This is a genomic window from Acidobacteriota bacterium (assembly GCA_022562055.1).
GTDB lineage: Bacteria > Actinomycetota > Acidimicrobiia > Spongiisociales > UBA5794 > BMS3BBIN02.
In genome coordinates, this window is sequence record JADFQA010000005.1 from 57,672 (window position 1) to 102,262 (window position 44,591).

Consider the following 44,591-nt stretch of genomic DNA (forward strand, 5'->3'; position numbering starts at 1 on the left):
GGAGGCTGAAGGGCTGGAAAGGGACACAGTTGTCGATCTGATGTTCGTGGGTGAGGCCGCAATGACCCAACTCAATCAAACGCACATGAATAAGACGGGTTCCACAGACGTCCTGTCATTCCCAATCGAGGACGCACAGCCGGGGATTCCGCCCCGACGCGACCCCGCGGGTCCTCCGGTACACCTAGGCGATGTCTTCGTGTGTCCACGGGTTGTGGCCGCCAATGCTACGAAGACTGACGTCTCATTCTCCGATGAGTTGGCGCTCGTCGTCGTCCACGGCGTGTTGCATCTGCTTGGATATGACCATGTCGATGACGACGACGCTGAATTGATGGAGGGTCGTGAACGGTCGATACTGCAACAGGTGGGGCGGGTGAGGCCATGACGGTTCTGGCACTTGCGGTCTCGGCGTTACTCGTCGTGGTGACCGCGCTCGTTCGGGCCGCCGGTGCGTCTTTGGTGCGAACCCCGCGTGCCGATGCACTGCACAACGCCAGCGACGGCGACAGCCGTGCGGAAATCGTCGCCGAGCTGCTCAACGATCGGGCGAAGATCCAGCCAGCACTCGGTATGACCCACACTCTTTTACTCGTTGCCGCGACGGTGCCTGCGGTGTGGGCTCTTACGACGCTCTACTCATCGACGGCGCTGATGGTCTCGTTGGTTGCGCTTGCTCTGTTTCTCGTATTCTTCGGCGACGTCGTTCCGCGCACGATTGGTCGGCGTCGACCACCGCGCCTTGCATACCGATTCGCGTGGCTTCTCAAGCCGGCAATCGGACTCGGTGATGCGGCATCCGACCTCGTTCCCGACCCCGACGAGGACATGTCCGTTTCGCAGTCCGACGAAGAAGAGGCCGATCGTGAGGAGAAGGAACTCATCTCGTCTGTTCTCGAGTTCACCGACACCCTGGTTCGCGAAGTGATGACCCCTCGTCCGGACATGATCTCAATCGACGGAACCCAGTCAACCGATGCGGCCCTCGATCTGGTCCTCGAGGCGGGACGATCGCGAATCCCGGTCCTTGGGGACGACATAGACAACGTCCAGGGTGTGCTGTACGCCCGAGATCTTCTGAAGTTGATGGATGCCGACGCAGAGGCGGTTCCTTGTGCTGACTTTATGCGGCCCGCATACTTTGTGCCAGAAACGAAGAGGGTGTCCGAACTGTTGCGTGACATGCAGAGCAATCAGGCGCACCTGGCAATAGTTGTCGACGAATTTGGCGGCACCGCCGGGCTTGTCACTATCGAGGACCTGCTTGAAGAGTTGGTCGGAGAAATCGTCGACGAGTACGACGACGAAGAGCCGATGGTCGAGGTCGTCTCTGAGAACGAGCTGCTGGTCGATGCTCGCCTGGACGTTGACGCCCTAGGCGAGTTGACGGGGGTAGATTTGTCCGCCGAGGATTTCGACACTGTTGGTGGGCTGGTTCTTGATCTCGCCGGTCGAGTGCCGCACGAGGGGGAATCCTTCGACTTCAAGGGGCTCATGCTGGTCGCCGACCAAGTGCAAGGGCGCCGCGTTTCGCGTGTGAGGGTAACCAAAACGTGACGGGCCAAGGTAGTGGAGCGATGAGCGCTTTGTCAGGTTTTTTCGCCGTCGTCGGACGCCCCAACGTCGGTAAATCCACCTTGGTCAATGCCCTTGTTGGTACCAAGGTCGCAATCACCTCGTCGCGACCGCAGACGACGAGAAACACAATTCGTGGTGTGCTGACGCTGTCTGAACCGCAGCGCCAGTTCATTTTTGTCGACACCCCCGGTCTTCACAAGCCCAAAAACAGTCTTGGCGAGCGTCTCAACAGGCTGGTGTATGGTTCGCTCGCAGAGGTAGATGGGGCGTTGTTTTTGGTCGATGCCACTAAGAAGATCGGTCCTGGGGACCGGCTCATTGCGAAGCGTCTTGCACAGAGCGACCTCCCCGTCGTCCTTGTGGTGAATAAGACCGACATTGCAAAACCGGACCAAGTCATCTCTCAGCTTCAGGTCGCCGGCGAATGGGACTTCCACGCATATGTCCCCGTCTCCGCCCTGAAGGAGAGCGGGATGACTCCGATCATCGAAGAACTCACACCCTTGCTCACAGACGGGCCACTGTTTTTCCCGGTGGACATGGTGACTGATCAGCCAGACTTTCTGTGGGCGGGTGAGCTAGTCCGCGAAAAATTTCTGCGCCGGCTGCATGAAGAATTACCGCACTCGCTTGCGGTGTTAGTCGAAGAGATCGAGACCAGGCCGAACGGGTTGGTCGCTGTATCAGCGACCGTGTTCGTCGAGCGCAAGTCGCAAAAGGGGATCGTCATCGGCAAAGGAGGTGCGCTGCTACGTGACGTTGGTCGCGAGGCGAGAGCAGACTTGGAGCGCATGTTCGGTGCAAAGGTGTTTCTCGATCTTCGCGTCAAGGTCGAACCAGACTGGCAGCGTAAAGATGCCAGCCTCGACCGTTTGGGCTTCTGAAACCCGACCCGCTGTCTGGAAAGTTCCCGGTTTTGCTGTAAGGCATCTCAGTCTTGTGTGTCTTCGGTATGTGAGCAGCGCAGCAATGCGGGGCTTGGTGGGGACAAGGTAGGGCATCGGGATGCCGGGGCTGGGTCCCGATGGAGACGGTGAGGCGAGGTCGGAGGCAGGGGTCCGGCCTCGCCGCTGTCGTCTCAGCAGTGTCTACGGCAGGCCGTCGATTGCGTCAGCGAGATCGAGATCCTTCTGGGTGAGAAACCCGGCGTCGTGTGTCGTGAGTGTCAGCATCACATTTCGGTACCGGATGTCGATGTCCGGGTGATGATCGGCGACATCTGCAAGCACGCCGACGCTAGCGACGAACCCGACTGCTGCTGCGAACGAGTCGCACCGTCGCGTCCTTGAAATGTTCTCGCCGTCTCGTTGCCATTCCGGATGGTCGGCCGACCAGGCATCGAACGATTCTTGTGTAACTCCGTCCATGTGCTCCTCACAGATCGCCTCGGTACAGGGTACCCTCATAGCTTCGGCGTTCCGAACGGAATCACATGGGAATACGAAACGACCAGGGAATTGTGTTGCGCAGCTACCCCTTCGGGGAGGCTGATCGTATCATCGTGTTGTTGTCTCCCAACAATGGCAAGATCCGCACCGTTGCGAAGGGTGTCCGCAAGACGAAGAGTCGCTTCGGTGGCCGGCTTGAGACGTTTTCGCACGTTGACCTTCAGCTCTACGAGGGTCGTAACCTCGATACGATCACGTCGGCTTCCCTGATCGACAGCCACCATCACATCCGCGACGATCTCGACTCGGTGAGTGCCGCCGGCACGATGGTTGAGGTTGTCGACGCTGTTTCGCAGGAGGGAGAATCGTCGGTGCGGATGTTCCTACTGTTGCAACGTGGACTGAAAACTCTCGACCTTGGTGGGTTTCACGATGATATCGTTACGGCGTTTCTGATCAAGGCCGCGACCGTCATCGGGTTGGCGCCGGCGTTCGACGAGTGCGCGTCGTGTGGGTCGGAGCACGACCTCAGGAGGTTCTCGTTTTCCGACGGGGGAGTGGTTTGCGAATCGTGTCGTATGCCCGGGGCGTACGCCCTCCGCCCGGGGGTTGTCAGCTATTTGTCAGCGGTTGCGGCGGCCGAACTCCACGAACTACCACCGGTCGATACGGCGTTTTCGGGGGAAGCGCTTGGCGTTACTCGGAGATTTGTGGAGTTCCATCTTGACCGACGCCTACGCACCTTGGTCGCCCGGGATGGTTGAGCAAGGGCGCCTAGAGGATGTCGACATGGATCGAGTTCCGAGACATATCGGAATCATCATGGACGGCAACGGTCGATGGGCGAACGCCCAGAACCTCCCTCGCATCGCTGGGCACGCTCGCGGTGAGGTTGCGTTGTTCGACGCCATCCAAGGAGCACTCGATCTGGGTGTTGAGTGGTTGACTGTGTACGCATTCAGCACCGAGAATTGGTCGCGTGATGCGGACGAAGTCTCGTTCCTTATGCACTTCAACGCTGACATTCTTGAGCGTCGCCGCGACGAGCTACACGGTCAGGGTGTTGCGATCCATTTCATGGGCGATATGGCCGATCCCCGTATTCCGCAAGATCTCAAGGACCGCATCCGGATCAGCGAGGAGCTCACCGCCACGAACACCACAATGCACCTGGTGTTTGCGTTCAACTACGGTGGCAGACTCGAAGTCTCACAAGCCGCTAGACAACTTGCTACCCGTGTGCAAGCCGGGGAGTTGTCTGTCTCTGACATTGACGAAGCAGCGGTTGCGGAAGCGATGTACTTACCCGAAATGCCAGACCCAGAGTTGATTATTCGCTCCAGCGGGGAGCAGCGGACGTCAAACTTTTTGATGTGGCAGGCGGCGTACTCCGAGTTTGTGTTCACGCCGGTGCTGTGGCCAGACTTTGACCGCTACACGCTGTTCGACTGTGTTGTGGAGTACCAGGCGCGCGAGCGCCGGTTGGGGGGCGCTCAAGACGCCGCGGTTGTGCGGGAAGGATCGATGGCAATCGACGACCAGATCTGATTCGCCAAAAGCTTCGCATAAGCAGCATCGGGGTACCCGGACACCATTGTTCGTGCGATTAACGCACCGACCGCCATGTCGCGAACTACTCCGGCGTCGACGTCCACACGCACGATTCCAGCGCGTTTTGCCGCATCGACGAATCCAACGAATCTTTTCCCGCGCTGGGCGAGCCATTTTTCGCGGAACGTCTCCATGAGAAGGGGCGTCCGTTCCATCTCAACGAGAATCGCCGAGATCGTGCGAATCCCGTGGTTGTCGACCATGTTGTCTCTGATTCGGGAGATCAGAGTGGCTAGGTCGGCCTTGAAGTCGCCGGTCAATTCCATGTCGGCGCCATGGAGCCTGCAGCCCAACGCCGCAACGACAAGGTCTTCCTTGGTCTTGTGGCGGCGATAGATCGTGGTCTTTGCAACACCGGCAGCCGCGGCGATCGCCTCGATCGAGACACCGCCGTAGCCCATTTCGTTGAGGATGTCCACGGTCGCGTCATAGATGGCTTCGTCGGCCTCGAGGCTTCTCGGGCGACCGGCAGCGGTCGGTGCAGCTGAGGTGTCTGTAGTCATGGCATCTACAACGCTAGTCGCGCAATGTTCGAACTGACGTCACGACGTCTCGTTGGACGCATCATCATGTGCTTGTGCGCCTTTCGCCGTGGTTGGCGGTTCGGCCTCTGGCCTCCGTTGCTGGAAGGAGTTTTGCGACGACCGCTGCACCGACGACGAGGATTCCCGCAGTCAGTACAACGGCGGCACTAATGCCGTCGAGGAACGCATCGCTGGCTGCACTCGCAAGCGCGAGCCCGCCAGCGTCGGGAAGTTGCCCTGCGATTGTCATCGCCGCTCCGACCGAGTTGGACGCGGCGTCTGCAATGCCCGCCGGCAGACCGGCAACGGCATCTGCCATGCCGCTCGCGAACCGAGCGTTCGCCGCCGATCCGATGATGGCGATCCCGAGAGCTCCACCCATCTGGCGAGTCACGTCGTTGGTTGCCGATCCGATCCCGGCTTTCGCTACGGGCACCGCACCCATCACTGCTTCCGTGGCTGGGGCCATAACGAACCCGATCGATGCCGACAGACCGATGATGCCGATGATGAGATATCCGTATGAGGTGGTCGCCGTCCAGAACGCCGCGGACACGATGACCGCCGCGAGGGCGAGCAATGCGGTCGTGACAACCTTGGTCGTACCAAACTTGGTCACGGCGATGTGGCTGCGAGTTGCCCCGAACGCCATGCCCAGGGCGATCGGAGCGATCCGGACACCGGCTTCGAAGGGTGTGTACTGCTTGACGAACTGCATGTACTGGGTGAACAAGAAAATGAACCCGAACAGCGCGAAGAAAGCGACCGTTATTGCGAGGACACCACCCGAAAACCGTCGGTTCTGAAAGAACTTGAGATCGAACAGTGGATCGTCGACCCGATTTTCCCACCAAGCGAATATGGCGCCTGTAACGACGCCGACTCCAAGCAGGGAGAGGACCCGTGTGCTCGTCCAGCCGAGCGACGGCGCCTCGATGATCGCGTACACAATCGACGTGACCGTTGCCATCGACAGACCTGCGCCGACAAGGTCGATCCGCCGTGTTTCGGGGTCTTTGCTGTCTGGTACATAAATCCTGCCGAGGATGAGGGCGGCAATCACAATCGGAATGTTCACGAGGAACACCGACCCCCACCAGAAGTTCTCAAGCAGCACGCCACCAAGCAGCGGTCCGATGCCGATGCCGAGTCCGGCAACCGCGGCCCAGATCGCAATTGCCTTCGCCCGTTCATCGGCAGGGAATACGTCGACGATTATTGACAGCGTTGCAGGCATCATGAGCGCTCCACCGATCCCCATCACGGCGCGAGCTGCTATCAGGGCGCTCGAGGAATCGGAATACCCTGCAAAGGCAGACGCCGCGCCGAAGATCGCAAGACCCACGGCCAGCGCCTTGGCACGACCGAATCGGTCCCCAACAGCGCCCATCACCAGCAACAGTCCAGCAAACACGAGGATGTACGAGTCAACCATCCATTGAAGCTCTGAAGCGGATGCTTCGAACGTGCGCTGCAATGTGGGTATCGCGATGTTGAGAATTGTGTTATCGATCCCGATGATTACAAGGCTAAGAGATAGGACTGCAAGGATCAGCCAGCGGTGCTGCGCCAGTACTTTTTCGGTCATCATGATTCATCCCTTGGAAATAACAATACGCTGCGGTATCGTATCGTATATCGGGACAAATTACAATACGGCACCGTATCGTATTGTAAAGGTCTCCCGACTCGGCCTCAAGATGGGCGACTGCGCGAAGACCATCTATCATCCTGGTTCGCATCTCACCAATGGAGTCGCGTCCACCATGGATTTCGATACGATCGTCAACCTCGCTAGAAGCCGCGGATTCGTGTTCCCGGCGTCCGACATCTATGGGGGTTTGCGGTCAGCGTACGACTACGGTCCCCTTGGCACGGCTCTGCTGCGCAACGTCAAGGACCAGTGGTGGCGTGCAATGGTGAAGCTGCGAGACGACATCGTCGGCATCGATTCTGCGATCATCCAGTCACCACAGGTGTGGGAGGCTTCGGGCCATCTTGCGTCCTTCACGGATCCACTCGTCGAGTGTTCAAATTGCAACGCACGGCATCGTCTCGACAAGCTCGAAGACGAAAACCAATGTCCAACATGTGGGCAGAGGGGCACGTTTTCTGAAGCGAAAGACTTCAACCTGATGTTTCAGACCAACATGGGCCCCGTTGCAACCGCTGAGAATCGTGTCTATCTCCGCCCGGAGACGGCGCAGGGAATCTTCATCAACTTTGAGAACATCCGCCGGACGTCGCGGATGAAGTTGCCCTTTGGCATTGCGCAGATTGGGAAGTCTTTCCGTAATGAGATCACGCCCGGCCAATTCGTATTCCGTACCCGCGAATTTGAGCAGATGGAGATGGAGTTCTTCGTTCGCCCCGAAGAGGCCGACGAGTGGTACCAGTACTGGGTCGACGAACGACGCGCCTGGTACGTGGATCTCGGTATGAGGTCCGAGAATTTGCGTCTGCGTCAGCACGATACTGAAGAGCTGGCGCACTACGCCGCCGCCGCCCACGACGTCGAGTTTCGTTTTCCGTGGGGTTGGGACGAACTTGAGGGCATTGCGAACCGCACCGATTTTGACCTCAAGCGACACGCTGAGCATTCGGGCAAGGACCTGCGCTATTTCGACGCCGAAGCGAACGAACGGTTTTTTCCCTACGTGATCGAACCCGCTGCCGGCGCAACTCGCACGACGTTTGCGTTCCTCATCGATGCGTACAACGAGGAGGAGGTAAGGGGAGAGAGTCGCACCGTGTTGAAGCTTGACGATCGACTTGCGCCAATCAAAGTCGCAATCCTTCCGTTGTCAAAGAAACCTGATCTCGTCGAAATCACGCAACGCGTTGCTGCCCCGCTTCGTGAGCTGTACGACATTGAAGTCGATACAACCCAGTCGATTGGCAAACGGTATCGTCGTCAGGACGAGATCGGCACGCCGTACTGCGTGACGATCGACTTTGATACGCTCGACGATCAGCAGGTGACCGTGCGGGATCGCGACACGATGGCTCAGGACCGCATTGCCATCGATCAGCTTGAGACGTACCTTGCGGACAACCTTACCGTGTGAGGCGGTGTCTCAGAGCGGGCTTGCGTCCTTGAGGTAGATGCCTCGCATCGTGACGTCGACGAAATCAAGAGTCCTGCTCACAGCGACCACATCGTCCCGCTCGAGAAGCTCCGTGCCGGACGGAAGAGCGATCACTACGTCTACGTTTAACTTGCCGTACGAGTCATCGATGTCGATTTCGTCGCTTCCGACGAGGCAACCAAAGATTTTCTTTGCGGTACTGTCTTTGGAGATTTTTAACCCAATGCCGAGGGATGGATACGTTGCCTCAAAATCGATAAAGTTGTTGTTGTTCTGCGCTCCAGGCATCACGGACACCGTTGCCCCGTCAATGGTGCCGTGGATCTCGGGGAGCTGCATCGGTCGTTGTTTGACGGCTATCTCGAGCTGCTTCGCCGCTTCGTGCCAGTGGACTTTCCCTGCGGTTAGTTGTTTGATGGCGGCGCGAATAGCGAGTCCGAACCCGGCAACGAAGAGCAAGCCAAAGAGCAGTACGAAGACGTACACCATGCTTCAGAGTGTAGGTGCAACGAGTCAGAAATCGTTGGTTTGACGAGACGCTAGTTGTCGCCGGCGTCGAGCGTTTTGAGAAGGGCCCCGTGGTCGGCCTCAAAATGTGTCGACAGGACCACCAGGGTGCGGGTGTTGCCGTGGGCGAGACGTCGAATGTCGTCGAGGATCGTCCCGAGGTGCTCTGACGACCTTGCACGGATGGTCATGAGAAGGTCGAATTCGCCTGTTACTGACGCACAGCTCTGGATAAACGGGTTGCGTTTGAGCTCGTCGGCGGCATCGCATTTCACCGCGTCGTTGAGCAGAGAAAGGCTGATGAGCGCAGAGACGGGCAACCCGATTTTGTCGAAATCGAGAGAGATGCGGAACCCTTGCAGTATCCCCTTGTCGCGCAGACGTTGAAACCGCTGGTGGACGGTTGCGTTGGCGACACCAAGATCCTTGGCGATCCGCGAGAGGGGGACGCGGGCGTCGGCTGCCAGCGCCTGCAATATTTCTTGGTCGAGCGTATCCATGGCGGTAATCTATCAGAAAATTGCCGTGAATGTTTGATAATTTCTTGACATTGCTCTAGTTACATACCAATATATCGTATGCTCCGCTTGCGGGGTAAGGTCGTTGACGGACTCTCCCCTTCCGAACCGTCAACATTGGCCTTCTCCCTCCTCAAATGAGGGGGAGTCTCCCTCGAGAAGAGGGGAAGCCGAACCCCCCCACCCTGGCTTCCCCTCTTCTCTTTTGGGGGACCCTGCTATCCGCTTCTGCGGCTGCGATCGTCGACCGAGGTGTCCATGCCGACGTCCGTGTCGCCCTCTACACTTCGGGCGTGGCCTATTCCCGAGAAGACATCGACCGAGTCCGTGAACGCACCGACCTAGCGGACCTTGCATCCGAAGTGACCAAGGTGCGTCGCTCGGGACGTTCGGTGATGGCCGTGTGTCCATTCCACCAGGAGAAGACTCCGTCTCTGTCGATTGACTCAGCGCGAGGTCTCTACCACTGTTTCGGATGTGGCAAGAGCGGCGATGTCTTCAAGTGGGTGCAAGATACCCAGTCGGTGGATTTCGTCGGAGCGCTAGAGTTACTCGCTCGGCGGGCCAATGTGACATTGACGGTCGACCCGACGGCGCAGAAACGCCGCGGCCGACGCGAGACGCTGGTCGGTGCGACCCAACTTGCTGTGGAGTTCTATACCGAAGAGCTCAAGTCTTCGTCAGAAGCCGGCCATGCGCGCGGCTATCTACGCGGTAGGGGGTACCACGGGGATGTTGTTGACCGGTTTTCGCTCGGGTACTCGCCAGACACTTGGGACGCCCTCATCAAGCATCTCAAAGGCAAGGGTGTCACAACGCGTACGATGCAGGATGCCGGTCTCATCTCCACGTCCCGGCAGGGAAGACCTATTGACAGGTTTCGGGGCCGCCTGATGTTCCCGATCTATGACCTGCGCGGCGACGCTGTCGGATTTGGCGCCCGCGTCCTCGAGGGTGACGGGCCGAAGTACCTAAACTCTCCAGAAACGTCTATCTACAAGAAGTCGAATCTTCTCTACGGGCTCAACTGGGCGAAGGGGGAGATCGTTCGTCAACATGAGGCTGTTGTTGTTGAGGGTTACACCGATGTGATCGCGCTGCATCTCGCCGACTATCCAGTCGCGGTCGCAACGTGCGGCACGGCGCTCGATGACTCCGAGTTTGGGCACCTCGACTTGTTGCGAAGATTCACGGGGAGAATTGTGCTCGCGTTTGACGGCGATGCTGCCGGCGCCAGCGCTGCACTGCGCGGTTTTGACCTGTCCATTCCCGCCGACCTCGATCTTCGGGTGACGCTTTTCCCCAATGGTGCAGACCCAGCCGACCTTGTGAGCGCGGGACGGTTGGATGAGGTTCGATCTGCAATAGAGGGGTCCGTCCCGCTGTTGCAGTTCCGTATCGATGCCGAGTTGGCGAAGTACGACCTGTCCGAGCCGGAGGGCCGGGGGAGGGCGGTGCAGGCGGTGGCCGCCCTGATCGGTACCCATCCCGACGCCGTAACACGACGTGAGTATGCGGTCCTGGTTGCCCGCCGAACAGGCGTCGAGCGGTCGATGATCGAAGACGCCATTCGCGTTGGTAAACGCCCACCCGCCCGCGGTGGCCGTACCGCCGCTGAGAAGGGCTCGTCACGTCACGCCAGCCCTGCGGAGACGTCGAATGTATCGGCACAACCCAGCGAGCTGAACGGTCAGCAGAAAGCCGAGCAGGAGTTGATCCGATTGCTTGCGGCCAACGATCCCTATCTGTGGAGCGCCGACGTTGACGATTCGTGGTTTTCGACGGAAATGCACGTTGCCGCATTCAGACTACTTTCTCCTGTCGTACGCGCCGCAGGCAAGGGCGCCACCGTCGATCTCGGTTCGCTGATTGCTGCAAACGACTCGTCCGAAGCGTCGCTGATTGCGGGCCTTGCGCTGTTGGATCGCCCGCTTGTCGACCCGGAGCAACTCGTGAATAGGCTCAAGGTTGGGGGGATAGACCGCCGAATCCATATACTAAGGATGAAACTCGATACGCTTACACCTGATGATCAGGACTATTCCATAACATTCGAGCAGTTGATAGCGTTAGAGCGAGAGAGGCGAGCATTGCGGAGCAGTGAATGAACGAGATCGCTGAGAGGGTTGTCGAGGAGCTGTCGATTCGGGGGAAGCAGCGCGGTTTTCTCATCATGACAGAGGTTCAGCAGGAACTTGAGGACGCCGAGGCGCCGGACGACTCTTTCGATCTGGTGTTTCTCGCCCTGCGTGAGCTGGGTATCAAGATTCGCGAGGATTCGAACGATGCGTTGGCCGCTACCGAGCTGACCCACGACGATCTCGTGCACGTCTCGGATCCAGTCCGCATGTATCTTCAGGAGATCGGCCGCTATCCGCTACTCACGCCCCAGCAAGAAGTCGAGTTGGCAATGCAGGTCGAAAGCGGCTTGCGCGCTGACGAGAAGCTGACCGATGGAATCGAGTTGCAGCCCACCGAGAAGGTGTTTGTAGAGAGGCAGATCAGGCAGGCTGACCGCGCCAGGAAACGGCTCGTCGAGTCGAATCTGCGTCTTGTTGTATCGATTGCGAAGAAGTACGTCGGTCGCGGATTGTCGTTGCTGGATCTCATTCAGGAAGGCAACCTTGGGTTGATCCGGGCTGTTGAAAAGTTCGACTACCGGCGAGGTTTCAAGTTTTCTACATACGCAACGTGGTGGATTCGCCAGGCGGTTACTCGCGCTCTTGCTGATCAGGCGCGGACCATCCGGGTGCCGGTTCACATGGTTGAGACCATCAACAAACTTGCCCGGGCGCAGCGTGCGCTTATGCAGGAGCTCGGTCGCGAGCCGACGATCGCGGAAATAGCAGCCGAAATGGAGATCGAGCCGGGGAAGGTGACCGAGTTGCGCAGGATCGCCCAGGATCCTGTGTCGCTCCAGACCCCGCTCGGCTATGAAGAAGATTCGACGTTGGGCGACTTTGTCGAGGACACCGACGCGGAGGTTCCTGTCGAAGCGGCTGCGTTCAAGCTGCTCCAGGAATACCTTGGTCTAGCCCTCGAAGGGCTGAACGATCGCGAACGTGAGGTCCTCATCATGAGGTTTGGCTTGGGAGACGGTCGCGTCAGGACACTTGAGCAGGTTGGCAACCACTTCAAGGTGACCCGCGAGCGCGTCCGTCAGATCGAGACGAAGGCACTGGCGAAGCTGCGTCAGCCAGCGCGGTCCAAGCACCTTCAGGGTTACCTCGAAGGTGCGTAATGGTCGTTTAACGGTCGCGTAGACGCTGCGACGCGGAGCGGAGCTGTTCGGCTATCACCAGGCGAGCCTTGTCGATCGGTGTCCCCTCGATCTCTTCCATCACTTGTTGGATGGTAGGTTCGGCCTTGAGACGGGTGTACGACTCGAACAGCAGATCGTATTTTTCCCGGCCCGCTTTGGCACCGTATATGTAGCCGGCGACTCCGCCGACGATGAGTCCTGTACGAAATTTCATGGTCTCATTCTGGCACGTCGGCGAACTCGCCGTTCCAGGGCTGCGTGGTACCATCTTGCACCGTTCTGAACGGACATCGATCCGGGGTAGCTCAGTCGGCAGAGCAACGGACTGTTAATCCGTGTGTCGTGGGTTCGAGCCCCACCCCCGGAGCCGAGTTAGCCCTTATAGCGCAAGGGTTTACGCGCGAGACGGAAGATCCACAACTTCCCCCAGGGCGCGCTCCGGACGCGATTTGGTCGCGGAAGATGCGTCAAGACGATTCATCACGTGGTCGAGATCGCCCTCAACAGGTGCGTATAGGTGTTCAGCTCAATACAGGTCTGACGCGTGTGTTGAGGCATGTAACGAGCTCGGCATCACCCAGTCAATGGGCCGCGTCGGTTCGGCACTGGACAACGCTCCGGCCGAATCGTTCTTCTCAACACTTGAACACGAACGGCTCTCACGACATACCTATCGGACCCGTGCTGAGGCCCACCGGGATGTTGCCCAATGGATTGACGACTTCTACAACCGTCGCAGGAGGCACTCCACCAACGCAATGAAATCACCCATCGACTACGAAACAGAACACGCCAAACTAGAATCAGAAACGGCCGAAGCCGCATAGGTGAACCCTCCACGATCTGGGGGAAGCTCAGGCCCATTGACAGAATATTGAGTATGACGGACGGAAGATTCGTTCTACGAGCGGCTCTCAAGATTTCGTCGCTGGGCAAGTAGGGCAGCTTCTACGCGGCTGCGGACGTGAAGCTTCTGCAGGACGTTCGTCATGTAGTGCTTGACAGTCTTCTCTGCCAAGTACAGACGCTCGCCGATCTCACGATTCGTAAGTCCCGCCGTTACGAGTTGAAGGATCTCGTGCTCTCGCGCTGTCAAATCCTCGAAGGGGTCCGCTGGATCATCGCGTGTCATTTCGCTCAGAATCCCGGCCGCAAGCGCCGGGGTGATGTACACCTCGCCAGCAGTCACAGAGCGGACCGCGTGGATCAAACCATGCCCGGACACGCCTTTTAGAACGTAACCACGAGCGCCGGCCTTGAGGGCCTCAAGCAGATCGTCCGCATCCTCCGACACGGTGAGCACAAGGACGGCCGTCGCCGGACATTGCGTCGCGATCTGTCTCGTCGCAGCGATTCCACCCATACCAGGCATCGTCAGGTCGAGGATCGCAACGTCCGGCAACAGATCCACGGCCTGCTTGACCGCCTGTTCACCGCTAGTCGCTTCCGCGATCACCTGGATGTCGGGTTCGGCCGCCAGCGTATTCACCACCCCTTGTCGGAATAGGGGATGGTCGTCGGCAACAAGGATGCGTATCTCGTCAGACATCTGTCCCCTCGATCACCAGCGGTAGGCGAGCTCTTACGATGGTGCCCTGGTTCGCGGCGCTCTGGACGGTGAACGTCCCGCCGAGTAGCTCTACTCGTTCTCGCATGCCGACGAGACCGAGAGTTGTTACACCGGTATCAACCCGTGCATCAAAGCCGACCCCGTCGTCTCGAATCTCGACATCGACGAATCCTCCAGACTTGGTCACACGAACCTGTCTGGAGGCGGAACCCGCATGCTTGAAGCTGTTCGCCAATGACTCCTGGACCACACGGTATATCGTGAAATTCACCGTCGTCGGGCCTAGAGCGAATCCCTCGTCGCAAGTGAATTCGACGGGTTCACCCGAAATACGAGCAAAATCCGACGCGGCGCGGCGCGCTGCGTTGCACGGAGTAAGACCTTCGACGCTTGGTATCCTGAGACCGTGGGTAATCGCCCGAAGGTTCGTCAACGCCGACGTGAGGGCCGTTGCCAGCGTTTTCACGTCCTCATGGGTTCCGCTTCCGTTCCCCTCCGTCAATTCGGCAATGTGCTCGATCCGCAGGAGAGCAAACGCCACATCTTGGGCAGGACCATCGTGAATGTCTGCGGACACCCGTCGCAGGAACCGCTCGTTGAGTGTTGTCGTTCGAGCAGCCGCCTTGTTGACCCTAGCCTGAAGGTGTTGATTCTCATCGAGAGCGCGTTGCAGTTCACGCACGCTCGCAAGGAGTTCGGCCTGTTGCCTCCGGATGGTCCCACTGGCCCGGTGCACCATGCCAACGAGGAGAACGTACATGATCAGCGTCGCGAACCCGACAATGATCCAGCTCTGTAGCTGAGCTCTTCGAATCTTTGCTATTAATTCATCAGGCAGTTGATAAAACTCAGCAACTGCAATCACAGAACCGGTGCCTTCGCTGCGAACCGGGGCATAGGTTTCGATAAGCATGTCCCAAGTCAATCGCTCATTTTCGTTCTCCGGCTCAGATAGGTCGCTGAGTCCTGATACAACCTCTCCGGAAAAGGCGCGGACGAGGTTCTCTCGGACATCGAAAGTGCGACCGATGAGGTCAGGGTTGGGGCTGTAGAGGATCTCTCCGGTTGGCGACCAGATCTTGACGGAGACGACTTCTGAATCCAGTGAAGTGCTCTCAATCAGGACGTCGAGTTCGGTTCTGGCGGTGGACGAGAGAGGTCCGCCTGCTGGCGTGTCCTGGATCAGCGGACTCACGAGACTGTCGACGTAGAGAGCCGCCATCCCTGCTGTCCTGTCAATCATCGCCCTCTTGACGTTCGATTGCATCCAGAGCCCGATAGTAACCATGCCTATCAGAAGGATCCCGAGGCTAAAAAGCATGAATTGGCCGGCGAAGGTGAACCTATCGATGCCGAAGATTCGCACTGGTGCTCCAACACGTCGAATGAATCCATTGTACGAAGAATTCCTTCGGACCAAGGTCGGAAACCGACCGGACGTTAGAGCCACAGTTCCTGCGACCCCCGCCCCTACCGACCAACCGGAACAACCCATACGATGAGCACAGATGACAGGAGCAATATGCCGCTCCCATCTCGCACCAACTGAAAGGAAGAATGATGAGATTGAAATACCTGGTCACGATCGTCGCGATCAGCGCACTCGCAATCACTGCTTGCAGCAGCGCTACCGGAGCCGATCCTGGAGATGTCACATTCGATGTAGAACTGATTGAGGTCAAGGGAGCAACAGACGGGATCCCGGCGCCCGATACCGATCCGAAATCTCTATCGAAGGGATACGGGTACAAGGCACCGGGCGACTACGACTCAGACAACGCTGACAAATGGCAGGTAGCCACCTACATGTTCGCTCCCGGTGCGATGACCGTTGCCAAGGGAGACAACGTGACGCTTCGCATGTTCGGGGTGAACGGCGATGAACATCTGATCTACGTCGAAGCTCCGGATGGATCCACCGTTGTAGATGCGTTCACGGCGAACAGAGGACGGGAATACGAGGTCAGTTTCGTCGCCAACCAAACCGGCCATTACAAACTGATCTGCACGACGCATGGTCCAACCATGACCGCCGATATCTTCTCTACCGGCTGAGATCAGCCTGGCGAACCTCAGATGATTCCGCGGTCGCGTGGAACCCACGACTACCGGTCGCGAAATCGTCTGAGGAGCCGAGCCTTCATGGTGTCATCCGGCCGGGCAATAGCAAGAGTGTGGCCGTTCGTGAGAGGTCAAGGCGCTGCCACTGTCGGTCAGTAGATATGGTCGTCAGACCGATCGGTTCTCCTGGCCAGACCAAGCGCAAGGACACCACCGGCGAGCAAGGTCACCAGGCTCGCAGCACCGATGGCAATGAATCGAGTTCGCAGCCGCGACACAGGCTCGTAGACCTCGGCTTCACTCGCTCCCATGGCAATCCCCCACGGAGCGATACGCAGGGGTGCATACGCCATGACATGCCACGCCGACTGATCGAGGCTCGACGCATCCGCGTCGTGCGGGACACGCTCGACGATCGGCACGCGATCCCGTGCAACCGCGTCGTAGAGTTCTGGATGATCTCCCACCTTGAGCACGTGGCTCGGATTCGTCGAGGCCAGGACCAGGCCTCGCTCATCCACGAGGTCGGCATGACCCGTGGAACCCAGAATCCTTGCGGGCTCGACGAGATCCGTCACGAGCGGCTCTGTGAGATCGAGCAAGCCGACGAGAGTCCCCTGCCTCGAGCCATCATTGCGATACACCGGCACGCTGAGGGCAACCTCGACATGGCCTGTCGTTGGAGAAAGATACGGCATCGACACACTTCGACCATCCGCAGCAACTCCACTCCTGATCCGATCAGCGTTTGCACCGAGGTGTGTCGAGCTCTCAGGTTCTGCGAAGACGACGTCGCCATTCTCGCCGAACCACACAACGCCGCTGCTCAACGTGGCCAACCGGCCGTACACCGTACGCAAGGACCTGAGCAGGGGATTCGCATCCATGTCACTCTCATCACCCACAGACGCGGCGAGCAACTCCAGCTCGAAGAACTGTTCGATGAGGAGGCGATCCGCCTGCATCGCTGCCATCGACGAAACCATCATCAGACTCGATTCGGCTGTGGACCGCACATCTCGAAGGGCCGAGACGGCTGCGACGATAGGCAACGTTGTCGCCACTGCCACGGTCACTGCGAGAACGATCAGCTCAGGGCGTCGTATTCCTTTGCCCAACACCGAACCGTGGCGGCCGGTCATGGTGACGGCGCTTTGTCAAGGTGCAGAAGCGAAACGTTTCGTTCGATGACGCGGCGAGTACAGGGACACAACAATTCTGCGTTCGAGAAGCCAGTCGCCTCCATGATTCCGCCTGCGTCGACAGCATCGCAGCCGTGATGGGCTCCCAAGAGATGACCGAGTTCGTGAGCGAGAACGACGATGTCTTCGGCCCTCGCTCCCGGATGATGTCTCACGACGACATACCGTCCACCAATGTCTGCAGCGCCGTCGCTTTTGGTCTTGGATCGTGTTGTGAGCACGATCACAATGTCGGCATCGCCGACCGGCAACGATGCCTTTGCTGAGTCGAGAATCTCTTGCGGCGACTCAGCCTTGGGTGGGGGATTCCAGTTCTTGACCGATACGGGCGTGATACTCACCCCTGTCCCGCGCAGCAGCCCTGCAGCCTCGACGACCAGCGAACGAACGCCGGCTCCCTCGGCACCGAGTCCCTGCCAGGCATCATCGGTGACTACAGCAGCGCGCAGTGACGTTCGCACGAGGACGGCTTGAGGTGTCGGAGCCAGCTGACGACCACATTCGAGAATAGGTATCTTGTCGGTCTGCCACAAACCCAAGACATCGATACCGCGCGAAATGCCGACGGCGGCAACCAACCAAATCGCGCCGAGGGCCAGGACCGAGAGAGCGATCGCACGCCCCATATCTCTGTATTCAGTCAAATCCTCCCCTTTCTGTCCTGCCTTTGGAGCGATCATACGTGAACGGGCGCCTCGGTGCTGTCACGACGCGCTCCATCACCGAGGTGAGGCATCGTTGGCTACGATGAAGCGATCCACGTGACCGTCGCTCGCCGATGCATCTCGGTGAGAACCGAATCGGTGCTCCCAACGTATGCCCCTTCGCATGCGGTTCTCGTGAGGGAACGCGCGTCAGTTTGGAGTGCATATGAGCAGACGAACCATGTTGCTTGTCGGCCTCGCCGCTGGAGCACTGCTCCTTGCGGCCTGCTCGAACTCATCCAGCAACGAAACGACGACGACTGGCGCACCTTCCGGAGGCGACAGTGAGGTTTCGATCGAGAACTTCGCTTTCGGCCCGGATGACATCACCGTTTCCGTCGGTGACACGATCGCCAGGCGGGTAGCCATCGATGTGTACCGCAGAGAACGCAGGCACGCCCTGCAGTCGAGAAGCTGCCCCCAGATGAGAGGGACATTCTCACAAGCACATCTACTTCCTCGGATGCACCCAAGGAGAGGCAGCAGAGCGCTTTGATGAGCGCGTGAGACCGCCATGCGTTCGCCGGACATTGGGTCATCGCCATGTGCTTCTTGATTGGCCAAGCCAAGGGCGTCTTCACAGAACGCTGGTATTTCGTAGGCCTTCAACTCGGCGATGGCTTCCGCGATGGCGTCCCTGAATTGCTGTGGTGCTATCGGTAGCGGCGAGTAGCGACGAGCTTGCTACACAGGTCGCCCGGAAATCAGTGAGGACTGATACAGTTCCCAGCCATCAGGCTGCAGCAACTGGTTAACGGCCCTGCCTGACCTCGGGAACATAGAAATCCTTCACACGCTTTCTCAACAAGGGATCGAGTTCAAACACCCACCGGTACTGTGCCCAATCGACGTGCTGAAGGCAGGACGCTCGGTGATGGGCGAACTGTTCTGAACCACCGCGCGACGGACGATGGCACGGGGAAACAGCCTGGACACTCTGATCTCCATGAGGGCGCAACCTGGAGCGCCAGCGGTCTGGATAACCTGATCTAGGCAGGGCAGGTCTATCAAGATTCGACCTCGACGCGGGACGTTCACCGGCGGCTCGGGAGGCCGTGCTCTGCAGGCGACAGATCCGACGTCGACTCCGGGTGCATCAACATCTCGATCCTAGTGCGACTTGGGTGATTCAGCCGAATTTTCTTGGGCCCACGAACGGCGATTCATTGATGCGCGAGGTCATGGAAACCTGGGGCCTCATACTGAGAGCAGCCTCAGGACTCCGCTTTTAGGACGCGCTCAGGACGCGTTTCATCGAAAACTCGTGCAAGGTATTGAAAGGCAGTGAATACTCGAAATCATTGCTATCACACGGTTTTCGGCGATTCCCCCTGGTCATCAGGATCGTAAGAGCCGTCTGTTAATCCGTGTGTCGTGGGTTCGAGCCCCACCCCCGGAGCAAAAATCAGCGGACTGTTGATACATTGCGCGTGCGGTACTTGGCAAGACCATGCAGCTCCGGCTTGGTCACTCGTCGTTTCCAAGGTCCCAGTCGCCGAAAACTTCGTCCAGCTCTTCCTGTATTTCTTCACTGGTAGGCTCGGATTCGGCGTCGAACTCTGCAAACGGCTGGTAGTCATCCGCGAACGGATCAGGAACGTTTGGTTGTTCGGCCGGCGGCGCGGACGGTGGATTGGGCTGACTGCCACCGAGCAACGCCGAGCCGATGATTCCCTTGAGGGCCAGGTCCACGGAACCGAGTCGCACCAGAAGCTCCGGATTCCACAGTGCTGTCGCCGAACGGAGACTGCCATCGCGGTTCGTCCGTAGCCCGTCAAGCCAACTGTGCATCTGTGCCAATCTGCCGAGCTGGCTCTGAAGGGCATCCAGTATCCGCTCAACGTCGGCAATCTTCTGCGCAATGTGCTCCTTGCGTTCCTTGACAGCGTCGCCGTTGCGCGCCTTCCAGTCGTCCGAAGCGCCATCGAGCAAGTCGTCCATATCACTCATCAGATTCTCGAGTTTGAGCGCGCTTGTCCCGCCCAAAGAAGACTTGGCGCTACCGAGGTCCGCCCGCTCGATGGCGCCTCGCAGTCCATCGAGTGCGCCGAGAGCATCGTTCAGTGCTCCGCTCAATTCGACAAGATCCGCACCGTTGCTCTGGAGGAACTCGGTGTAGCGGTCTATCGCGCCGGCGGTCATGACGATGCCGTCGAAGGTCTCGAAAGGCGATGTGAATAATCCCCACACCCCTGACAAGATCGCACTGCCGAATCCCTCGTCGACGGCACTTGCCCATCCTCCGAATTGGTCGGTGTATCCGCTCAAGTCCAAACCAGAGATCGGCCCGGGTCCCCAGAGCATTGACCCGAGGGTGCCCGACGTTCCGAATGAGTCGATCGCTGTACCCACAGCTCCAGAAGCTACGCCGGCAAAACCGGGGATCTCCCCGGCAACCTCTGCCGCGACCCCGAGAGCGGTGCCCTGCGCCGGGCCGAGCAGCGGCTTCAGTGAGGAAAGATTGCCTTCGCAGCTGAGCAGGGCCTTGAGGAACTTGACGTCGTCGACGTTGTAGAACAGTACGGCGCCGTCATCGACCATCCCTCCGGCAGTCAAGAGCCGATCCCAGAACCCTCCCGTGCTCACCCATTCGCGTAGTTTTGCAACGTCACCCGGGTTGATCGTCCCGGGCCCGCCGACGACTGCTGATCTTCCGTTGACCAAGAGTCGGTTGAGCAGACTCGATGCCTCGTCGGTGATGCCGTGCCACCCGCGACTACGTGCAACGATCTCGATGAGCGCCTGCTGTGCTCTCGGGAAGTCTCCGGCAAACCGTTCGATCCAAGCTTCTCCGTCGATGCCGACCTCTGCGGCGTACGCGTCGTAGACCTTGTCGAGTCCCTTGGCACGTCGGCCGCCGTCAATTACCGTCGCCCCTTCCGCCAAGACCGTTTCGCCAGTTGCGAGTTCGTCCGCCGAACCGAGCACACGTGCCGCCCCAGTTTCTACCGACGTAGCGGCTTTTGGCGCTCGCAGCCATCTGACGCCCTTGAGTCCGAGCGAACCTGCTCCCCAGACAAGTGTGATGATGCCGAATGCCAGGTCCTGCTCCTGCGCTGTCTTTCTGACGTCGAACCACCGCTGAAGGTAACCCTGCAACCCGGTCGACCCAGAAGCGATCTTGACGAACTTTTCCTTGAACAGCGTTATCGCAGTGTGGAAGGCGTTGTACTTAGCTACTACTTCGGTGAGCAGCGACTTGAGGTCGTCCATGTAGCGCTTTTGGATTTCATCCTCAATTGCGAGCAGCGCAGTCCAGTCCTCATCGAAGCTCGTCGTCATAGTGGTGGCTGGCGCATATACGTCGGTGTAACTACTGAGATCTCCATCCCTGTATTGCTCAAGATCGGCGTCGGTGATGTCCCGCGCATCGGTGGTTTGTGTCGTGGTCACTCTTGTCTGTGTGTTTCGGTAGATGAAGTAACCACCTACGGCCGCTCCGAGTACCACCAGGGGGATCCATATCGGAAACGATCCGGTGTCATCGTCCGTGGTTGTCGATGGTGTCGCGGTCGATGCCTCCTGTTGCTCCTCTGGGTCCTGTTCTGTCACAACCGGTTCCTCTAGCTCCGACGCAACCGGTTCCTCGTCGTCGGAGATTGTTACCGGTGTAGCGGTCCCTTCAGCAAAGTCCTGGAACCCAGAGCTCGCATCGTCTCGGATGAGCCACGTGCCTGCGAGCAGCGTTGATCCGACCGGAACGTCGACACCCGTCACGGCCAAGATTGCCGTAGATTCGTTAACCCATTCTTCGAGAGAGACCGTTACGCCGTCGAGAATCGCGCCTTCAGAGCTCGCAAACGTGGTCTCCGTGCCGTCTGAGAGTCGGTACCCGATGAAATAGCGGCCGCCGTCGGGTGTGGTCACGGCGATTGAGAGTTGGGCGAGTGGCACAAGTTCCCTGAAGATTTCGCAAGCGTTTCCTCGAGTGGTGATCTCGAAACGAGCTACTCCGTTCTCCGTTCCCAGATAACGGAACGAAGCAATGTCCATTGCCGCTTCGCCGCTACCGGATTCGGCAGCGTCCGAGGTCGACGGATCTTCGAAGTCGTCGATTCCATCTTCAATCGGCTCGGAAGCCCCCATGCTCGGAAGCCCCCATGTCGTTGGTCGGGCCGAGATATGAGGCGATCGCCGGTGGTCGTGGCGGGTCGGTCGCTTCTTGTTCCACAGATCCGTGATCGCAACCATCGTCGTCGCATATCTCGACCGACGTGAGGCCGGCGTCTACCGGCACGACCTCGAAGATCACAGATCCATCGGCACCGGTCGTGATCGGAATCTCCTCGGTCGTACCGTCGGCGTGCGTGACGACTGCGGTGAGAGCCAGGTCTGACACAGGGCCGTCCGCCTCTGTTTCTACGCACACTTCGACCTGGAACGGGTCAGCGGAGCGCACGACGAGCCGACCCGACCCGTTCGTGCAATCCTTATCACCGAAGCCAACAATCCGAAACTCGACTTCATCCGCCGGGAAGGCCGTCGCGGATCCCGCCGCGAACACGAAGCCGAGTGCTGCTACCAAGGTCACAGCCAAGAGAAGGACCCTCCGATTGAGTCGAATAACGCCCGTCATAGCTTCTCCTGGCGTAGCGCCGTGCTTGCACCCTAGCTACCGGGTTTCTCAGCGTCCAAGAGCACCCCATGCCTTGATCCGAATCGCGGATAGCTGAACGGCGTCGATACGCCAGCCACCGTGACGCGCTGAGCGGGATCGACAACCGGTCGACCACGGTCGTTGTTAGATTCCGCGCTTGGGGTTACGCTTCGTCTTGATGCATCTGGGCATATCTGGATGTCGTGTTGGGTCTTGATAGTGGCCCCGAAAGGAAGGCACCGTGAGACGTGCAACTATCTTGATGGTCGCCGCCGCATTGGCGGTGGCGTCGGTGGGTACTGCGACCGCGGCCGGCACGCCAGTGGACCTGGAAAAGTGTCGGTTGGTGTCGACGCGTCGGTGTGGGATTCGGGCGTGCTGCTCGACCTTTCGGCCGGCATCTTCCCGATCCGGGGATCAGGCCAGATAAACGGCGAGTTCACCACTGCGGAACGTTACGGCATCGAAATCGGGCTGCGCGCCCAGGAGCGTTTCTTGGGGACCCTCCCGGCAGCCCCCAACGGGAACGGCAAGATCGGGATTTACGAAGCATCCACTGGTTCCAGCGACGACCTGGGCCGGGCCACATGGAACTACGACTGGCATGTGGACCTCCGCAACGCCCAGGGAGTGGCGGCAGGGATGACCCTTGCCGACTACGACCTGACACTTGAAACCGACATGTTTACCGCCCAGTTCGGGTTTCCTGTTCTGATCGACCTCACCTTCGGCGGGTTCATTCCGGGCAACGTGGTGCTGTACCAGGCGTCGCTGAATCCGGTTTTCGGGGCAACCGACTTTGCTCCGATGGTCGTCAGTACGTACAACCTGCGTTTGGTACTCACCCCCAAGACTTTCAACGGTCCACCGCTGGCGGTATGAATCCAAGTGAACGTTTCTTAGCGACCATCATGTAGCAACGCGTTCGAGGGGCGTAGCCACGCAAACCGGTGTGCTGCGGAGCCCGTCGGGCCCAGGAATCTCTCCGACAGGCTATGCCTTGATTCGTTTCATGTGGGGGTCGTAGAGGTCGGTTTTGTGGATTGTGCACGGGACTCTTGTGGTGGCTACTTCGAGTTCGTAGTTGCCGTTGTATAGGTAGTCGCTGCTGACACCGACTTTGTTGCGGACGTAGCCGTAGCCGATGTTTTGGTCAACGGTGTAGCCCCAACCCGCCGAGGACAGCCAACCAACAGGTTCACCGTTTCGGTAGATCGATTCCCGCCCTAGAAGTACGACGTCTGGGTCTTCTATGGTGAATGTTGCAAGACGGCGCCGGAGCGGCTCGCCAGCCTGGGCTGACAACGCCTCTCTGCCAAGGAAGTCGATGTCGTGTTTCAGTTTGACCGCCCACCCCAACCCGGCTTCGAGTGGTGTGTAGTCGGGGCCGATGTCGCTGCCCCAAGCCCGGTAGCCTTTCTCAAGACGGAGGCTCTCAATTGCCCGGTAGCCGGCGTTGACGATGCCAAATTCGCTTCCGGCGGAGAGCAACCGTTGGTACAGGGTGAGCGCAAACTCGGTCGCGACATGCAGTTCCCAGCCAAGTTCTCCAACGTATGTGACACGAAGTGCCAATACCGGAATACCACCGACGGTGATTCTTTGAGCTGTTGCGAACGGAAATCCATCGTTGGATAGGTCAACGTCGGTCAGCTCTGCTAACACGTCGCGCGAGTTCGGACCCATTACCGACAGCACAGAAAATGCTGATGTCACGTCGACCAGCGAAGCGTGCAGGCCGTTAGGGATGTTGCGTTCAATCCACGAGAAGTCGTGGGTGGCGAAGCCCGTACCGGTGACGATGTAGAACCGGTCTTCGGCGAGACGAGTCACGGTCAGGTCGCATTCGATGCCGCCCCGACTGTTGAGCATCTGCGTGTAGGTGAGGCGGCCGACTGGGCGGTCGATGCGGTTGGCGCAGATCCACGATAACGCCCGTTCGGCGTCCTTGCCGACGAGCATGAACTTGGCAAATGAGGATTGGTCGAACACTGCGACCCGCTCGCGTACGGCGCGGTGCTCTTCGCCGACGGCTGCGAACCAGTTCTGTCTGCCGAATGAGTACTCGTCGCGGGGGTTTTCACCTGGTGCCCCAAACCAGTTCGGTCGTTCCCATCCCAGCTTCTCACCGAAACATGCACCTGCGACTTCGAGTTCGCCGTACAGAGGCGATCTGCGCAGTGGTCTTGCCGATTCGTGCTCTTCGTGGGGCCAACTAATCGTGTAGTGCTTGGCGTACAGTTCCAACGTGCGTGATCGCACCCACTCGGCGCTCTGGTGCGGCTTACCGAAACGCCGGATATCTACAACCCAAAGGTCCGCCTGCGGCTCACCTTCGACGATCCACTCCGCAAGGGCCTTGCCCGCGCCTCCTCCAGCGGCGATGCCGAACGCGTTGAAACCCGCACCGACGAAAAACCCCACCACCTCGGGTGCTTCTCCAAGGATGAAGTTGCCGTCGGGTGTGAACGACTCCGGCCCGTTGATGAGCTTTCTGATCCCGACAGACTCCAGCGCAGCCACCCTGACCGCAGCTTGCTCCATATGCTGTTGGAAATGGTCGTAGTCGGGTGCGAGAAGTTTGAAATTGAACCCCGACGGCACACCGTGTTTCGCCCACGGTTTCGGGTTCGGCTCGTAACCGCCCACGACAAGCCCCCCGACCTCCTCCTTGAAGTAGATGAGCCGGTCGGGGTCCCGCAGCGTTGGCAGACTGCCGACAACGCCCGTGATGGTGTCGGTCATCATGTACTGGTGCTCGACAGACACCAACGGTACGTTGGCACCGGCCATCCGGCCGATTTCTCCAGCCCACTGACCGGCACAGTTCACGATGATGTCTGTTTCGATATCACCAAGGGTGGTGATAACGCCCTTTACATGCCCGCGTTGTATTGATATCGCGGTGACGGAGCAGTCCTCAATGAACCGAACGCCGGTGTTACGGGCACCCTTTGCGAGCGACATGGTGATGTCGGACGGGTTCACTTGGCCGTCCGTTGGCAGGAACGCGGCGCCGAGCACATCGGTGATGTCCATCAGTGGCCACAGGTCCTGTGCTTGTTTCGCGGTGAGTATCTCCATGTCGAGACCAAAGGCATGCGCCGTGGTTGCCTGGCGCTGCAACTCAATCATCCGGGCCTTGTTGCACGCCAGACGCAGTCCACCGTTTTGCTTCCACCCGGTGGCGAGACCGGTCTCGGCCTCGAGGCTGGCGTACAAGTCGACACTATATTTGAGAAGCTGTGTCACATTCGCATCGCTACGGAGCTGGCCAACTAGCCCGGCGGCGTGATAGGTCGAACCGCTGGTGAGTTTCGACCGCTCGATCACAACGACGTCCTTTATCCCAATCTTCGCAAGGTGGTACGCGGTTGAGCATCCGACGATGCCCCCACCGATGATGACGGCCCGCGCTGACGTGGGGAGGTTCACGTCACGTCCGTTTCGGGCGAACCCATGAAGTTTTCGTACTCCAGTTCAAACCGGGCGAGGTTCTCCTGTGTGTACGCGTCGAAGTCCATATCGACGGTCGAGTGGATCGCCGACATCATGGACCACAGGGTCTCGCGCAGAAGCGAAGCGCACTTCATAGCGTGGAACTGTCGCCGCACACTTGGCCTGACCTCGGTGCCAAAGTAGGTCTCCAAGAGCCAGGTCTCCTGGTCTGGCGACAGTTGACTGTTAGACGCAAGGCCCCCGAGATCAAACAGCGGGCTGTTGAAACCGGCGTAGTCCCAGTCGATCAACCACAGTCGATCTCCATCGTCGATGAAGTTCGCCGCGAGGAGATCGTTGTGCCCAAGAACGACATCGATCTGCCCTACCGCGTCTTCAAGGATCTCAGCGTTGGCCAATAGCCCGGGAAGCGATTCACGACCCTCGCCACGAGCCTCGGCGAGTGAGGAAACATAGTCGCGGATCACATGAAACACCCAGAACATCAGGATTGGGCCTCGGAGGTGCTTGGGGATTTCCTCATGAGTTCTGCGCACGAGCGGCACGATGCGTTCGAGCATTTCTGGTGACCGCACGTCCTCGGGCGTCAGAGTGTGCCCGTCGATGAACCGGATCACCAGCGCACCCTGCTGGTTGTGGACGACTGGGGGTGAGACTCCTGCGGCACCTGCTGCGCGAGCAATAGCCGCTTCGTTGGACCGCAGAATGCCGTGCACGGGCAGGTCCTCACCGATTCGTACGAAGAAGCGTTCACCTCGGTCGGTCACTACAAAGTTGGTGTTCGTGAGACCTCCGGCAACCGGCTCCGGGGTGACAGGCCCTGACCAGCACTCAAGCTGTGCCGCCAGTCTCTCAGCATCCGTGTTGAGCATCATCGCCACACTCTACGCATTGCGCGGCGACGAATACGGTGCCGAAATCGAGAGGTCCGTCTGTTAGGTTTACGACGCACGGTGCTTGGTATGAGAGGCGGACGAGATGGCGGACGAATGGAGGGTGCACAACCCGGATGGCAACCTCCGAGTCATCGTCACCAAGCAACTTCCCGGGGATCGTTGGATGAACATCCTTGAGGCTGCTGATTGTCGAGTGGAAGTTTGTCAGTCCACGCAGGTGCTCACGTTCGATGAGATTTCACAACGTATCGGTCCAAACTGTGATGGTGCCATCGGTCAGCTCACCGAACCCTGGACTGCGGAGCTGTTTGGGGTTCTGAAAGACGCCGGGGGCCGGGTGTACAGCAACTATGCGGTCGGGTACGACAACGTCGACGTGCAAGGCGCTACCGAACACGGGATTCCCGTTGGAAACACACCTGGTGTGCTGACAGAGACCACGGCCGAGATGGCGGTCGCCCTCACGTTCTCTGCCGGCCGCCGCATCGTCGAGGCCGACAGCTTCATGCGGGCTGGGAAGTACGAAGGTTGGTTGCCGACGATGTACATCGGGCAGCGTTTTTTCGGAGGGACGGTAGGGGTAGTCGGTGCGGGACGAATCGGCGGGGCGTACGGCCGGATGATGGTCGAGGGCTTCAAGATGAACCTTGTGTACTTCGACAATTACCGAAACGAAGCACTGGAGCGCTACGTAGCCGACTATTCGGCGCTGCTTGTTGCACACGGGGAGGCGCCCGTGATGTGTCGGCGTCTCGGCACGGTCGAGGATGTTTTCAGGGAAGCCGACGTGCTCAGTCTCCACACGGTCCTCGACGACAGCACCCGGCATCTTGTAAACGCACAACGCCTGGCCCTAATGAAGCCCGACGCGATCCTGGTGAACTCGAGTCGCGGACCCGTGATCGACGAGACCGCACTCGTTGAGCATTGCCGTGCTAACCCAGACTTCAAGGTTGGTCTCGACGTGTTCGAGGACGAGCCGGCAATGAAACCGGGCCTTGCGGAACTCGACAATGTCGTCATTGTGCCCCATATAGCCTCGGCAACCGTGTGGACGCGCCAAGGGATGGCCACGTTGGCTGCGGCGAACGTGGCGGCGATCCTCCAGGGGCAGCCACTGTGGGATGGTGACGGTGTCTTGCCTTTCCTCAGTGGCGACGTGCCTGCAGCAGCTCCGAGCATCGTCAATGCCGAAGCCCTCGGGCTGAAGTGAACAGCATGCTTAAAAACGAAGGAGCAACAACATGCGCATAGCGGACCGCATTTCGCAACTGGGGACCGAGACTGCCTTTGCGGTCTCCGCCGAAGCCGGTGCCTTTGCCGCCCAGGGCAACACGGTATACCCGTTCCATTTGGGAGATCTCAACCTTGCCACGCCGTCAACGGTGGTCGACGGTGCGTTCCGTGCGATCCAGGACGGCAAGACCGGATACAACCCCAGTGCCGGAATCCCGCAGTTGCGTGAAGCGTTGGCTGAGGATTTGTCTGCTTCACACGGTGTCTCATACACCGGCGAAAACGTGGTGTTGCAACCTGGGGGAAAGCCAGTTATCGGGAAGTTCATCATGACTTTGATGAACCCCGGCGACGAGGTGCTGTACCCGAACCCCGGGTACCCGATCTACGAATCACAGATCGAGTTCCACGGCGGGGTCGCCGTGCCCTACGCGTACATCGAAGGAGCGGACGGGTTCGAACTTGACTTCGACGCTATTGAGCAGAGCATCACCGACAAAACTCGGCTGCTGATCCTCAACGATCTGCAGAACCCTATAGGGGCCGAGGCCTCGCTGGCAGAACATGTACGTCTGGCGGAACTCGTCCTCAAACACGACCTTTATGTGCTTGTCGACGAGGCGTACTTCGACATGCGGTACGAGGGCGCCAGCATTTCGTTTGTGTCCCAGCCCGGGATGCTCGACCGATGCGTGATCCTCTACACGTTCTCGAAGAAGTTCGCGATGACCGGGTGGCGTCTCGGTGCAGCAATCGGGCCGGACCGCATCATGGAGGTCATCGCAAAACTCAACGTGAATGACGAGTCATGCCCAAACCACTTCATCCAATATGGCGCTCTGGCCGGATTGGCGGGCGACCAGGCTGAGGTGCTTGCAATCCTCGAAACCTTGCAGGCGCGACGCGATACCGCAGTCGACGCGCTCAACGGAATCGAAGGGATCCATTGCTTTCGTCCCAACGCGACGTTTTACCTCTGGCCGAACGTCACCGAGTTGATGGACAACAAGAACATGGACGACTACGACGTGTTCAGGCGGGCAGCGCTTCACGCCACGGGTGTCTCGTTCTGCTCGAGGATTCATTTCGGGCGCCCGCAACCCGGCGAAACCGACCGCTACATTCGTTTCGCATACTCAGGGATCGATGTTGCCGAGATCCAAGAGGGTCTCGAATTGTTCAAGGCTTGGTGTGAGGGTTAGCGAGCCAGCCGATGGTGAAGCGATTCAGCCCCGACGTTCTCGACCATGACCGGACCTACCGCGAGACTCTTCTCGGGATCGCAGGCCGTGCTCTCGACGCTGTTGACCCGGAGACATCAGTCCAGCGGGTTCTTTCGCTGAGCGAATCTGGACTGCGTGTGGGCACTCACAGCGTCAGCATGGCTGGCATCGATCGCTGTGTGGTCCTTGGATTCGGCAAGGCTGCGCTCGGCATGGGCCGCGGTGTTGTTGCCCAACTCGGCGACTTACCAATGTCGGGAATCCTGATCAGCAACGAGATTGGAACGGTTCCGCCGTTCGAGGTTCTCGCGGCTGCCCATCCGATACCCGACGCGAAGGGCGTGACCGCCGGTCGCCGCCTACTCGAGTACGCAGGGTCGGTTGGTGCGAAGGACCTTGTGATCGTCCTGATTTCTGGAGGCGGGTCTGCGTTGTTGACAGTCCCGGCGGCAGGACTCAGGCTGCAAGACATCAGCGCCACCAATGCGGCCTTGCTGCGTTGTGGTGCTCCGATCGCTGAAGTTAACACGGTGCGCAAACATCTTTCAGCAGTGAAGGGGGGCAGACTTGCGAAAGCCATTGTCGGGGCAGGTGCGATCGTGACGTTGGTTCTTTCTGACGTTGTTGGGAACCCCCTGGATGCGATCGCATCGGGCCCCATGGTGGCCGACCGGACGTCGTTTGCCGATGCTTTGAAAGTTCTCGATCTTTACGACATCCGTTCTGACATGCCCGAAGCCGTGCTCAGGCACCTGGATGCCGGGGCCCGAGATGAAATCGCTCAGAATCCAACCACTGGCATCCTGTTCGAAACCCACGTCATCGAAATTGTCGCTGACGCTTCGATCGCAGCAGACGCCGCCGTCGATGCCGCAACACAGGCCGGCTACGTGGCGAGCGTGGTTACGTCGAACCTCGAAGGGGAAGCAAGTGACGTTGGCCGCCAGATCGTGAAAGACGCTGCGACGCTGAGGCCTGGGGAGATGTCTGTGTACGCGGGTGAGACGACGGTGACTGTGCGGGGGAGCGGCGTTGGAGGGCGGAACCAAGAACTGGCGCTTGCGGCGGCCATCGAGCTCGACGGTTCAGAAGGTCTCGTGATTCTGGCGCTTGGCACAGATGGAATCGACGGAATGACACCGTCGGCGGGTGCCTTCGGGGATGGTTCTACGGTTGCGAGGGGGAGAGACGCCGGTCTGGACGCCGCCGACCACTTGACCCGCAACGACTCGCATACCTTCTTGCACGTTATTCGCGACACCGTCAACTGCGGACCGACCGGCACCAATGTTGGCGATCTGATCATCGTGTATCGCACTGGGGCTGGCCTGTAGCGAAACCTCGGCGAGCACCCCAAGATTGGGTGATCGTCGGGTTGAGGCACAAGGCGCCGGCGGCCGAATCGAGATGTTATAAAGGTGTGAACAGTTTGGCATTGTGGAATACGGGCGCGCTATGTCTCGTTCTGTTGTGTGAAGACGTCCACCGCCCTTCAGGCGGTGGACAAGTAACATTGCGGAGGCAGGTTGTGTTTAGCCAAACGAAGTTCAAGGGTGCTGTGGGTGCCTTGGTCCTTGTGGCAGCCGCCTGCGGGTCGGCGTCCGGCAGCAGCGATAGCCCCGCAACCACGTCCCCAACCGGCGGGGCACCCGAGACCACGGTAGCGACAGCCGCTCCGATTCAGGGCGTACTTCCAGAGGGTCCATCGGCGCTCGACAACCGGTTCAACGAATCCTTTCCACCACCACTGATCGACCCCTCTGAGATCCGTTCGGGCGGGCCGCCCCCAGACGGAATTCCGCCAATTGACAACCCGCAGTTCGTTTCGGTGTCCGAAGCCGATGTCTACTTGAACGACCCTGAACCGGTACTCGTAGTTGACATCGACGGCGACGTTCGAGCCTATCCGATCCAAATCATGATGTGGCACGAGATAGTCAACGACACGGTCGGTGGGATCCCCGTCACAGTTTCGTACTGCCCCTTGTGCAACTCGGCGGTCACGTTCGAGCGGACGATCCGCGGTGTGGAAACAACATTTGGTACCTCAGGTAATCTATACATTGCAAACCTGGTGATGTACGACAGGGCTACCGAGACTCTGTGGAACCAGATCGACGGTCGCGCTGTGGTTGGCCTTCTCACGGGCGAAGTCCTCAAGCAGGTCCCTTCGGCGACCGTTTCGTGGGGGGACTTCAAAGCATCACGACCCGACGCCAAGGTGCTCGACCGGGAACGTACCGGGGCGAGTCGCAGCTACGGGACGAACCCGTACACGGGTCTTGACGACCCCAACGGTCAGCCCTTCTTGTTCAACGGCGAAGTTGATGTCCGGGCGAAAGCTATGCAGCGCATTGTTGCAATCGAAGGCTCGACCCAGGCCATTGCGTGGGCCCTGGATGCTCTCAGCAGCGATGCTGAGGCAAACGTGACTGTGGGCGAGATCGACGGCGACGCGCTTACGATCTTCTGGAAGGCAGGCGAGGCATCGGCTCTCGACACTAGGGACATCGCGAGTGGACGCGACGTCGGCACGGTTGGCGTGTTCTCTCCGGTCGTCGACGGGGAGGCCCTCACATTTGTGGCGGTGGGCGATACCTTTGTTGACGACCAGACATCATCGACGTGGGACGTCTTCGGCGAGGCGGTTGACGGTTCCCTTGTGGGGTCCAAGCTTGAGCCAGTCACTTTTGTTAGAACCTTCTGGTTTTCATGGTCGACGTTCCGCCCAGATACTGAATTTTTCGAGGCATCGTGATATCGCACGACCCTCTTGAACTCAGCTGCCTTGCGATCCGCCTGTCAACGGTCGTGCCCCAACGGGCAGAGGCATCTCACCAAGGAAAGGCAAGAAAATGGATTTTGGACCATTAGGGCTCGCGTTAGCCGCAGGCGGACTGTCAACTGTCAATCCGTGTGGTTTCGCAATGCTACCGGCGTACCTGTCGTTCTATGTAGGGGCCGATGAGGATCAACTTCCGAACGCATCAACACGAACGGCGCAAGGCCTGCTTACCGGTTTATTCGTTTCTGGCGGGTTCCTGTTGGTGTTCGCGATCATTGGCATCCCCATCACCTACGGCGCGACCCGGATTGTGCGCGCTATCCCTTGGGTAGGGATTGCTCTGGGATTGGCGTTGCTGTTCATAGGGATAGCAACGATGCTCGGTCGCAAGATTTCTATGACGATCACGAACCCGGTTCGTCCGGGGCAAGAACGTCAGCCGAAGACGATGTTTATCTTTGGGATCGGGTATGGCATAGCGTCTCTCGGATGCACCTTGCCGGTATTTCTCGCCGTGGTCGGTGCGTCGCTTGCGACCCGCGGTCCCGGGTCTGCACTCGCCGTGCTCGGTGCGTACGGGTTAGGGATGGCGATCATGCTCATCTTGTTCTCAACCGGCGCTGCGCTAGTGCGCGATGGCCTTGTGCGCATGGTTCGCAAGTCAATGCCGTACATGCACCGCATCACCGGTAGCATGTTGACGGCTGCGGGCGTCTATCTCACGTACTACTGGGTTCGCGTTAAGTTTGGCTCGGTGGCGACATTGGCTGATGACCCCATCGTCGGTTTCGTAGGAGATTTCACCTCCGCAATCGAGCGTTTCGCTGCCGGATCTGGCCGCACGTTCATGTACTTTGCTGGGGCTGCGCTCGCCGCGATCCTGCTAGCCATGCTCTGGAATCGCACCAAGCCCGCAGTTGCGGCTGACGGTCATGGGGCGGAAATCATTGGCGCTCAGAGTCGTGGGGACGACCATGAGTCCGCAGCGATTGAAGAATCTGTCGACGTCTAACTAGGAGACCACCGTGGCACGGTATCAAGACAAGCAAGCTGGCGCGAGACGCCAGGAGCGCAGGGTTGGGGACGCGAAACGTCGCACCCGCAATCAGCGGCTGAAATGGGGCGGTATAACACTGGCCGTCATTGCACTCGCTGTCGTCTTCTTTTCGACCGTCGAGCCACCAAAGCAGTCCGCGGTCGCGGTTGGACGCGCCTCGGTGGGTCAGCCTGCTCCGGCTATCGAAATGGTTGACTTTGAAGGTGTGGACGTGACTCTTGCGCAGTTCGTTGGCACCCCCGTAGTGTTGAACTTTTGGTCTTCCTGGTGTCCCTTCTGTATTGCGGAAATGCCCGACTTTGAAAGGGTCAGCCAAGCAGCGGGTGACCGTGTCGAGTTCATCGGTGTCAACCTCCAAGACGACGCCGGACTTGCGGACGACCTGAGGATCGAAACCGGTATCACCTACCGGGTGACTCGCGACCCCCAGGGCGTCGTGTACGCCGCATTCGGGGGCATTGCGATGCCGACGACGGTGTTTATCGATGCCAATGGCATTGTCCGCGAGGTCGTGACAGGGCAAATGTCCGAGGATCGGCTGACCGCAAAGATCGCAGAACACTTCTCGATCGGCGTCTAGCTGTACTCGGCCATTAGGTTGGTGACACTCGGCTGATTGGTGGGCGCCGTGCGAGGGAGCTGTGGTTGCGTTGGTAGTTGTAGTAGTCAAGCCATGGTTGCAGAGCTTCGGCTCGTTCGCTATTGCTGGTGAAGACTTGCCTGTAGGCCCACTTGGTTTGCTGCGTCCGGTTGAAGCGTTCAACTTTCCCGTTCTGCCATGGGCAGTGGGGCCGGATGGTTATGTGGGTTGCTCCTAATGCTGCAAGGGCGTCCTTGACGGCTTTGCTACGTGTGTAGGACCAGTGGTTATCAGTCATTACAGACTCGATCCGGGGGATGCCACACGATTTGAAGAACTCGGCGGCTCTTGTCAGGAACCCGGCTGCGGTGTCACCTTTCTCATTGTTGAGGATCTCTGAGCAGGCGAGGCGGCTGTAGTCATCGACTGCTGAGTGCACATAGTGGTATCCAACACGGGTGTTCCTCTTCAAAGCTGTGGATCCCATCTGGCGCCCCCACGCTTTGCAACCGCCACCGGGAGGGATCCGCCCGAGTTTCTTGACATCCATATGGATCAGCTCACCAGGACGGTCGCGTTCATAGCGGACCGCGGTGACTTTGGAGGCATGAATCACCTCACCGGTAAGCGGATCACACTCATCGAGATACGGCACATTATGACGTCTCAGAATCCGGCTGATAGTCCTTGCAGGGTTTCCTAGCTCGTCAGCAAGACGATCCGGTCCGACTCTCAGCTTGAGCCGTGCGGCGACCACCAAACGTTCAATATCGGGACTGGTACGTGTCGGTGAACAACGCGGCTGCGACGACCGATCCTCCAGACCGGCTTCGCCTTGAGAATCGAAGCGGGCAACCCAACGGTGGGCGCAGTGGCGTGATACTCCCATAGCTTTAGCGACGTGGGCGACAGGCATCCCCGCGAAACGGACCCGTTGAACCAACAATCTACGCCCATAAACCGTGAGCCGGGCATTACGGTGTGCCATGAAGACCTCCAGTGGGGTGTGACAGCAATCACCACTCCACTGGAGGTCTTCACTTAATCAAGAACTGTCACCGACGTCCCGGCCGAGTACATCTAGCGGTTTAGGAGGGCGGTCAACTCTCGAAGCTGAGATCGGTTGCCATGCCGGCCTCGTAGTGTCCAGGGATCAGGCACACAGCTGCCGTATAGTCTTCAGCGTTGTCTGGGAAGGTGAACTCCATAGTTCCAGTCTCGCCGGCGGCGAGTAGGAGTACGGCGTCTTCCGCTTCTTCATCGTGGGCGTCTCCGTCATCGTGGTCCGATTCGTCCTTGTCCATGTCCTCCATAGCAGCGTCGTCGTGGTCTTCCTCTATGGCGGAGTCGTCGTGGTCTTCGTGACCTCCGGCAAGGTGTTCCTCAACACGGTCCGCGTTGGATAGTCTGAATTCGTGTTCCACGACTCCGGAGTTGGTAACTACAAACTCGACGGTTTCGCCGGGTGTGAACGTGAAGGAACTACCAGCGATCGCGAACTCGGTGAGTTCGATTTCGATGACACGCACCGAATCGTCACCCAAAGATGTAGCTTGCGGGGCCTCCGATGTAGCTTGCGGGGCCTCCGTTGTTGCTACCGGCCCGTCGACAGGCGCCACAGGAAGTTCCGTAGCTGCGGTCGAGCAAGCCGTCGCACCGAGGAGAAGTGCGAACAGTAAGAAGCGCATTCCTGAGAGTCGGTTCCACATGATTGATTCCTTTGTCGAATGGGTTTCATGTACGACACGATTGTCTCTCGGGATGTGGCACAGCCATAGTCACCTATTTGGTGACGAATCCTCCCCCATATGGGGGAGGGAGACTCTTGGTGGGGTTACTCGATGACTTCGGTACGCAGTCCTACTGCGACGGCCTCGGCTCTTGATGACACACCGAGACGGTCGAAGATTCCTTTGACGTAGGTTTTGACGGTCGCCTCAGAGATACCTAGCTCGTACGCCACCTGCTTGTTTTCGGCACCGTTTGCGATCAATTGCAATACCTGTTGTTCCCGCGGACTCAGTCGGCCCTCTGGCTTGGAATTGGAGCGTATGTCGGAGATGAGCGGCTCCACGAGTTGTCCATGGATGTAGGTTTTGCCTTCTGCAGCCGCGGTGATCGCGGCGAGCAGCTCATCGCGACCGGCGCTTTTGATTAAATACCCGGCTGCCCCGAGTTCGAGTGCCCGCCGGACATACCCGGGCTGGTCGTGCATCGAAAGCATCAGGGTCCTGACCTGCGGGAAATCTTTACTCAACCGCTCCAGCGCTGCGAGACCGGTCATGCCGGGCATGCGGATGTCGAGGAGCACTACATCGATGGGGTGCTGCGCAAGTGCGGTGAACATGTCGTCGGCCGACTCCGCGTCGCCGACAATCTCGATCCCCGGGGCGTCGGCCAACATGTAGCGAATGCCGTCTCGCACTACTTCATGGTCGTCGACAATCAGGATGTTCAACTTGTACCCTCCTCCGTGTGGGGCAGCCAGGCATGGAATACCGTGCCGCCGGACGGTGCCGCTTCTAGGCTGACACCACCGTTAAGCGCGACGAAGCGTTGTCTCGTCGTACTCAAGCCGAGTCCCGGATCCGTCGCGCCTCTGATACCGGTCCCGTCATCGACCACATCGAGAAGAAGCGTCGTGTCGTTGCTGTGGAGCTGGACTGTGACGTGCCGTGCGTTGGCATGTTTGCGGATGTTGGTGATCGCTTCTCGAGCGGCCCGATACATTTCAGTTCGGTGCGCTGCCGACGGCTCGTAGTCGAGTTCGATGGTCAGATTTACATCGAGTTCGGTCTCGGCCTTGGTTAGCTCGACGAGTTCCTCGAGCGCTGCGGCGATCCCTGCATCGGCGGCGAGCTCGATATGCAACAGGCGGAGCTCACGCCGCAGCGTGGTGTCCATGTCGCGAACGACTTCGGCAAGGCGCTCCAGCTCGTCCCCTACAGGATGTGAGGCGTCGAGTTGCGCGCGTGCACCTTCAAGGCCGTACAGAAGTCGATACATGGGTTGCCCAATGTCGTCGTGGAGAGCGCTCACGACGCGCCGCCGCTCCTCTTCTTGTGCCACGAATGAGGACTGGAGCAACGCTTCTGCTTGCTTTCTTCGGTGGTTCAGTTCGCGTCCACGGGCAGTAACTCCAAACGCCATGACGAGACCGATCGCCACAAGACCGATGGCAATGGACAGCCACACGTTGCGGGTAATTTGGCCGAGAGCAGTGTTGAGTCCGCTTGCGGTTTGTTCGACCTCGACGACGAATATCGATTCGATGGCTGGCCCGCCAACGGCGACATAGAACTCCAGTAGTTCGCCGTGTGCGCGGTCGAACGCGTGGGCGGGGTCTGCCAGGTCAGAGATATGGGTTCTCTGTCCGTTTTCAAACGCTAACGCCGCATGGATAGGGATCGCGAATTGTTGGCCCATAAGTTCTGCGGCGTCCGAGTACACAATCGTGCCATCTCGCGCCCACACCTTCACCCGTACGGTCTCTCCGCCTAGGACTTTCGTGCGGACCGCTACATCGAACGCCGCGTAGTCGGCCGGTTCTTCGCTCGCGGTAGGGGGGAACGGCGGAAGGTCTTCGACAATCGCCGCGACCATCGCAGCTCGAGCATCGAGGAGGTGTCCCCGCGCCGATCGCGTGATCGAAAATCCGAGGATCAATGTGAGGATGAGAGAGAGCGCAATCCCGACGACCGCGAGTCTGCCGAGGCCACCAATTTCGATCCAGTCTGATCGTAAATTGTTGGTCGATCGGCGCAGTCGCTGAAGCAGCGTCTGAGCTACCACGATTCGGATGATGTCTCGCGGCAGTCTGCCAGCGATGGAGTCTCCAGGATCTGTTCGCTGTACGGCATGTTGGTAATAATAGGCGCCCGTCGGGCGCCCTGTTGAGAACCAGAAGGCGTGGTTTTGTCGTGCAGGCGTGTCTGGACATGCCGAAGACGCGACGATCGACTCCTATTGGCGATTGGGATCAGGAACTCCGTGGCAAGTAGTGTGACCTCAACGACTGATCGAAGAAGTGAATGGTCCGATCGAGTTCCAAGCTACTCCCGATTGCGGCCGTTGTCGTTCTTAGTATCGGGGTGGTTTATCTCGCTGCCGGGTCCCCTTGGGGCGGCTCCCCAGGTGAGACAGCCGTCGCTTCATCAGCGGGACCGGTTATCGATGGGGCGGAACTCTACACAGCGAATTGTGCTGCCTGTCATGGCGCCAATCTCGAAGGTGTTGCAGACTGGAAGAAATCGAATCCTGACGGAAGTCTCAAACCGCCTCCGCATGATTCATCCGGCCATACCTGGCACCACGGAGATCCTACGTTGCTCAGAATTATTGCAAACGGTGGTGGTTTCCCAGAAACGAAGATGCCAGCGTTCGGTGACAAACTCACCGATGCGGACATGGACGCGATTCTCGAGTTCATCAAGACGGCGTGGGGTCCCGACGAGCGCGAGTTTCAGCGCGAGGCAACTGTTCGTGAAGTCGAGTCGGAGTCCTAGCGAACGTGTTCCGGTCGTTGGAGCCGCGTTGGTTCAGAACTGAGGTTGGCCGACACCGCCGCTGCAGGCACCACCCGGCTCAGGGGCGGTTAGTCCGCGGGTGAATTCGTTGACGAACTGTGCAATGCGGGGGTCGGTTGGGTCGTCGAGTTCAAGCTGCGTCCCCCATGCGCTTGCGACAACGGGAAAGTCCATACCCGCAACGGGTGACACGATCACCTTTTCGCTTGGGCTAACAAAGCCGCGCAGAGACTGGATGTCCTGGCTGGACAGGCCAGGGTCGTACGCAACCCATACAGCGCCATGTTCCATTGAGTGCACAATGTTCTCCGCGGCGACCTGCTGGTCGTAGAAGCCGCAGTTTTGCCAAATTCCAGCGTGTTGCCCACCGACCGGCAGTTCATTTGCCGCATAGAGCACGCCGTCGACGTGGCGAGGGTCCCCAACATGTAGCGTCTGGGTACCTTCGGGGATTCCCCTAGCTTCGGGAGGTGAAAGCAGGACGAGGGCAACGACCGAAGCCACGATCGTGACTACGATGAGTGGCGCAATGGCCTTACGCCATTTCGGTTCGCTCGGTGCCTGATCGGCGACTACCGGCTTAGCGCCCGCTTTTGTCCTGGCCTTAGCCTTTGGTTTGTTGCTCATGAATGCTCTGTGTGTCCGGCCCCGCCTTGTGTGTCAGCGGGTACCCTAGCGGTGTTTCGCCGCCAATCGCTCTCATCCACAAAGGCCGTTGCGCTGAGTGTCGTCTACCGCCTACTGTCATTTCGGAACGAGAGGCCGTGATGCTGACATTCACTGATGAACAGAACCTTATCCGCGAGAGCGTCGCGGAGATCGGGCACCGCTACGGGCACGAGTATTTCACCCGAAAGGCACGCAACGGCGGTCGAGCACACGAACTATGGGAAGAGGTTGGTCGCGCCGGGTTTGTTGGGGTATCCATATCGGAAGAGTACGGGGGTGGCGGCATGGGGATGGCGGAGCTAAGCATCGTCATCGAGGAGCTTGGCCATCAAGGGTGCCCGCTTCTTATGCTGATCGTTTCGCCGGCAATCTGTGGTTCGGTGCTCGAACGGCATGCGTCAGAGGAGATGAAACGTGAATGGCTTCCAAAGATTGCTTCGGGCGAAAAGCTCATGTCCTTTGCTATCACCGAGCCGGATGCGGGTTCGAACTCGCATAACCTCTCGCTCACTGCAGTCAGGGACGGCGATGTGTGGCGGCTCAACGGCACGAAGTACTACATCTCGGGCGTCGACGAGTCCGACGCGATTTTGGTTGTCACACGAACATCCCGAGATGACGTCACTGAGAAGGGGAGGCTGTCACTCTTTGTCGTTCCGACTGACTTGCCAGGGTTGACGTACCACCGTATTGAGATGGAGCTTATCGCTCCCGAAGACCAGTTCACGATTTTCTTCGAAAATGTTGAACTCCCGGCATCCGCCCTTGTCGGGGAGGAGGGCGACGGACTTCGCCAGGTGTTCGACGGTCTCAACCCCGAGCGCATCGCGGGTGCTGCGATCGGTAACGGGATTGCGCTGTATGCGTTGGACAAAGCTACGAAATACGCCAACGAGCGCAACGTATGGGGAGTGCCGATTGCTACCCATCAGGGTATAGCGCACCCACTGGCGAAGGCGTACATCAACGTACAACTCGCACGGCTTGCTACCTACCAGGCAGCGCAACTCTGGGACTCAGGTGCTGAGGCGTCCGAGGCTGCGAACATTGCAAAATATTCCGCTGCTGAGGCCGTCCTCGAAGCGCTGGACCAGTCGATCCAGACCCATGGCGGAAACGGTCTCAGCACCGAGTACGGTCTTGCGGACATGTGGTTTGTTGCACGGCTCTTACGAACCGCTCCCATCAGCCGAGAGATGATTCTCAACTTCGTTGCCCAGCATTCGTTGGGTCTCGCCAAGTCATACTGAGCGCCTAGACCTGTCACCTAGAGGCTTTGCACTCCCAGTGTGACTCGCCGCCGGTCATGAGAAGCCATGCTGCGGTCGCTACGTTGGCAGTTGGGTCGTAGGGCGATGTGTCTGAGAACCCGGCTTTTGCTGCCCGGTCTGCCCAGTAGTGGGGGAGGAACTGGAACAATCCAGCGGCACCCGATGACCGGTTCGTGATGTTCGGATCGCCGCCCGATTCGCAGGCCATGATCTGCAGCGCCCATTCGACTCGGTCAGCGGTGAAATACCGAGACACAAGAGGCCTCCATCTCTCGACAGACGGCGTGACTATGCGAAGACGTCCCGCCGAATGGGCGGACACCAAGTATGTCTGTTGGGCGTACTGTCCGTTGGCTGCCAGCAGCGCATCGGCGCGCATCCTCGCTCGGACCGCAATCCTTTGGCTCGCGAGCGCATTTGCACCGTTGCTTTCGAGCCTACCTCCGGCGCGGGCGGCTGGAGGCGAGTAGCGGGTATGTATGTCGGGGTCGTCGTCAGCGGTTTCGGCTACAGCTTGTGCGACGGCTTCGGTTGACGAAGCTTCGGGGCCAGCGACCGCAGATGCCGCGAGGGCGGTGGTAACGGTGAGGATCGTTGCCACAACGGCGGCGCGCCGCGACAAATTGACTTGCTTACGCATACAGGGACCTCCAGGGAGGGTGGGGGAGTGGCACTCCGGGTGAGTGCGGAGGGCAGATTTTCAGTCGCATTGCCCAGTGCGGTCCGCAACGATAGCTGGCTGTTCACCGTATGCAAACCCCCGGCAACCCGGTTCCCTTGGTCCGCGTCGTCCGAATCGTCGTTAGGATTTGGGGCATGTTTCATGTCGTCCTCCACGAACCTGAGATACCGCCGAATACGGGGAATCTGATGCGGCTCACGGTGAACGTTGGCGCCGAGCTCCATCTCGTGCATCCACTTGGGTTCGAGCTGGACGACACCCGTATGCGCCGAGCCGGACTCGACTATCGAGAGCACGCCAGGGTGCAACACCATGAAACCTTTGCGGAGTGCGTCGAGGAATTGGCCGGGCTTCGTTTTGTCGCGTTTAGCCAGCACGCCGAACAGCTTTATACCGACGTCGAATACCGCACGGGCGACGTGCTGGTTTTCGGCAAGGAGTCGACCGGGCTACCGCGCGAGGTGCTCGACCATCCGGCAATCAGCGAAAAGGTGCGCATCCCGATCGCACCCGATGGGAGAAGCTTGAACCTAGCGAACGCAGCAGCGATCGGAATATATGAGGCCTGGCGTCAAAACGGGTTTATGGGGTCCGACTCTCGTGAATGAGAACGCTCACGAGATCGAGCGGGCAGCTGCCGATATGTGGCGCTCCGAGCGGGTGCAGCGCTTTGGCGCCTGGCATGTCGGATACGCCGCGGGTTATTCGCGTCGTGCGAACTCGGCAATATGGGTGGGTCCTGGTATCGACGGGCTGGACGCAGCGGCGTCGTGGTTACGCGAGCACAACGTGAGGCCGACTGTGCGGCTCACATCCGAGATGCCCCCACACGTTGACGAGGAACTGCGTTCGAGAGGATGGGCTCTTGGAGGTCCAACGCTTGTGATGGTGCGCGATATCGGTGAGGTCGTGGATGTATCAGGCATCAGCATCATGGATTATCCAAATCATGCTTGGCTCAACCATGTGCGCCTAGTGGCCGGTATCCCTGAGAACCTTGAAGGTGGTTGGCGCGGCATTCTCAGCAGAGCGCCGCGGCCCCGCGGATTCGCGATTTCTGCCGGGACGCCGGTCGTCGCAGCCGGCGTCGGGTTTATTTCCGCTGGCTGGCTCGGTCTGTTTCAGCTCGGTGTCATGCCAAAACATCGACGCCAGGGACTCGGTCGTCAAACCGTCGATACTCTCACAACATGGGGACGCGAGCAGGGGGCTGATCGGGTGTTGCTTCAGGTCGCCGCCGGGAACCGGATGGCACTCCCGCTGTATCGAGGTATGGGGTTTTCGACCGAATACGAGTACTGGTACCGCTCGATCAAGTAGCGTACGTCCATGGGGCACGAAACACCGATCAGAGTCAGGTTCTACGAACTGGATCCGTACAACCACGTCAACCACGCCACATACGTGCAGTACTTCGAGGTTGGCCGTGTCGACTTTCTTGGCAAGATCGGTTACCCAATGGATGAGCTAGCCGAGCAGGGTCTGCAGTTTGTGGTGACCGAGATCACAACCAAGTTCCTCAGGTCCGCTGGGCCCGAGGACGACTTGGTAGTCATCACCGAGGTTGCTGAGCTGCGCCGTGCGTCATCGGTGTGGTCCCAGCAGATCCTTCTCGGTGACGATGTGATCTGCACGCAGCGGATCAAGGCTGCGATCACCGACCTCGACAGTCGACCCGTGCGTGTGCCCAAACATCTCCAAGAAGCAATGAAGGCTGGCCCCCCGGGACTCTAGGCACGACGAAGCCGCCGACCTTTCGGTTGGCACACCATGTCGATAAAGCGTTGTCGGCTACTCGCTGTCGCCGCTGTCGCCGCTGTCGCCGCTGATGCCAGGGATGTTGGGCATTTCCACTCCGGCATCGAGGGCGTTTTTGTACGCCGCATATGCCCCACCGGCGGAGGCGATGATTCCGACAAACAGCCCAAATTTTGTGAAACTGGTCTGTGTCAGAAAACGGAGCAGAATAAGTGCCCCTCCAACAGCAGCAAGGATGGCCGCGAGTTTCTCGGATCCGATGTCCCCGGCTGAGATGTCCTGAATGTCCAGAGCCTTGAGCACAATGATGACCGTTGCCGCAATGGCGACGAGAGAACCACCCCAGGCAAGGAACCCGCTATTGAAAGCGCTGATGCTTGTCCCAAAACCGCCGATCGAAAACCCGTACCACGGCAGGAACAGGTTGATCACAAGCAACGCTCCAGCCCCTCCGGCGATTTTTTGGCTTTGACTCAGCTTTGAAAGGTCCACTTGATACCCACTTTGCTTTCTCAGAACGTTCAGCCAAGCGTAGCCGGACCGATTCGTCGCTGCCGAACCGATTCGTCATGGATGCAGAAGTAAAGGCGCTGATTGCTGTAGGGTCCGCTTTGTGTCGTGTGAGAGGTATTGAATGCGTGAACAAGTGATCGTTCGGTGGTCGGAGCTCGATGTTGAACGGCCGTTTGGAGTGGTCGTGAATGGCCTCGATTTGGTTGTTGTGCCGTGGGACGACGGCGAGAACGTGTCGGTTCTGTACGGTCGCTGTCTGCATCGCGGGGCGTTGTTGGGCGACGCAACCGTTGTTGGTGAGAACCTTGTGTGCGGGGTGCACGGATGGGACTTCCGGTACCGGACCGGGGTCAGCGGGTATGACCCGTCCGAGAAACTTCACCGGTTTTCGTCTTGGGTGCGGGACGATTCGGTGTTCGTGGATCTGGACGAGATTGATGCCTACCTAGCGGAGTATCCGCAACCGTTTGACCGCGACGCCTACCAAGGCGCCTTTCAGGACCACGTTGGCACCCCAATCGAGCCTCACATCAAAGCAATTCGGGAGATGGCCGGGCACGGTCTCGATCGTGTCGGCCACGATGGACCGATGGCGGCAATGGGAGTACCAGGGAGTGATCTGCCGCAGTGGGACGATGTCCAGATTGTTACGGCGCAACTTGCCAATCCACCACTGCTTGGAGACAGTCCAGTGGACACGTCGGTCGTCATCGGGCCGAACGCGGCCAAGCCTCTTCTCTTGGACATTCCGTTGTTCGTGTCCGACATGAGCTTTGGTGCGCTTTCTCGTGAGGCCAAGGTTGCCCTCGCAAAAGGGGCGGAGCTTGCCGGGACGGGGATTTGTTCGGGGGAGGGCGGGATGCTTGCTGACGAGCAGGCGGCGAACAGCCGCTACTTCTACGAACTTGCGTCGGCACGGTTTGGGTTCTCGTGGGACAAGATCGAGAACGTGCAGGCATTCCACTTCAAGGGTGGGCAGGCCGCCAAAACCGGTACGGGAGGTCACCTGCCGGGTCTCAAGGTGACGGTGGAGATCGCCGAGGTGCGAGGCCTTACCGCTGGCGAGGCCGCCGTCTCGCCTTCGCGGTTTCCGGAATGGACCGAACCTGAGCAGTTCGCCGAGTTCGCTGCGGAGGTACGAGAACGAACCGGGGGGATTCCGATCGGTTTCAAGCTGTCGGCACAACACGTCGAAGACGATCTCGAGGCTGCGCTCGAGGTGGGTGTCGACTATGTGATTCTTGATGGGCGTGGGGGAGCGACCGGTGCGGCGCCACTGTTGTTCCGTGACAACATATCGGTTCCGACGATCCCGGCGTTGGCGA

Annotated in this window: 45 protein-coding genes and 1 tRNA gene (1 of these 46 only partly in view); 25 read left to right on the forward strand and 21 right to left on the reverse strand. The window is 59.1% G+C overall.

The genetic code is table 11. From position 1 onward, the window contains the following. The 3 genes in view from ybeY to era are tightly spaced (at most 20 nt apart) and all read left to right on the forward strand, a layout consistent with a single transcriptional unit that may run on beyond the window. A protein-coding gene (gene ybeY / locus IIC71_02675) for an rRNA maturation RNase YbeY (protein ID MCH7668096.1) crosses the window boundary here: on the forward strand, nt 1-388 show its 3' portion. 77 nt of this gene lie to the left of the window's left edge; the window shows 388 of its 465 coding nt (coding positions 78-465); its start codon lies off the left edge, out of view; the stop codon is at nt 386-388. Then, nucleotides 385-1,557, forward strand: coding sequence for an HlyC/CorC family transporter (locus IIC71_02680; protein MCH7668097.1), 1,173 nt, complete (start codon nt 385-387; stop codon nt 1,555-1,557). The genes ybeY and IIC71_02680 overlap by 4 nt, the downstream gene beginning before the upstream one ends. Nucleotides 1,558-1,577: 20 nt before the next feature. Continuing rightward, entirely contained in the window at nt 1,578-2,462 is an 885-nt protein-coding gene (gene era, locus IIC71_02685) for a GTPase Era (GenBank protein MCH7668098.1), read from the forward strand. Between the two features lie 204 nt (nt 2,463-2,666). Here the strand turns inward: era and IIC71_02690 are convergent, their stop codons facing one another. Continuing rightward, a complete protein-coding gene (locus IIC71_02690; protein ID MCH7668099.1) occupies nt 2,667-2,945 on the reverse strand; it encodes a 4a-hydroxytetrahydrobiopterin dehydratase in 279 nt (92 codons plus the stop codon). Between the two features lie 65 nt (nt 2,946-3,010). Here IIC71_02690 and recO point away from each other — a divergent pair, with 65 nt between their 5' ends. After that, a complete protein-coding gene (gene recO / locus IIC71_02695) occupies nt 3,011-3,730 on the forward strand; it encodes a DNA repair protein RecO (protein ID MCH7668100.1) in 720 nt (239 codons plus the stop codon). Beyond that, nucleotides 3,723-4,514 (forward strand): di-trans,poly-cis-decaprenylcistransferase, encoded by a 792-nt coding sequence (uppS, locus tag IIC71_02700; GenBank protein ID MCH7668101.1) that lies wholly within the window; start codon nt 3,723-3,725, stop codon nt 4,512-4,514. Before recO ends, uppS begins: the two co-directional genes overlap by 8 nt. Here uppS and IIC71_02705 read toward each other — a convergent pair. Beyond that, the gene (locus tag IIC71_02705) at nt 4,460-5,080 is read right to left on the reverse strand and encodes a TetR/AcrR family transcriptional regulator C-terminal ligand-binding domain-containing protein (GenBank protein MCH7668102.1); all 621 of its coding nucleotides are present in this window, start codon (nt 5,078-5,080) and stop codon (nt 4,460-4,462) included. The two genes, uppS and IIC71_02705, sit on opposite strands and share 55 nt — an antisense overlap. 64 nt (nt 5,081-5,144) lie before the next feature. Further along, complete coding sequence (locus IIC71_02710) at nt 5,145-6,692, reverse strand: DHA2 family efflux MFS transporter permease subunit (protein ID MCH7668103.1); 1,548 nt, start codon at nt 6,690-6,692, stop codon at nt 5,145-5,147. Nucleotides 6,693-6,867: 175 nt separating this feature from the next. Here IIC71_02710 and IIC71_02715 point away from each other — a divergent pair, with 175 nt between their 5' ends. Then, nucleotides 6,868-8,169, forward strand: coding sequence for a glycine--tRNA ligase (locus IIC71_02715; protein ID MCH7668104.1), 1,302 nt, complete (start codon nt 6,868-6,870; stop codon nt 8,167-8,169). A gap of 9 nt (nt 8,170-8,178) precedes the next feature. On the opposite strand, the gene IIC71_02720 is transcribed toward IIC71_02715, so the two are convergent. Together IIC71_02720 and IIC71_02725 are read right to left on the reverse strand one after the other, a co-directional pair. Then, nucleotides 8,179-8,679: a hypothetical protein gene (locus IIC71_02720; GenBank protein MCH7668105.1), complete on the reverse strand. Its 501-nt coding sequence runs from the start codon at nt 8,677-8,679 to the stop codon at nt 8,179-8,181. Between the two features lie 50 nt (nt 8,680-8,729). Next, a complete protein-coding gene (locus tag IIC71_02725) occupies nt 8,730-9,197 on the reverse strand; it encodes an Lrp/AsnC family transcriptional regulator (protein ID MCH7668106.1) in 468 nt (155 codons plus the stop codon). Between the two features lie 311 nt (nt 9,198-9,508). On the opposite strand from IIC71_02725, the gene IIC71_02730 reads away from it, so the two are divergent. Beyond that, nucleotides 9,509-11,323: a DNA primase gene (locus IIC71_02730; protein MCH7668107.1), complete on the forward strand. Its 1,815-nt coding sequence runs from the start codon at nt 9,509-9,511 to the stop codon at nt 11,321-11,323. Continuing rightward, on the forward strand, nt 11,320-12,456 hold the full coding sequence (gene rpoD / locus IIC71_02735; protein ID MCH7668108.1) for an RNA polymerase sigma factor RpoD: 1,137 nt from the start codon (nt 11,320-11,322) through the stop codon (nt 12,454-12,456). Before IIC71_02730 ends, rpoD begins: the two co-directional genes overlap by 4 nt. A gap of 7 nt (nt 12,457-12,463) precedes the next feature. Here the strand turns inward: rpoD and IIC71_02740 are convergent, their stop codons facing one another. Continuing rightward, entirely contained in the window at nt 12,464-12,691 is a 228-nt protein-coding gene (locus tag IIC71_02740) for a hypothetical protein (GenBank protein MCH7668109.1), read from the reverse strand. Nucleotides 12,692-12,771: 80 nt separating this feature from the next. On the opposite strand from IIC71_02740, the gene IIC71_02745 reads away from it, so the two are divergent. Together IIC71_02745 and IIC71_02750 are read left to right on the forward strand one after the other, a co-directional pair. Beyond that, a tRNA-Asn gene (locus tag IIC71_02745) sits at nt 12,772-12,844 on the forward strand. 217 nt (nt 12,845-13,061) lie between these two features. Then, entirely contained in the window at nt 13,062-13,304 is a 243-nt protein-coding gene (locus IIC71_02750; protein ID MCH7668110.1) for a transposase, read from the forward strand. Nucleotides 13,305-13,378: 74 nt separating this feature from the next. Here the strand turns inward: IIC71_02750 and IIC71_02755 are convergent, their stop codons facing one another. Both IIC71_02755 and IIC71_02760 read right to left on the reverse strand, forming a co-directional pair. Beyond that, nucleotides 13,379-14,026 (reverse strand): response regulator transcription factor, encoded by a 648-nt coding sequence (locus IIC71_02755; protein MCH7668111.1) that lies wholly within the window; start codon nt 14,024-14,026, stop codon nt 13,379-13,381. Further along, entirely contained in the window at nt 14,019-15,413 is a 1,395-nt protein-coding gene (locus IIC71_02760; GenBank protein MCH7668112.1) for a sensor histidine kinase, read from the reverse strand. The genes IIC71_02755 and IIC71_02760 overlap by 8 nt, the downstream gene beginning before the upstream one ends. 194 nt (nt 15,414-15,607) lie before the next feature. Here IIC71_02760 and IIC71_02765 point away from each other — a divergent pair, with 194 nt between their 5' ends. Continuing rightward, entirely contained in the window at nt 15,608-16,102 is a 495-nt protein-coding gene (locus tag IIC71_02765; protein ID MCH7668113.1) for a hypothetical protein, read from the forward strand. A 158-nt stretch (nt 16,103-16,260) separates the two neighbouring features. Here IIC71_02765 and IIC71_02770 read toward each other — a convergent pair whose 3' ends face one another. Both IIC71_02770 and IIC71_02775 read right to left on the reverse strand, forming a co-directional pair. Beyond that, on the reverse strand, nt 16,261-17,250 hold the full coding sequence (locus IIC71_02770) for a cache domain-containing protein (protein ID MCH7668114.1): 990 nt from the start codon (nt 17,248-17,250) through the stop codon (nt 16,261-16,263). Next, on the reverse strand, nt 17,247-17,954 hold the full coding sequence (locus IIC71_02775) for a hypothetical protein (GenBank protein MCH7668115.1): 708 nt from the start codon (nt 17,952-17,954) through the stop codon (nt 17,247-17,249). The genes IIC71_02770 and IIC71_02775 overlap by 4 nt, the downstream gene beginning before the upstream one ends. 226 nt (nt 17,955-18,180) lie before the next feature. Between IIC71_02775 and IIC71_02780 the strand changes: the two genes are divergently transcribed. After that, complete coding sequence (locus tag IIC71_02780) at nt 18,181-18,510, forward strand: hypothetical protein (protein MCH7668116.1); 330 nt, start codon at nt 18,181-18,183, stop codon at nt 18,508-18,510. 971 nt (nt 18,511-19,481) lie between these two features. Here IIC71_02780 and IIC71_02785 read toward each other — a convergent pair. Together IIC71_02785 and IIC71_02790 are read right to left on the reverse strand one after the other, a co-directional pair. Further along, nucleotides 19,482-22,100, reverse strand: a complete 2,619-nt coding sequence (locus tag IIC71_02785) for a hypothetical protein (GenBank protein ID MCH7668117.1) — start codon at nt 22,098-22,100, stop codon at nt 19,482-19,484. Further along, nucleotides 22,078-22,590, reverse strand: a complete 513-nt coding sequence (locus tag IIC71_02790) for a hypothetical protein (GenBank protein MCH7668118.1) — start codon at nt 22,588-22,590, stop codon at nt 22,078-22,080. Before IIC71_02790 ends, IIC71_02785 begins: the two co-directional genes overlap by 23 nt. Before the next feature lie 240 nt (nt 22,591-22,830). On the opposite strand from IIC71_02790, the gene IIC71_02795 reads away from it, so the two are divergent. Further along, nucleotides 22,831-23,493 (forward strand): hypothetical protein, encoded by a 663-nt coding sequence (locus tag IIC71_02795; protein MCH7668119.1) that lies wholly within the window; start codon nt 22,831-22,833, stop codon nt 23,491-23,493. A 111-nt stretch (nt 23,494-23,604) separates the two neighbouring features. On the opposite strand, the gene IIC71_02800 is transcribed toward IIC71_02795, so the two are convergent. Next, on the reverse strand, nt 23,605-26,046 hold the full coding sequence (locus IIC71_02800; GenBank protein ID MCH7668120.1) for an FAD-dependent oxidoreductase: 2,442 nt from the start codon (nt 26,044-26,046) through the stop codon (nt 23,605-23,607). Next, nucleotides 26,043-26,942, reverse strand: coding sequence for a phosphotransferase (locus IIC71_02805; protein MCH7668121.1), 900 nt, complete (start codon nt 26,940-26,942; stop codon nt 26,043-26,045). Before IIC71_02805 ends, IIC71_02800 begins: the two co-directional genes overlap by 4 nt. Nucleotides 26,943-27,048: 106 nt before the next feature. Here IIC71_02805 and IIC71_02810 point away from each other — a divergent pair, with 106 nt between their 5' ends. The 6 genes from IIC71_02810 (at nt 27,049) to IIC71_02835 (ending at nt 33,847) form a co-directional block, all read left to right on the forward strand. Beyond that, nucleotides 27,049-28,179 (forward strand): D-glycerate dehydrogenase, encoded by a 1,131-nt coding sequence (locus IIC71_02810; GenBank protein ID MCH7668122.1) that lies wholly within the window; start codon nt 27,049-27,051, stop codon nt 28,177-28,179. Nucleotides 28,180-28,210: 31 nt separating this feature from the next. Then, a complete protein-coding gene (locus IIC71_02815) occupies nt 28,211-29,404 on the forward strand; it encodes an aminotransferase class I/II-fold pyridoxal phosphate-dependent enzyme (GenBank protein ID MCH7668123.1) in 1,194 nt (397 codons plus the stop codon). An 11-nt stretch (nt 29,405-29,415) separates the two neighbouring features. Then, complete coding sequence (locus IIC71_02820) at nt 29,416-30,759, forward strand: DUF4147 domain-containing protein (GenBank protein ID MCH7668124.1); 1,344 nt, start codon at nt 29,416-29,418, stop codon at nt 30,757-30,759. A gap of 194 nt (nt 30,760-30,953) precedes the next feature. Beyond that, nucleotides 30,954-32,183: a DUF3179 domain-containing protein gene (locus tag IIC71_02825; protein MCH7668125.1), complete on the forward strand. Its 1,230-nt coding sequence runs from the start codon at nt 30,954-30,956 to the stop codon at nt 32,181-32,183. A 97-nt stretch (nt 32,184-32,280) separates the two neighbouring features. Next, on the forward strand, nt 32,281-33,222 hold the full coding sequence (locus IIC71_02830; protein ID MCH7668126.1) for a cytochrome c biogenesis protein CcdA: 942 nt from the start codon (nt 32,281-32,283) through the stop codon (nt 33,220-33,222). A gap of 13 nt (nt 33,223-33,235) precedes the next feature. After that, the gene (locus IIC71_02835; protein MCH7668127.1) at nt 33,236-33,847 is read left to right on the forward strand and encodes a TlpA family protein disulfide reductase; all 612 of its coding nucleotides are present in this window, start codon (nt 33,236-33,238) and stop codon (nt 33,845-33,847) included. Between the two features lie 13 nt (nt 33,848-33,860). On the opposite strand, the gene IIC71_02840 is transcribed toward IIC71_02835, so the two are convergent. The 4 genes from IIC71_02840 to IIC71_02855 all read right to left on the reverse strand — a co-directional run bounded on the left by IIC71_02840 (nt 33,861) and on the right by IIC71_02855 (nt 37,639). Continuing rightward, nucleotides 33,861-34,835 carry an IS481 family transposase gene (locus tag IIC71_02840; GenBank protein ID MCH7668128.1) on the reverse strand — a complete coding sequence of 325 codons (975 nt, stop codon included), beginning with the start codon at nt 34,833-34,835 and terminating at the stop codon, nt 33,861-33,863. 112 nt (nt 34,836-34,947) lie between these two features. Further along, on the reverse strand, nt 34,948-35,556 hold the full coding sequence (locus tag IIC71_02845) for a hypothetical protein (GenBank protein ID MCH7668129.1): 609 nt from the start codon (nt 35,554-35,556) through the stop codon (nt 34,948-34,950). Between the two features lie 125 nt (nt 35,557-35,681). Further along, the gene (locus IIC71_02850; protein MCH7668130.1) at nt 35,682-36,305 is read right to left on the reverse strand and encodes a response regulator transcription factor; all 624 of its coding nucleotides are present in this window, start codon (nt 36,303-36,305) and stop codon (nt 35,682-35,684) included. Beyond that, nucleotides 36,302-37,639, reverse strand: a complete 1,338-nt coding sequence (locus IIC71_02855) for a hypothetical protein (GenBank protein MCH7668131.1) — start codon at nt 37,637-37,639, stop codon at nt 36,302-36,304. Before IIC71_02855 ends, IIC71_02850 begins: the two co-directional genes overlap by 4 nt. Nucleotides 37,640-37,878: 239 nt before the next feature. Here IIC71_02855 and IIC71_02860 point away from each other — a divergent pair, with 239 nt between their 5' ends. Next, nucleotides 37,879-38,352 carry a cytochrome c gene (locus tag IIC71_02860; GenBank protein MCH7668132.1) on the forward strand — a complete coding sequence of 158 codons (474 nt, stop codon included), beginning with the start codon at nt 37,879-37,881 and terminating at the stop codon, nt 38,350-38,352. 33 nt (nt 38,353-38,385) lie between these two features. On the opposite strand, the gene IIC71_02865 is transcribed toward IIC71_02860, so the two are convergent. Further along, nucleotides 38,386-39,000 (reverse strand): DUF3105 domain-containing protein, encoded by a 615-nt coding sequence (locus IIC71_02865; protein ID MCH7668133.1) that lies wholly within the window; start codon nt 38,998-39,000, stop codon nt 38,386-38,388. 137 nt (nt 39,001-39,137) lie between these two features. Between IIC71_02865 and IIC71_02870 the strand changes: the two genes are divergently transcribed. After that, nucleotides 39,138-40,292, forward strand: coding sequence for an acyl-CoA/acyl-ACP dehydrogenase (locus tag IIC71_02870; protein ID MCH7668134.1), 1,155 nt, complete (start codon nt 39,138-39,140; stop codon nt 40,290-40,292). A 13-nt stretch (nt 40,293-40,305) separates the two neighbouring features. On the opposite strand, the gene IIC71_02875 is transcribed toward IIC71_02870, so the two are convergent. Beyond that, a complete protein-coding gene (locus IIC71_02875; GenBank protein ID MCH7668135.1) occupies nt 40,306-40,953 on the reverse strand; it encodes a transglycosylase SLT domain-containing protein in 648 nt (215 codons plus the stop codon). 176 nt (nt 40,954-41,129) lie between these two features. Here IIC71_02875 and IIC71_02880 point away from each other — a divergent pair, with 176 nt between their 5' ends. The 3 genes from IIC71_02880 to IIC71_02890 are packed head-to-tail and all read left to right on the forward strand — an operon-like array spanning nt 41,130 to nt 42,729. Next, nucleotides 41,130-41,603 carry a tRNA (cytidine(34)-2'-O)-methyltransferase gene (locus IIC71_02880; protein ID MCH7668136.1) on the forward strand — a complete coding sequence of 158 codons (474 nt, stop codon included), beginning with the start codon at nt 41,130-41,132 and terminating at the stop codon, nt 41,601-41,603. Continuing rightward, entirely contained in the window at nt 41,596-42,315 is a 720-nt protein-coding gene (locus tag IIC71_02885; GenBank protein ID MCH7668137.1) for a GNAT family N-acetyltransferase, read from the forward strand. The genes IIC71_02880 and IIC71_02885 overlap by 8 nt, the downstream gene beginning before the upstream one ends. A 9-nt stretch (nt 42,316-42,324) precedes the next feature. Next, on the forward strand, nt 42,325-42,729 hold the full coding sequence (locus IIC71_02890; GenBank protein ID MCH7668138.1) for an acyl-CoA thioesterase: 405 nt from the start codon (nt 42,325-42,327) through the stop codon (nt 42,727-42,729). A gap of 57 nt (nt 42,730-42,786) precedes the next feature. Here the strand turns inward: IIC71_02890 and IIC71_02895 are convergent, their stop codons facing one another. Continuing rightward, nucleotides 42,787-43,245 carry a hypothetical protein gene (locus IIC71_02895; GenBank protein MCH7668139.1) on the reverse strand — a complete coding sequence of 153 codons (459 nt, stop codon included), beginning with the start codon at nt 43,243-43,245 and terminating at the stop codon, nt 42,787-42,789. A gap of 142 nt (nt 43,246-43,387) precedes the next feature. Between IIC71_02895 and IIC71_02900 the strand changes: the two genes are divergently transcribed. Next, a partial coding sequence (locus IIC71_02900; protein ID MCH7668140.1) for a Rieske 2Fe-2S domain-containing protein occupies nt 43,388-44,591 on the forward strand: 1,204 nt, incomplete at its 3' end.

Bases quoted from the DNA above. Each gene is read 5' to 3' on its own strand.
- IIC71_02680 (MCH7668097.1), top strand. From the start codon at position 385: ATGACGGTTCTGGCACTTGCGGTCTCGGCGTTACTCGTCGTGGTGACC.
- era (MCH7668098.1), top strand. From the start codon at position 1,578: ATGAGCGCTTTGTCAGGTTTTTTCGCCGTCGTCGGACGCCCCAACGTC.
- IIC71_02690 (MCH7668099.1), bottom strand. From the start codon at position 2,945: ATGGACGGAGTTACACAAGAATCGTTCGATGCCTGGTCGGCCGACCAT.
- recO (MCH7668100.1), top strand. From the start codon at position 3,011: ATGGGAATACGAAACGACCAGGGAATTGTGTTGCGCAGCTACCCCTTC.
- uppS (MCH7668101.1), top strand. From the start codon at position 3,723: ATGGTTGAGCAAGGGCGCCTAGAGGATGTCGACATGGATCGAGTTCCG.
- IIC71_02705 (MCH7668102.1), bottom strand. From the start codon at position 5,080: ATGACTACAGACACCTCAGCTGCACCGACCGCTGCCGGTCGCCCGAGA.
- IIC71_02710 (MCH7668103.1), bottom strand. From the start codon at position 6,692: ATGATGACCGAAAAAGTACTGGCGCAGCACCGCTGGCTGATCCTTGCA.
- IIC71_02715 (MCH7668104.1), top strand. From the start codon at position 6,868: ATGGATTTCGATACGATCGTCAACCTCGCTAGAAGCCGCGGATTCGTG.
- IIC71_02720 (MCH7668105.1), bottom strand. From the start codon at position 8,679: ATGGTGTACGTCTTCGTACTGCTCTTTGGCTTGCTCTTCGTTGCCGGG.
- IIC71_02725 (MCH7668106.1), bottom strand. From the start codon at position 9,197: ATGGATACGCTCGACCAAGAAATATTGCAGGCGCTGGCAGCCGACGCC.
- rpoD (MCH7668108.1), top strand. From the start codon at position 11,320: ATGAACGAGATCGCTGAGAGGGTTGTCGAGGAGCTGTCGATTCGGGGG.
- IIC71_02740 (MCH7668109.1), bottom strand. From the start codon at position 12,691: ATGAAATTTCGTACAGGACTCATCGTCGGCGGAGTCGCCGGCTACATA.
- IIC71_02750 (MCH7668110.1), top strand. From the start codon at position 13,062: ATGGGCCGCGTCGGTTCGGCACTGGACAACGCTCCGGCCGAATCGTTC.
- IIC71_02755 (MCH7668111.1), bottom strand. From the start codon at position 14,026: ATGTCTGACGAGATACGCATCCTTGTTGCCGACGACCATCCCCTATTC.
- IIC71_02765 (MCH7668113.1), top strand. From the start codon at position 15,608: ATGAGATTGAAATACCTGGTCACGATCGTCGCGATCAGCGCACTCGCA.
- IIC71_02770 (MCH7668114.1), bottom strand. From the start codon at position 17,250: ATGACCGGCCGCCACGGTTCGGTGTTGGGCAAAGGAATACGACGCCCT.
- IIC71_02780 (MCH7668116.1), top strand. From the start codon at position 18,181: ATGAGCAGACGAACCATGTTGCTTGTCGGCCTCGCCGCTGGAGCACTG.
- IIC71_02785 (MCH7668117.1), bottom strand. From the start codon at position 22,100: ATGGGGGCTTCCGAGCCGATTGAAGATGGAATCGACGACTTCGAAGAT.
- IIC71_02790 (MCH7668118.1), bottom strand. From the start codon at position 22,590: ATGACGGGCGTTATTCGACTCAATCGGAGGGTCCTTCTCTTGGCTGTG.
- IIC71_02805 (MCH7668121.1), bottom strand. From the start codon at position 26,942: ATGCTCAACACGGATGCTGAGAGACTGGCGGCACAGCTTGAGTGCTGG.
- IIC71_02810 (MCH7668122.1), top strand. From the start codon at position 27,049: ATGGCGGACGAATGGAGGGTGCACAACCCGGATGGCAACCTCCGAGTC.
- IIC71_02815 (MCH7668123.1), top strand. From the start codon at position 28,211: ATGCGCATAGCGGACCGCATTTCGCAACTGGGGACCGAGACTGCCTTT.
- IIC71_02820 (MCH7668124.1), top strand. From the start codon at position 29,416: ATGGTGAAGCGATTCAGCCCCGACGTTCTCGACCATGACCGGACCTAC.
- IIC71_02830 (MCH7668126.1), top strand. From the start codon at position 32,281: ATGGATTTTGGACCATTAGGGCTCGCGTTAGCCGCAGGCGGACTGTCA.
- IIC71_02840 (MCH7668128.1), bottom strand. From the start codon at position 34,835: ATGGCACACCGTAATGCCCGGCTCACGGTTTATGGGCGTAGATTGTTG.
- IIC71_02845 (MCH7668129.1), bottom strand. From the start codon at position 35,556: ATGTGGAACCGACTCTCAGGAATGCGCTTCTTACTGTTCGCACTTCTC.
- IIC71_02860 (MCH7668132.1), top strand. From the start codon at position 37,879: ATGGTCCGATCGAGTTCCAAGCTACTCCCGATTGCGGCCGTTGTCGTT.
- IIC71_02865 (MCH7668133.1), bottom strand. From the start codon at position 39,000: ATGAGCAACAAACCAAAGGCTAAGGCCAGGACAAAAGCGGGCGCTAAG.
- IIC71_02875 (MCH7668135.1), bottom strand. From the start codon at position 40,953: ATGCGTAAGCAAGTCAATTTGTCGCGGCGCGCCGCCGTTGTGGCAACG.
- IIC71_02880 (MCH7668136.1), top strand. From the start codon at position 41,130: ATGTTTCATGTCGTCCTCCACGAACCTGAGATACCGCCGAATACGGGG.
- IIC71_02890 (MCH7668138.1), top strand. From the start codon at position 42,325: ATGGGGCACGAAACACCGATCAGAGTCAGGTTCTACGAACTGGATCCG.